50 protein-coding genes and 1 riboswitch (2 of these 51 running past the window's edge) are annotated in these 57,671 nt (G+C 60.9%); of the genes, 27 read left to right on the top strand and 23 right to left on the bottom strand.

Annotated elements, in window-relative coordinates; all coding sequences use genetic code 11:
* A protein-coding gene (locus tag C1X29_RS02310; protein ID WP_256584311.1) for a BCCT family transporter crosses the window boundary here: on the bottom strand, positions 1–1,921 show its 5' portion. It extends 20 nt beyond the left edge of the window; only the first 1,921 of its 1,941 coding nucleotides appear in the window; it begins with the start codon at positions 1,919–1,921; its stop codon lies beyond the left edge, outside the window.
* Between the two features lie 483 nt (positions 1,922–2,404).
* Here C1X29_RS02310 and betI point away from each other — a divergent pair, with 483 nt between their 5' ends.
* From betI to yccS, 9 genes are all read left to right on the top strand, one after another.
* The gene (betI, locus tag C1X29_RS02305; RefSeq protein ID WP_102716752.1) at positions 2,405–2,998 is read left to right on the top strand and encodes a transcriptional regulator BetI; all 594 of its coding nucleotides are present in this window, start codon (positions 2,405–2,407) and stop codon (positions 2,996–2,998) included.
* Between the two features lie 108 nt (positions 2,999–3,106).
* Positions 3,107–4,579, top strand: coding sequence for a betaine-aldehyde dehydrogenase (betB, locus tag C1X29_RS02300; protein ID WP_085746649.1), 1,473 nt, complete (start codon positions 3,107–3,109; stop codon positions 4,577–4,579).
* 107 nt (positions 4,580–4,686) lie between these two features.
* Positions 4,687–6,390 carry a choline dehydrogenase gene (betA, locus tag C1X29_RS02295; RefSeq protein ID WP_102716751.1) on the top strand — a complete coding sequence of 568 codons (1,704 nt, stop codon included), beginning with the start codon at positions 4,687–4,689 and terminating at the stop codon, positions 6,388–6,390.
* Between the two features lie 284 nt (positions 6,391–6,674).
* Positions 6,675–8,117, top strand: coding sequence for a TldD/PmbA family protein (locus C1X29_RS02290; protein ID WP_102716750.1), 1,443 nt, complete (start codon positions 6,675–6,677; stop codon positions 8,115–8,117).
* Positions 8,117–9,454, top strand: coding sequence for a TldD/PmbA family protein (locus tag C1X29_RS02285; RefSeq protein ID WP_102716749.1), 1,338 nt, complete (start codon positions 8,117–8,119; stop codon positions 9,452–9,454). Before C1X29_RS02290 ends, C1X29_RS02285 begins: the two co-directional genes overlap by 1 nt.
* A 108-nt stretch (positions 9,455–9,562) precedes the next feature.
* The gene (gene mdtD / locus C1X29_RS02280) at positions 9,563–10,990 is read left to right on the top strand and encodes a multidrug transporter subunit MdtD (RefSeq protein ID WP_102716748.1); all 1,428 of its coding nucleotides are present in this window, start codon (positions 9,563–9,565) and stop codon (positions 10,988–10,990) included.
* Between the two features lie 57 nt (positions 10,991–11,047).
* A complete protein-coding gene (gene dbpA, locus C1X29_RS02275; protein WP_007959732.1) occupies positions 11,048–12,433 on the top strand; it encodes an ATP-dependent RNA helicase DbpA in 1,386 nt (461 codons plus the stop codon).
* A 157-nt stretch (positions 12,434–12,590) separates the two neighbouring features.
* Positions 12,591–13,769, top strand: a complete 1,179-nt coding sequence (locus C1X29_RS02270; RefSeq protein ID WP_102716747.1) for an NAD(P)/FAD-dependent oxidoreductase — start codon at positions 12,591–12,593, stop codon at positions 13,767–13,769.
* Between the two features lie 265 nt (positions 13,770–14,034).
* Positions 14,035–16,218 (top strand): YccS family putative transporter, encoded by a 2,184-nt coding sequence (gene yccS, locus C1X29_RS02265; protein ID WP_007959728.1) that lies wholly within the window; start codon positions 14,035–14,037, stop codon positions 16,216–16,218.
* A 6-nt stretch (positions 16,219–16,224) separates the two neighbouring features.
* Here the strand turns inward: yccS and C1X29_RS02260 are convergent, their stop codons facing one another.
* Positions 16,225–16,962, bottom strand: coding sequence for an ABC transporter substrate-binding protein (locus tag C1X29_RS02260; RefSeq protein WP_085746655.1), 738 nt, complete (start codon positions 16,960–16,962; stop codon positions 16,225–16,227).
* Positions 16,963–17,218: 256 nt separating this feature from the next.
* Between C1X29_RS02260 and C1X29_RS02255 the strand changes: the two genes are divergently transcribed.
* Entirely contained in the window at positions 17,219–17,671 is a 453-nt protein-coding gene (locus C1X29_RS02255; RefSeq protein ID WP_102716746.1) for a GNAT family N-acetyltransferase, read from the top strand.
* A gap of 209 nt (positions 17,672–17,880) precedes the next feature.
* On the opposite strand, the gene C1X29_RS02250 is transcribed toward C1X29_RS02255, so the two are convergent.
* The 3 genes from C1X29_RS02250 to C1X29_RS02240 are packed head-to-tail and all read right to left on the bottom strand — an operon-like array spanning position 17,881 to position 20,858.
* A complete protein-coding gene (locus C1X29_RS02250) occupies positions 17,881–18,177 on the bottom strand; it encodes a helix-turn-helix domain-containing protein (protein WP_007894945.1) in 297 nt (98 codons plus the stop codon).
* Positions 18,178–18,201: 24 nt separating this feature from the next.
* A complete protein-coding gene (locus C1X29_RS02245; RefSeq protein WP_085746657.1) occupies positions 18,202–18,693 on the bottom strand; it encodes a M48 family metallopeptidase in 492 nt (163 codons plus the stop codon).
* 41 nt (positions 18,694–18,734) lie between these two features.
* A complete protein-coding gene (locus tag C1X29_RS02240; protein ID WP_102716745.1) occupies positions 18,735–20,858 on the bottom strand; it encodes a bifunctional diguanylate cyclase/phosphodiesterase in 2,124 nt (707 codons plus the stop codon).
* A gap of 351 nt (positions 20,859–21,209) precedes the next feature.
* Between C1X29_RS02240 and C1X29_RS02235 the strand changes: the two genes are divergently transcribed.
* From C1X29_RS02235 to C1X29_RS02225, 3 genes are all read left to right on the top strand, one after another.
* Complete coding sequence (locus C1X29_RS02235) at positions 21,210–21,878, top strand: polysaccharide lyase family 7 protein (protein ID WP_007959711.1); 669 nt, start codon at positions 21,210–21,212, stop codon at positions 21,876–21,878.
* A 360-nt stretch (positions 21,879–22,238) separates the two neighbouring features.
* Positions 22,239–22,601 carry a DUF6124 family protein gene (locus C1X29_RS02230; RefSeq protein WP_102716744.1) on the top strand — a complete coding sequence of 121 codons (363 nt, stop codon included), beginning with the start codon at positions 22,239–22,241 and terminating at the stop codon, positions 22,599–22,601.
* Positions 22,602–22,926: 325 nt separating this feature from the next.
* On the top strand, positions 22,927–23,751 hold the full coding sequence (locus C1X29_RS02225; protein ID WP_102716743.1) for a hypothetical protein: 825 nt from the start codon (positions 22,927–22,929) through the stop codon (positions 23,749–23,751).
* 101 nt (positions 23,752–23,852) lie between these two features.
* On the opposite strand, the gene C1X29_RS02220 is transcribed toward C1X29_RS02225, so the two are convergent.
* The 8 genes from C1X29_RS02220 to tkt all read right to left on the bottom strand — a co-directional run bounded on the left by C1X29_RS02220 (position 23,853) and on the right by tkt (position 31,741).
* Positions 23,853–25,124: a type II toxin-antitoxin system HipA family toxin gene (locus C1X29_RS02220; RefSeq protein WP_102716742.1), complete on the bottom strand. Its 1,272-nt coding sequence runs from the start codon at positions 25,122–25,124 to the stop codon at positions 23,853–23,855.
* Complete coding sequence (locus C1X29_RS02215) at positions 25,117–25,368, bottom strand: helix-turn-helix transcriptional regulator (protein ID WP_102716741.1); 252 nt, start codon at positions 25,366–25,368, stop codon at positions 25,117–25,119. Before C1X29_RS02215 ends, C1X29_RS02220 begins: the two co-directional genes overlap by 8 nt.
* 159 nt (positions 25,369–25,527) lie before the next feature.
* Positions 25,528–26,592, bottom strand: coding sequence for a class II fructose-bisphosphate aldolase (gene fba / locus C1X29_RS02210; RefSeq protein ID WP_007959708.1), 1,065 nt, complete (start codon positions 26,590–26,592; stop codon positions 25,528–25,530).
* Between the two features lie 125 nt (positions 26,593–26,717).
* Positions 26,718–27,050 carry an MliC family protein gene (locus C1X29_RS02205; RefSeq protein WP_102716740.1) on the bottom strand — a complete coding sequence of 111 codons (333 nt, stop codon included), beginning with the start codon at positions 27,048–27,050 and terminating at the stop codon, positions 26,718–26,720.
* 57 nt (positions 27,051–27,107) lie between these two features.
* Positions 27,108–27,329: a hypothetical protein gene (locus C1X29_RS02200; protein WP_007959706.1), complete on the bottom strand. Its 222-nt coding sequence runs from the start codon at positions 27,327–27,329 to the stop codon at positions 27,108–27,110.
* A gap of 34 nt (positions 27,330–27,363) precedes the next feature.
* Positions 27,364–28,527, bottom strand: coding sequence for a phosphoglycerate kinase (locus tag C1X29_RS02195; RefSeq protein WP_011336326.1), 1,164 nt, complete (start codon positions 28,525–28,527; stop codon positions 27,364–27,366).
* Between the two features lie 12 nt (positions 28,528–28,539).
* Entirely contained in the window at positions 28,540–29,592 is a 1,053-nt protein-coding gene (gene epd, locus C1X29_RS02190) for an erythrose-4-phosphate dehydrogenase (protein ID WP_039767974.1), read from the bottom strand.
* Between the two features lie 151 nt (positions 29,593–29,743).
* Positions 29,744–31,741: a transketolase gene (gene tkt, locus C1X29_RS02185; protein ID WP_102716739.1), complete on the bottom strand. Its 1,998-nt coding sequence runs from the start codon at positions 31,739–31,741 to the stop codon at positions 29,744–29,746.
* Positions 31,742–32,012: 271 nt separating this feature from the next.
* Here tkt and C1X29_RS02180 point away from each other — a divergent pair, with 271 nt between their 5' ends.
* The 4 genes from C1X29_RS02180 to C1X29_RS02165 all read left to right on the top strand — a co-directional run bounded on the left by C1X29_RS02180 (position 32,013) and on the right by C1X29_RS02165 (position 36,531).
* Positions 32,013–33,008, top strand: coding sequence for a metalloregulator ArsR/SmtB family transcription factor (locus tag C1X29_RS02180; RefSeq protein WP_007959700.1), 996 nt, complete (start codon positions 32,013–32,015; stop codon positions 33,006–33,008).
* Between the two features lie 18 nt (positions 33,009–33,026).
* Entirely contained in the window at positions 33,027–34,217 is a 1,191-nt protein-coding gene (gene metK / locus C1X29_RS02175) for a methionine adenosyltransferase (protein ID WP_027610621.1), read from the top strand.
* Positions 34,218–34,360: 143 nt separating this feature from the next.
* On the top strand, positions 34,361–36,037 hold the full coding sequence (gene ligB, locus C1X29_RS02170; RefSeq protein ID WP_102716738.1) for an NAD-dependent DNA ligase LigB: 1,677 nt from the start codon (positions 34,361–34,363) through the stop codon (positions 36,035–36,037).
* Positions 36,038–36,135: 98 nt separating this feature from the next.
* On the top strand, positions 36,136–36,531 hold the full coding sequence (locus tag C1X29_RS02165; protein ID WP_007959697.1) for a DUF1090 domain-containing protein: 396 nt from the start codon (positions 36,136–36,138) through the stop codon (positions 36,529–36,531).
* Positions 36,532–36,573: 42 nt separating this feature from the next.
* Here the strand turns inward: C1X29_RS02165 and C1X29_RS02160 are convergent, their stop codons facing one another.
* The gene (locus C1X29_RS02160) at positions 36,574–37,023 is read right to left on the bottom strand and encodes a cytochrome c (protein WP_007959696.1); all 450 of its coding nucleotides are present in this window, start codon (positions 37,021–37,023) and stop codon (positions 36,574–36,576) included.
* Positions 37,024–37,151: 128 nt separating this feature from the next.
* On the opposite strand from C1X29_RS02160, the gene C1X29_RS02155 reads away from it, so the two are divergent.
* Complete coding sequence (locus C1X29_RS02155; RefSeq protein ID WP_102685755.1) at positions 37,152–38,324, top strand: murein transglycosylase A; 1,173 nt, start codon at positions 37,152–37,154, stop codon at positions 38,322–38,324.
* 49 nt (positions 38,325–38,373) lie between these two features.
* Here C1X29_RS02155 and C1X29_RS02150 read toward each other — a convergent pair whose 3' ends face one another.
* Positions 38,374–38,757 carry an MAPEG family protein gene (locus C1X29_RS02150; RefSeq protein WP_085746665.1) on the bottom strand — a complete coding sequence of 128 codons (384 nt, stop codon included), beginning with the start codon at positions 38,755–38,757 and terminating at the stop codon, positions 38,374–38,376.
* 39 nt (positions 38,758–38,796) lie between these two features.
* Entirely contained in the window at positions 38,797–39,630 is an 834-nt protein-coding gene (locus tag C1X29_RS02145) for an EamA family transporter (RefSeq protein WP_102716737.1), read from the bottom strand.
* Positions 39,631–39,849: 219 nt separating this feature from the next.
* On the opposite strand from C1X29_RS02145, the gene C1X29_RS02140 reads away from it, so the two are divergent.
* Both C1X29_RS02140 and C1X29_RS02135 read left to right on the top strand, forming a co-directional pair.
* Positions 39,850–41,019, top strand: coding sequence for an MFS transporter (locus tag C1X29_RS02140; RefSeq protein WP_085608885.1), 1,170 nt, complete (start codon positions 39,850–39,852; stop codon positions 41,017–41,019).
* 106 nt (positions 41,020–41,125) lie between these two features.
* Complete coding sequence (locus tag C1X29_RS02135; RefSeq protein ID WP_085667394.1) at positions 41,126–42,391, top strand: sodium:proton antiporter; 1,266 nt, start codon at positions 41,126–41,128, stop codon at positions 42,389–42,391.
* Here C1X29_RS02135 and C1X29_RS02130 read toward each other — a convergent pair whose 3' ends face one another.
* Positions 42,392–43,279 (bottom strand): formate/nitrite transporter family protein, encoded by an 888-nt coding sequence (locus tag C1X29_RS02130; protein WP_102685756.1) that lies wholly within the window; start codon positions 43,277–43,279, stop codon positions 42,392–42,394.
* Positions 43,280–43,352: 73 nt separating this feature from the next.
* Positions 43,353–43,760 (bottom strand): acyl-CoA thioesterase, encoded by a 408-nt coding sequence (locus C1X29_RS02125; RefSeq protein WP_011336338.1) that lies wholly within the window; start codon positions 43,758–43,760, stop codon positions 43,353–43,355.
* A 197-nt stretch (positions 43,761–43,957) separates the two neighbouring features.
* Positions 43,958–44,056: riboswitch (S-adenosyl-L-homocysteine riboswitch) on the top strand.
* Between the two features lie 23 nt (positions 44,057–44,079).
* Between C1X29_RS02125 and ahcY the strand changes: the two genes are divergently transcribed.
* The 5 genes from ahcY to C1X29_RS02100 all read left to right on the top strand — a co-directional run bounded on the left by ahcY (position 44,080) and on the right by C1X29_RS02100 (position 50,675).
* On the top strand, positions 44,080–45,489 hold the full coding sequence (ahcY, locus tag C1X29_RS02120) for an adenosylhomocysteinase (protein ID WP_007961892.1): 1,410 nt from the start codon (positions 44,080–44,082) through the stop codon (positions 45,487–45,489).
* 192 nt (positions 45,490–45,681) lie between these two features.
* A complete protein-coding gene (gene metF, locus C1X29_RS02115; RefSeq protein WP_102716736.1) occupies positions 45,682–46,527 on the top strand; it encodes a methylenetetrahydrofolate reductase [NAD(P)H] in 846 nt (281 codons plus the stop codon).
* A gap of 77 nt (positions 46,528–46,604) precedes the next feature.
* Positions 46,605–47,687: a hypothetical protein gene (locus C1X29_RS02110; protein WP_102716735.1), complete on the top strand. Its 1,083-nt coding sequence runs from the start codon at positions 46,605–46,607 to the stop codon at positions 47,685–47,687.
* 87 nt (positions 47,688–47,774) lie between these two features.
* The gene (locus C1X29_RS02105; RefSeq protein WP_102685758.1) at positions 47,775–48,587 is read left to right on the top strand and encodes an ABC transporter substrate-binding protein; all 813 of its coding nucleotides are present in this window, start codon (positions 47,775–47,777) and stop codon (positions 48,585–48,587) included.
* Between the two features lie 222 nt (positions 48,588–48,809).
* Positions 48,810–50,675: a DEAD/DEAH box helicase gene (locus C1X29_RS02100; protein ID WP_102716734.1), complete on the top strand. Its 1,866-nt coding sequence runs from the start codon at positions 48,810–48,812 to the stop codon at positions 50,673–50,675.
* Between the two features lie 139 nt (positions 50,676–50,814).
* On the opposite strand, the gene C1X29_RS02095 is transcribed toward C1X29_RS02100, so the two are convergent.
* The 3 genes from C1X29_RS02095 to C1X29_RS02085 form a co-directional block, all read right to left on the bottom strand.
* The gene (locus tag C1X29_RS02095; protein WP_045121911.1) at positions 50,815–51,393 is read right to left on the bottom strand and encodes a YceI family protein; all 579 of its coding nucleotides are present in this window, start codon (positions 51,391–51,393) and stop codon (positions 50,815–50,817) included.
* A gap of 32 nt (positions 51,394–51,425) precedes the next feature.
* On the bottom strand, positions 51,426–51,977 hold the full coding sequence (locus tag C1X29_RS02090) for a cytochrome b (protein WP_074692051.1): 552 nt from the start codon (positions 51,975–51,977) through the stop codon (positions 51,426–51,428).
* A gap of 215 nt (positions 51,978–52,192) precedes the next feature.
* Complete coding sequence (locus C1X29_RS02085) at positions 52,193–53,971, bottom strand: flavin monoamine oxidase family protein (RefSeq protein WP_102716733.1); 1,779 nt, start codon at positions 53,969–53,971, stop codon at positions 52,193–52,195.
* Positions 53,972–54,194: 223 nt separating this feature from the next.
* On the opposite strand from C1X29_RS02085, the gene C1X29_RS02080 reads away from it, so the two are divergent.
* Both C1X29_RS02080 and C1X29_RS02075 read left to right on the top strand, forming a co-directional pair.
* Positions 54,195–55,601: an adenosylmethionine--8-amino-7-oxononanoate transaminase gene (locus C1X29_RS02080; protein ID WP_102716732.1), complete on the top strand. Its 1,407-nt coding sequence runs from the start codon at positions 54,195–54,197 to the stop codon at positions 55,599–55,601.
* A gap of 145 nt (positions 55,602–55,746) precedes the next feature.
* A complete protein-coding gene (locus tag C1X29_RS02075; protein WP_102716731.1) occupies positions 55,747–56,466 on the top strand; it encodes a 16S rRNA (uracil(1498)-N(3))-methyltransferase in 720 nt (239 codons plus the stop codon).
* A 4-nt stretch (positions 56,467–56,470) separates the two neighbouring features.
* On the opposite strand, the gene C1X29_RS02070 is transcribed toward C1X29_RS02075, so the two are convergent.
* Positions 56,471–57,373 carry a transporter substrate-binding domain-containing protein gene (locus C1X29_RS02070; protein ID WP_102716730.1) on the bottom strand — a complete coding sequence of 301 codons (903 nt, stop codon included), beginning with the start codon at positions 57,371–57,373 and terminating at the stop codon, positions 56,471–56,473.
* 41 nt (positions 57,374–57,414) lie between these two features.
* A protein-coding gene (locus C1X29_RS02065; protein WP_102716729.1) for a D-amino acid dehydrogenase crosses the window boundary here: on the bottom strand, positions 57,415–57,671 show its 3' end. It continues 985 nt past the right edge of the window; the window shows 257 of its 1,242 coding nt (coding positions 986–1,242); its start codon lies off the right edge, out of view; it ends in the stop codon at positions 57,415–57,417.

The following is a 57,671-nucleotide window of genomic DNA, read 5'->3' as shown; positions in this document are numbered from 1 at the left end:
GGAGCTGCCGATGGCTTTCAAACTGATCGAGCACATCGCGTGTGATCTGATCCTGTGTGAAGCCCATCAGGTCGTAGTCCTGGCTGCCGTTGTGCAGGTACACCTCGGCGCGGTAGAAACGCTGGCGCGCTTCATCAGACTGAACCGACTCGCTCGGGGTCGCCAGGTAGCCGTCCAGGCTCACTTCGTAGACAAAAGGGTTGCCCTCTTCCATCTCGACCCGCACGCCCATGCAGCGCTTGGATTTGCCCAGCAGCGTCTGCACTTCCAGACCCTGTGCACGCATTTGCGCAGCGGCATCTTCCAGCGCCGGGCTGACGTGTCTGTCCATGAAGCGCTGAACCACCGACTGGCTCGGTTGCAGATCCAGCTGGGTCAGGCGCTCGCTGAAACCACGACGACCGCGTTCAGCCAGTTGCGCCTGCTCCTGTTCGATCTGCATGTCCTGGCGCATCGCCTTGTGCAGGCCGAACATGAAGCACACCAGCACCACCGAGAACGGCAGACCGGCCAGCACCACCATGGTCTGCATGGCTTCGAAGTTACCGGCGAACAGCAGGCCGATGGTCACCAGCGTGATCACGACCGACCAGAAGATCCGCAGCCAGTGCGGGGCGTCTTCGTCGACGTTGCCGCCCTTGCAGGACAGGTTCGCCATCATCACCGCGCCGGAGTCGGCCGGGGTCAGGAACAGTACGAAACCAACAAAGATCGACACACCGATCACGACTTTCGACGCCGGGTAGTGTTCAAGCAACTGATAGATCGCCATCGACGGCTGCTCCAGCGCCGTCTTGCCGAGTTCCACCGCACCCTGGTTCATCACCAGATCCAGCGCCGAGTTACCGAAGATCGACAGCCACGCCAGGGTGAAACCCAGCGGAATCAGCAGCACACCAGCCACCAGCTCACGCACGGTACGACCACGGGAAATACGCGCGATGAACATGCCGACGAATGGGGCCCAGGAAATCCACCACGCCCAGTAGAACAGAGTCCACAGGCCCAGCCAGCGGTCGGATTTCTCGCCGTCGCCTTCATAGACGTACAGGTCGAAAGTCTTCAGCACCACGCCGTTGAGGTAGTCGCCGATGTTCTGCACGAAGCCGTTGAGCAGGTGCAGGGTCGGGCCGAACAGCAACACGAAAATCAGCAGGCCGCTGAACAGGATGATGTTGAGGTTGGACAGACGACGGATGCCGTTTTCCACACCGGACACGGCAGCGATGGTCGCCACGGTGCTCATCACGATGATCACGATCAGCAGGTTGGTGTTGCTGTGTTCCATGCCGAACAGGTTTTCCAGACCAGAAGACACTTGCAGCGAGCCGATCCCCAGGTTGGTCACCAGACCCAGCAGGGTCACGAACATGCCGAAGCCGTCCACCGCATGACCGGCAGCGCCTTTGACCCAACGCTCGCCCACCAGCGGGTACAGCGCCGAACGCAGGGCCAGCGGCTGGTTATGACGATAAGCGAAATAAGCCACGGCCAGACCGACCAGCGCATAGATCGCCCAGCCGTGCAGGCCCCAGTGCAGGAAAGTCAGCTGAACGGCCTGACGTGCCGCCATGTTGGTCGCGGACGCACCTTCCGGCGGATTGAAGTAGTGATCCAGCGGCTCGGAGGCGCCGAAGTACAGCAGCGAAATACCAATACCCGACGAGAACAGCATCCCCGCCCAGGCGCCGTAGCTGAAATCCGGGGTGTCGTCCTTGCTACCCAGTTTGAGTTTGCCGTAGGAGGAAAACGCCAGGCCGACCACGAAAACCAGGTAAGCGGCGATCACCACCATGTAGTACCAGCCGAAGCTGCGGGACAACCAGGCCTGAGCCACTCCCAGCATTCTGCCGGCCTCTTGCGGGGCGATGATCAGAATGGCGGTCAACAACAGAATCAGCGCGGTAGAGGTGTAGAACACCCAACCGTTGACCGTCACCTTCTCGGGCGGGGTCTTTATAAGCGAGGCAGAACTCATGGCACAAATGCTCCAGGCAGTGCGAGAGAAGAACACAAGGCAACACGGAACCCGACCAATCGGTTAGTTGGCAGCCGACCGGCGGGTGATATAAAGACACCCCGAAAAAAGCCCGAACCTGCAGAGATGGCACCGCTAATCGCCGTCGTGGCCGAGGCATGGACGTTCATCCGAAACCTGGCCTTGAGCGTCTTGCCCATTCAACACGTCCATCGAACGTCGAACCGCGCCTTGCCCCGCGCAGGTTTCGAGCCTTTTCGGATGTCGGTTTTATCGCCACTTACACGTAGGAAAAATCTGTAGGCAGCGACGATTTGTCGCAGATCTTATTCTTTGTTGATTGAACGTTCAATCAAAACAAAATAGACTGGCCCTCAATCCGATAGGCGTCATTCGCCCGTCGGAAGGCCTAAGGAGATGTGCAAGATGCCCAAGGTCGGTATGCAACCCATCCGCCGCCAACAACTGATCGAAGCCACTTTGCAGGCGGTTGATCAGGTCGGAATGGGGGACGCCAGCATTGCGCTGATCGCCCGTTTGGCCGGTGTCTCGAATGGCATCATCAGTCACTATTTTCAGGACAAGAATGGCCTGATCGCCGCCACGATGCGGTATCTGATGACCGCCCTCAGCGAGAGCGTCACCGCGCGCCGTCAGGCGCTGGCAGACAACAGCCCCCGGGCGCATCTGCAGGTGATCATCGAAGGAAACTTCGACGCCAGCCAGGTCAATGGCCCGGCAATGAAAACCTGGCTGGCCTTCTGGGCCACCAGCATGCACCAGCCGTCTTTGCACAGGTTGCAGCGGATCAACGATCACCGTCTGTATTCCAACCTGTGCTGCGAGTTCCGCCGTGTGTTGCCGCTCGAAGATGCGCGCACCGCCGCCCGTGGACTGGCAGCTCTGATCGACGGTTTGTGGTTGCGCGGCGCGCTGTCGGGAGACGCTTTCGACACTGCGCAGGCGCAACAGATCGCTTACGAATACATGGATTTCCAATTGGCCAAGCAGGTGAGCTAGAGCACAGAGAAAACGCTCGGCCCCTGAACTGTCACTGACCAGTGATGCCACAGCTACATGGCTCACCCGGTGACCAACGCCAACCACTAATGCACTTGCGAGGACACTATGGCCCGTTTCGAACTGCAAAAACTCTACATCGATGGCGCGTACTCCGACGCCGGCAGCGATGCCACCTTCGAAGCCATCAACCCGGCTAACGGTGAAGTCCTCGCACAAGTGCAACGTGCGACCAAGGAAGACGTCGAGCGTGCTGTGGTCAGCGCCGAAAAGGGCCAGAAAATCTGGGCCGCGATGACCGCCATGGAGCGTTCGCGCATCCTGCGTCGTGCCGTCGACATCCTGCGCGAGCGCAACGATGAACTGGCTGCCCTGGAAACCCTGGACACCGGTAAAGCCTTCTCCGAAACCAAGTACGTCGACATCGTCACTGGCGCCGACGTGCTGGAATACTACGCAGGCCTGGTGCCCGCCATCGAAGGCGAGCAGATCCCGCTGCGTGACACTTCCTTCGTCTACACCCGTCGCGAGCCGCTGGGCGTTGTCGCCGGTATCGGCGCGTGGAACTACCCGATTCAGATCGCTCTGTGGAAATCCGCTCCAGCCCTGGCGGCCGGTAACGCGATGATCTTCAAGCCAAGCGAAGTCACCTCGCTGACCACCCTGAAACTGGCCGAAATCTACACCGAAGCCGGCGTTCCGAACGGCGTGTTCAACGTGCTGACCGGCAGCGGCCGTGAAGTCGGCACCTGGCTGACCGAGCACCCGCGCATCGAGAAGATCTCCTTCACCGGCGGCACCGACACCGGCAAGAAAGTCATGGCCAGCGCTTCGGCTTCGTCGCTCAAAGACGTGACCATGGAACTGGGCGGCAAGTCCCCGCTGATCATCTGCGACGACGCCGACCTGGATCGCGCCGCCGACACCGCCATGATGGCCAACTTCTACAGCTCCGGTCAGGTCTGCACCAACGGCACTCGCGTGTTCGTGCCGAGCCACCTGAAAGCCGCTTTCGAAGCCAAGATCGTCGAGCGCGTTGCGCGCATCCGCGTTGGCAACCCGGAAGACGAAAACACCAACTTCGGCCCGCTGGTCAGCTTCCCGCACATGGAAAGCGTGCTGGGCTACATCGCCAAAGGTAAAGAAGAAGGCGCCCGCGTTCTGTGCGGTGGCGAACGTTTGACCGACGGCGAATTCGCCAAGGGCGCGTTCGTGGCTCCGACCGTGTTCACCGACTGCACCGACGACATGACCATCGTCCGTGAAGAAATCTTCGGCCCGGTAATGGCGATCCTGACCTACGAAACCGAAGAAGAAGTGATCCGTCGCGCCAACGACACCGACTTCGGCCTGGCCGCCGGTATCGTCACCCGCGACCTGAACCGCGCCCACCGCGTGATTCATCAACTGGAAGCCGGTATCTGCTGGATCAACGCCTGGGGCGAGTCCGACGCAAAAATGCCGGTTGGCGGTTACAAGCAGTCGGGCGTGGGCCGTGAGAACGGCATCAGCTCGCTGAACAACTTCACTCGCATCAAATCGGTACAGGTCGAGCTGGGCGATTACGTCTCGGTGTTCTAAGACCCGCCATTGTGTGCTGCCCGCGAAGCCGCCTTCGCGGGCAAGCCCGCTCCCACAAGGGAAGCGCTGGCTGTCTGACCTGACCAACTTCAAAGAGGGTGCATTCAATGTCCCAAGAATTCGATTACATCATCGTCGGTGCCGGCTCTGCCGGTAACACCCTGGCGACCCGTCTGACTGAAGACGAAGGCGTCACCGTCCTGCTGCTCGAAGCCGGCGGCCCGGACTACCGTCTCGATTTCCGCACGCAGATGCCGGCAGCCCTGGCATTCCCGCTGCAAGGCCGTCGCTACAACTGGGCGTACGAAACCGATCCTGAGCCACACATGGACGGTCGCCGGATGGAATGCGGTCGCGGCAAAGGCCTCGGCGGTTCCTCGCTGATCAACGGCATGTGCTACATCCGCGGCAACGCAATGGACTACGACGGCTGGGCGAAACTGCCAGGCCTGGAAGACTGGTCCTACCTCGATTGCCTGCCGTATTTCCGTAAAGCGGAAACCCGCGACATCGGCCCGAACGACTACCACGGTGGCGACGGACCGGTCAGCGTGACCACGCCGAAAGCGGGCAACAACCCGCTGTTCCACGCCATGGTTGAAGCTGGCGTGCAAGCCGGTTACCCGCGCACCGAAGACCTGAACGGCTACCAGCAGGAAGGCTTCGGCCCGATGGACCGCACCGTGACGCCGAACGGCCGTCGTGCTTCCACCGCCCGTGGTTACCTGGACGTGGCCAAGAAGCGTTCGACCCTGACCATCGTCACCCACGCCCTGACCGACAAGGTTCTGTTCGAAGGCAAGCGTGCCGTTGGCGTGCGTTACCTGGTCGGCGCCGCTGAAGAACGCGTTGAAGCCCGCGCCCGTAAAGAAGTCATCGTCTGCTCCGGCGCGATCGCTTCGCCGCAACTGCTGCAACGCTCCGGCGTCGGCCCGGCAAAACTGCTGGAAAGCCTCGACATCCCGGTCGTTCACGATCTGCCGGGCGTCGGTGAAAACCTGCAGGATCACCTCGAGCTGTACCTGCAATACGCTTGCACCCAACCGGTCTCGCTGTACCCGTCGCTGCTCTGGTACAACCAGCCGGCCATCGGTGCCGAGTGGCTGTTCAACGGCACCGGCATCGGCGCCAGCAACCAGTTCGAAGCCGGCGGTTTCATCCGTACTCGCGAAGAGTTCGAATGGCCGAACATCCAGTACCACTTCCTGCCGGTCGCGATTAACTACAACGGCAGCAACGGTGTGAAAGAGCATGGTTTCCAGGCGCACATGGGTTCCATGCGTTCGCCGAGCCGCGGTCGCATCCAGGTCAAATCCAAGGATCCGCGCCAGCACCCGAGCATCCTGTTCAACTACATGGCCACCGAGCAGGACTGGCAGGAATTCCGCGACGGCATCCGCCTGACCCGTGAAATCATGCAACAGCCTGCACTGGACGCTTTCCGTGGCCGTGAAATCAGCCCGGGCATCGAAGTGCAAACCGATGAGCAGCTGGACAAGTTCATCCGCGAGCACGCCGAAACCGCGTTCCACCCGTCCTGCTCGTGCAAGATGGGCACCGACGACATGGCGGTAGTGGATGGCGAAGGCCGCGTGCATGGCATGCAGGGTCTGCGTGTGGTCGATGCCTCGATCATGCCGATCATCACCACCGGCAACCTGAACGCGCCGACGATCATGATCGCCGAGAAAATCGCCGACAAGATCCGTGGCCGCCAGCCATTGCCGCGCAGCAACGCACCTTACTACGTCGCTGGCGATGCGCCGGTGAAAGGCAAGGCGCTGCGTGATGTGAGTGCTGTTGCTCAGTAAACCGTAATACCGCGTCACGGCTAATCGCTGGCAAGCCAGCTCCCACAGGTTTTGCGTCGTTCACAGATTCTGTGACCACCAAAAAACCTGTGGGAGCGGGCTTGCCCGCGATGAGGCCATGCAATTCACCGCAAATTCTCCTGCTTCACAGTAAATCCTCCGACACCCCCTCTTCACTTGATCCTACACCCCACGCAGGCCTACTCTAGTCCTCGCCCAATCGTTTCACCCCCTCCCCGCCGAATCCGCTTCGCCGTTTCTCCCATGACAAGGAGGTTTCCCTGATGTTCGATTTCCACCCCCAGCTCAAGCAGCGCTTCGCTGCCTTGCGCACGGGCGCCGAGTTTTTTTCCTTGCGATATGTGCGCGAGTCCGGCCAGTACCTGTCGGTGCGCAAGAACGTCGCCGAACCGCCGAGCCTGAGCCGCGACGAAGGTGCGATGCTCACCGTCCGGGTCAACGGCGTCGAAGCCTACGCCGCGACCAATGACCTGTCGCAACAGGGCCTGCAAGCCGCCCTCGAGCGCGCCGAGCAGCAGGCTCGGCGGATCAAGCCCCACGCCCTGCTCGACCTGAGCCAGCAGCCGGTGTCCAGCGACCGCGCCGACTACTTTTCACCCAATCTGGAACAACCCTTTCCGTCCCTGAGCGAATGCTTCGAGCTGCTCGGCGCGGAATCCGCCTCGGTGCCAAAGGATGAGCGCCTGGTGAACTGGGAAGTGAGCATCGGCATCACCCACGTCGAACAGATCTACCTGAGCAGCGCCGGCGCCGAATTGCGCCAGGCCCAGCGTTTCGTCTATCCGGGCCTGAGCGTCACCGCCTACGACGGCAACGACAGCCAGACCCGCAGCCTCGGCCGCGAGAACTTCGGCCAGCAGGGCGGCGCCGACGTGATCAGCCGCTGCGGTTTGATCGGTGCTGGCCCGCAAGTCGCCGATCAGGCGCTGCAACTGCTGCTCGCGCCGAACACCCCGCAAGGCCCGCGCGACCTGCTGCTGATGCCCGACCAGATGATGCTGCAGATCCACGAATCCATCGGCCACCCGCTGGAGCTCGACCGGATCCTCGGCGACGAGCGCAATTACGCCGGCACCAGTTTCGTCAAAGCCTCGGATTTCGGCAGCCTGCAATACGGCTCGAAACTGCTCAACGTGACGTTCGATCCGGGCATTCCCGAAGAACTGGCGAGTTACGGTCACGATGACGACGGTTCCAAAGCCAGCAAACAATTCCTGATTCGCGAAGGCCTGCTGGTCCGTCCGTTGGGCGGCGCACTGTCGCAGTTCCGCGCGGGTCTGGACGGCGTCGCCAACAGCCGCGCCTGCGGCTGGAACCGCCCGCCGATCGACCGCATGGCCAACCTCAACATCGAGCCGGGCGACCAGCCGCTGGAGCAACTGATCGGCGGCATCGAAAACGGCATTCTGATGAGCACCAACCGCTCATGGTCGATCGACGATGCACGCAACAAATTCCAGTTCGGCTGCGAATGGGGCCAGTTGATCGAAAACGGCGAACTCAAGGGCGTGGTGAAAAACCCGAACTACCGGGGCATTTCCGCGCACTTCTGGAAGAGTCTGCGCGCCGTCGGCAACGCCGGCACCACTCAGGTGCTGGGCACGCCGAACTGCGGCAAGGGCGAACCGAACCAGGTGATCCGCGTCGGCCACGCTTCACCGGCCTGCGTGTTCAGCAATGTTGATGTGTTTGGGGGAGACGCCTGATGAGTATTTCCAAGAGCCAGTCCGAGGCGTTCAAGCTGCTGGTCAACTGGCTGCACGATGCCGTGCGCGAGCCGGAACAGTTCACCCTGAGTTACGACGCCGAATCGTCGGCCTTCGTCCGTTTCAACCACGCCAAGGTGCGTCAGGCCGGGCAGGTGCAGCAAGCCGGTATTGGTCTGAAACTGATCGACGATGGTCGCCATGCGGACCTGCACATCACCTTGTCCGGTGAGCAGGCCACCGACCTGCAACGCCTCGCCGAAGGCTTGCAGCAACTGCGCAAAACCCTGCCGCTGCTGCCGCAGGATCCGTACCTGTTGCTCAACCACAACGGCTGGCAAAGCAAGAATGTGCAGGAGCATCCGCTGCCGGACACCGAGCAGGTTGTCGCTGAAATCGCCCAGGCGGCCGAAGGACTGGATCTGGTCGGCTTCTACGCTGCCGGCCCGATCAGCCGTGGTTTTGCCAGTTCTTCCGGTGCGTTCGGCTGGCATCAGGCCAACAGCTTCAACTTCGACTTCAGCCTGTTCCACGAGAACGGCGAAGCGGTGAAGGCCAGCTACGCCGGGCATGACTGGAACAGCGAAGACTTCGCCAAACGCATCCAGCAGGCCCGCGAACAACTCGAGTTTCTCGGTCGACCGCTGCGCACCTTGCCGCCCGGCCAATACCGCGCCTATCTGGCGCCCGCAGCCCTGGAAGAAATCATGGGCATGCTGTGCTGGGGCGGTTTCTCGGCGCAGTCGATTGCCAGCAAAAGCAGCCCGCTGCAGAAGCTGTATGCCGGCGATCAGGCATTCAGTCCGCTGGTGTCCCTCGACGAGAAAGTCAGCGGCTCGCTGAGCCCGGCGTTCTCCGGCGAAGGTTACCCGCGCAGCGATCTGCGGTTGATCATCGAAGGCAAAGCGGGTGATCAGTTGGTGGGTTCGCGCAGTGCCGCCGAGTACGGTCTGACGGCCAACGGCGCCGGCGGTGGCGAATCGCCGAGCGCGCTGAACATGGGCGCCGGTGATCTGCCGCAGGCCGAGATCCTCAAACAGTTGGGCACCGGCCTGTACATAAGCAACCTGTGGTACCTGAACTTCTCCGATCAACCAGCGGCACGCCTTACCGGCATGACCCGGTTTGCCACGTTCTGGGTCGAGAACGGCGAGATTCAGGCGCCGGTCAGCACCATGCGTTTCGACGACAGTGCCTACAGCCTGCTGGGTTCGCATCTGGAAGCGTTGACCGCCGAACGGGAATTGCTGCTGTCGGCGAGCACTTACAGCCAGCGCAATACCTCGTCGGCATTGCTGCCGGGGGCATTGGTGAGCCGATTGACCTTGACCTTGTAAAAGCATCGCGAGCAGGCTCGCTCCCACAGGTTCGCGCAGTCCATGTGGAAGCGAGCCTGCTCGCGATGAAGTCACCCCGGATTTACTGCGCCCATCACCAGAGGTTCCATGCCCAACCGCCCGCCTCTCGATGCCGTCACCGCCCGCTGGTTGCCGTGGGTCGTCGCCATCGCTTTCTTCATGCAGTCCCTCGACGGGACCATCCTCAACACCGCCCTGCCGGCCATGGCCAGGGATCTGGCCGAAGACCCGCTGCGCATGCAGGGCGTGATCATCGCCTACATGCTCACCGTGGCCCTGCTGATTCCCGCCTCAGGCTGGATCGCCGACCGCTTCGGCACCAAGAAAATCTTCTTCGGTGCGATCCTGCTGTTCAGCCTTGGCTCGCTGCTCTGTGCCTTGTCGAGCAGCCTGAGCATGCTGATCGGCGCGCGCGTGATCCAGGGCCTCGGCGGTGCGCTGATGCTGCCGGTCGGGCGTTTGGTGGTGCTGCGCGCCTACCCGCGCTCGGAACTGGTGCGGATCATGGGCTTCATTACCATTCCCGGCCTGCTCGGCCCGCTGATCGGCCCGACCATGGGCGGCTGGATGGTGGAATACCTGACGTGGCACTGGATCTTCCTGATCAACCTGCCGGTCGGCGTCATCGGTTGCTACGCGGTGTGGAAGTTCATCCCCGACCTGCGCGGCACCGAGCGCACGCGTTTCGATAGCCTGGGTTTCCTGCTGTTCGGCGCGGCGATGGTGCTGATCACTATCGCCATGGAAGGCCTCGGCGAACTGCACCTGCCACACCTGCGGGTGATGCTGTTGCTGTTCGGCGGCATGGCATGTCTGGCGGCGTACTGGCTGCGCGCCGGGCACATTGAAAACCCGCTGTTCGCGCCGTCGCTGTTCAAGACCCGCACCTTCGCGGTCGGCATCCTCGGCAACCTGTTCGCCCGCCTGGGCAGCGGCGCCCTGCCGTTTCTGGTGCCGTTGCTGCTGCAAGTGGCGCTGGGGTATTCGCCGTCCCAGGCCGGGATGAGCATGCTGCCGCTGGCCGCTGCCGCGATGGTCGCCAAGTGGGGCGCGCGGCCACTGATCGAGCGTCTGGGCTATCGCATCGTGCTGACCGGCAACACGCTGTTTCTGGGGATCATGCTGGCGAGCATGGGTCTGGTCAGCGAGCAGACGCCGTACTGGCTGCTGCTGTGCCTGCTGGCGGTTCTCGGGGCGATCAACTCGCTGCAATTCACCGCGATGAACACCGTGACCCTGATCGATCTCGACGACGCCAGCGCCAGCAGCGGCAACAGTTTGCTGTCGGTGGTGGCGCAGTTGTCGCTGAGCCTTGGCGTGGCGTGCGCCGGTGCGCTGCTCGGTGGCTTTACGGCGGAGATCGGCAATGACGGCGTTGAGACCGTGTTGGGCGCGTTTCAGCTCACGTTCGTGACTGTTGGGATCATGGCCATGTTGGCCGCAACCATTTTTTCTCAACTTTCAAAGAATGACGGACGGCGAGTCAGACGTCCGGAAGAGCACATCGAGTCTTAGGGCTATTGGCCACCGGGCTGGTACACTGCGCGACATTTTGTTTTGCAGGCCAGTCCCGTGACCACCATCGCCACCGCTTTTAATACTTTGCCGCTGTCCGCCGCCATGCTGGCTAACCTCGACTCCCTCGGTTATGCCCAGATGACGCCGATCCAGGCGCAGAGCTTGCCGGTGATCCTCAAGGGGATGGACCTGATCGCCCAGGCCAAGACCGGCAGCGGCAAGACCGCCGCGTTCGGCATCGGCCTGCTGAACCCGATCAATCCGCGCTACTTCGGTTGCCAGGCGCTGGTGATTTGCCCGACCCGTGAGCTGGCTGACCAGGTCGCCAAGGAAATCCGTCGTCTGGCCCGTGCCGAAGACAACATCAAGGTCCTGACCCTGTGCGGCGGCGTGTCCTTCGGCCCGCAGATCGGCTCGCTGGAGCACGGCGCGCACATCATCGTCGGCACCCCGGGCCGCATCCAGCAGCACCTGCGCAAGGGTTCGTTGGTCCTCGACGGCCTGAACACGCTGATCCTCGACGAAGCCGATCGCATGCTCGACATGGGTTTCTACGACGCCATCGAAGACATCATCGAGCAGACCCCGGCCCGTCGTCAGACCCTGCTCTTCTCCGCTACTTATCCGGTGGGCATCAAGCAACTGGCGTCGAAGTTCATGCGCGACCCGCAAACGGTCAAGGCCGAAGCGTTCCACGACGACACCCAGATCGAACAGCGCTTCTACGAGATTTCCCCGGAAGAGCGCATGAGCGCGGTGACCAAGGTCCTGCATCACTTCCGTCCGGCCTCCACCGTGGCGTTCTGCTTCACCAAGCAGCAGGTTCAGGAAACCGTCGATCACCTGACCTCCAAAGGCATTTCCGCCGTCGGCCTGCACGGCGATCTGGAGCAGCGTGACCGCGATCAGGTGTTGGCGATGTTCGCCAACCGCAGTACTTCGGTACTGGTTGCCACCGACGTTGCCGCCCGTGGTCTGGACATCGATGCACTGGACATGGTGATCAACGTCGAACTGGCCCGCGACTCGGAAATCCATATTCACCGCGTCGGCCGCACCGGTCGTGCCGGCGAGAAAGGCATCGCGGTCAGCCTCGTTGCGCCGTCCGAAGCGCACCGCGCGCAAGCCATCGAGCAACTGCAGAAAACCCCGCTGAACTGGGATCAGGTGGACAACCTCAAGTCCCAGGGCGGTGCCCCGCTTCAACCGCCGATGAGCACGCTGTGCATCGCTGGCGGGCGCAAGGACAAGGTGCGTCCGGGCGACATTCTGGGCGCACTGACCGGTGAGGCCGGCATTCCGGGCGCCCAGGTCGGCAAGATCGCGATCTTCGACTTCCAGTCCTACGTGGCCGTCGAGCGCACCGTGGTCATGCAGGCGCTGCAGCGTTTGAACAACGGCAAGATCAAGGGCCGTTCGCTGCGCGTTCGCGTTTTGTAAGCGATCTTCCATCCGAGGAAGATCCCCTGTGGGAGCGGGCTTGCCCGCGATTGCAATCTGTCAGTTGAAATATTTGTGACTGACACACTGCTATCGCGAGCAAGCTCGCTCCCACATTGGTTTCCGGTGAATTTGAATTTAGTGTGAGGACACCGTTTTGCGCTCTACCGAAGTCGTGATCATTGGCGCTGGCGCCGCAGGGTTGATGTGTGCACTGACCGCCGCCGGGCGCGGGCGTCAGGTGATGCTGCTCGACCACGCGAACAAGGCCGGCAAGAAAATCCTGATGTCCGGCGGTGGGCGCTGCAACTTCACCAACATGTACACCGAACCGAGCAATTTTCTCTCGCAGAATGCGCACTTCTGCAAATCCGCGCTGGCCCGCTACACCCAGTGGGACTTCATCGGCATGGTCGCCAAACACGGCGTGCCGTACCACGAGAAGAAACTCGGCCAGCTGTTCTGCGATAACAAATCCAGCGACATCCTCGGCATGCTGCTGGACGAGTGCGATCAGGTCGGCGTCAATCTGCACCTCGACACGTCGATCCAGACCATCGAGAAGGTCGAGGGCGGTTACCTGCTCGACACGACTCTCGGCCAGATCCAGTGCCAGTCGCTGGTGATCGCCACCGGCGGCCTGTCGATCCCGACGCTGGGCGCGACCGGTTTCGGTTATCAGGTCGCCAAACAATTCGGCCATGAACTGCTGCCGACCCGCGCCGGGTTGGTGCCGTTCACCATCACCGATCAGCTCAAAGAGCTGTGCACCGAACTGTCCGGCACCTCGGTGGATTGTCTGGTCAGCTGCAACGACCAGAGTTTTCGCGAGAACATCCTGTTCACTCACCGCGGCCTCAGTGGCCCGGCGATTCTGCAGATTTCCTCGTTCTGGGAGCCGGGCGACACGGTCGAGATCAACCTGCTGCCGGATCACGACGCCGCGAGCTGGCTGCAACAGCAAACCGCCGAACGTCCGAACAGCGAACTGAAAACCCTGCTCGGCGAAATCTTCACCAAGAAGATGGCCAACCTGCTGGCGGACAACTGGTTCGTCTCCAAACCGATGAAGCAGTACACCCACGCCGAACTGGCGGACATCGCCGAAAAGCTCGGCAGCTGGAAAGTCGTCCCGGCCGGCACCGAGGGCTATCGCACCGCCGAAGTCACCCTCGGTGGCGTCGACACTCGTGAAGTGTCGTCCAAGACCATGGAATCGCTGAAAAGCCCGGGCCTCTACTTTGTCGGCGAAGTGCTCGACGTCACCGGACATCTGGGCGGATTCAACTTCCAGTGGGCGTGGGCCTCTGGTTACGCTGCCGCGCAGTACGTCTGACCCAGGTTTTTTTAGATTTGAAATGCAATCCCTGTGGGAGCTGGCTTGCCAGCGATGGCGGCCTGACAGTCAGCAATGATGTTGGGTGTACTGGCCTCATCGCTGGCAAGCCAGCTCCCACAGGTTTGTGTGCAAGATTCAAAATTTGAAGTCGGCGCAGGAACCCAAAGGAACACTTTTTGCTGTCAGATGTGATCGGCGCCATTGCGTCGGCGTCATTACTGGCTCAATTTAGCGGCATCGCCTCGGAAGGCCTTCGCACTTCATGTCCTCGACCTCGTTTCGTCAGTCTTTGCGGCGCCTGTGGGCGCTGGATAAATTCAGCTACAGCGTGCGGGTGTTCATCGCCCTGACCGGCAGCATGGCGCTGTGCTGGTATCAGGATGAAATGGGGCTGCTGATCCCGCTGTTCCTCGGGATCATCGCCAGCGCCCTGGCCGAGACCGACGACAGTTGGCAGGGCCGCCTCAACGCACTGGCGGTGACGCTGGTGTGTTTCAGCGTCGCGGCGCTGTCCGTGGAATTGCTGTTCCCCTACCCCATCGTGTTCGTCATCGCTTTGGCATTGGCCAGTTTCGGCCTGACCATGCTTGGGGCGCTGGGCGAGCGTTATGGTGCGATTGCTTCGGCGACCCTGATTCTTTCCGTCTACACCATGATCGGCGTGGATCAGCGCGGCGGCGCGGTCACGGATTTCTGGCATGAGCCGATGCTGCTGGTGGCCGGTGCCGCGTGGTACGGCCTGCTGTCGGTGCTGTGGCAGGCGATGTTTTCCAATCAGCCGGTGCAGCAGAGTCTGGCGCGGCTGTTCCGCGAACTCGGCTATTACCTGAAGCTGAAATCCTCGCTGTTCGAGCCGATCCGTCAGATGGACGTCGAAGCACGGCGACTGGAACTGGCCCAGCAAAACGGCCGGGTCGTCGCAGCCCTGAACAGCGCCAAGGAAATCATCCTGCACCGGGTCGGCAACGGTCGCCCGGGCTCGAAAGTCAGCCGTTACCTGAAGCTGTACTTCCTGGCGCAAGACATCCACGAACGCGCCAGTTCTTCCCACTACCCCTACAACGCCCTGGCCGATGCGTTTTTCCACAGCGATGTCTTGTTCCGCTGCCAGCGCCTGCTGCGCCAGCAAGGCAAGGCCTGTCGGGCGCTGGCCGAATCGATCCAGATGCGTCAGCCGTTCATCTACGACGCGAGTTTCGCCGAAGCCCTGAGCGACCTGCACGCCTCCCTCGAACACCTGCGCATCCAGAGCAACCCGGCCTGGCGCGGGCTGCTGCGTTCATTGCGCGCACTGGCGGCCAACCTCGGCACCCTCGACCGTTTGCTCAGTGACGCCAGCAACCCTGACGCCCTGGCCGATGCCACCGACAGCAGCCTGCTCGACCGCTCGCCGCGCAACTTCAAGGACGTGTGGATTCGTCTGCGCACGCAGCTGACGCCGACCTCGCTGCTGTTCCGTCACGCCCTGCGTTTGCCGCTGGCGTTGAGCATCGGCTACGGCATGGTGCACTTGATTCACCCGTCGCAGGGTTACTGGATCATCCTCACCACGCTGTTCGTCTGCCAGCCGAACTACGGCGCCACCCGGCGCAAACTCGGTCAGCGGATTTTCGGCACGGCGATCGGCCTGACGATTGCCTGGGCGCTGTTCGATCTGTTCCCGAATCCGCTGGTGCAGTCGTGCTTCGCCATCGCCGCCGGCGTGGTGTTCTTTACCAACCGCACCACCCGCTACACCGTGGCGACCGCCGCGATCACGATCATGGTGCTGTTCTGCTTCAACCAGGTCGGCGATGGTTACGGGCTGTTCGTGCCGAGATTGTTCGATACCTTGCTCGGCAGCCTGATTGCGGGGCTTGCGGTATTCCTGTTCCTGCCGGACTGGCAGGGTCGGCGCCTGAACAAAGTCCTGGCCAACACCCTCACCTGCAACAGCATTTACCTGCGTCAGATCATGCAGCAATACGCCGCCGGCAAGAGCGACGACCTCGCCTATCGCCTGGCCCGGCGCAACGCGCACAACGCTGACGCCGCACTCTCCACGACGCTGGCGAACATGCTGATGGAGCCGGGGCATTTCCGGAAGGAAGCCGACGTGGGCTTTCGCTTCCTGGTGCTGTCGCACACCTTGCTCAGCTATCTGTCAGGGCTTGGCGCGCACCGGGAAACCCAGCTGCCGGCCGAGGTGCGCGAACACCTGATCGACGGCGCCGGCGTGAGTCTGGCGGCGAGCATCGATGAAATCGCCCAGGGGCTGGCGAGCAAACAGCCGATTGCCATTCAAAGCGATGAGGAAGAAGCGCTGGCCAATGAGCTGGAGCAGATGCCGGACGAAATCGACGAAGGCCAGCGGCTGGTGCAGACACAACTGGCACTGATCTGCCGCCAGCTCGGGCCATTGCGCACGCTGGCGGCGCATCTGATCAAGGACACAGCCGAAGATTGAGCCGCCTCACATGCCATGCTGCCTGAGCAGCTTGTCATAGCTGCCATCGGCCTTCATCGATGCAATCGCCTTGTCGAACCCGGCCACGATCTGTTCGTGCTGCGGGTTCTTCAGGCTGACCAGAATATGCAGGCTGTTCTCGCTCAGCGGCTTGGGCAGAAACTCCACTGCGTTGCGTACCTTCGGTGATTCCCGGGCCAGGTAATAGCGGGCCACGTATTCGTCTTCCAGGGTCAGCTTGACCCGGTCCGCCGCCAGCATGCGCACGGCCATGGCGAAGTTATGCACAGGGACTTTCTGCAACGCGGTGTCGGCATCGAACGGCGCCGAATAGGCGTAGCCGCGCACGACCGCAACCGGATAGGTGTGCAGTTCCTGCAGGTTGTTGTATTCGATGGGCGCGTCTTTGCGCTTGAGGAAGCGCACGCGATTGAGCAGGTACTCAGCGGAAAACTGCCCGATCTTCGTGCGCTCGTCGTTGTACCAGGCGTTGACCAGCACGTCGTAACGTCCTTCGCCAACCCCCATCAACGCCCGCGCCCACGGCACCTGCTCATAACCGCTGGCATAACCGGCACGGGCTAGGGCCGTGCTGACGATGTCGGTCGCCAGCCCACCGTTGACCAGTGTGTCATCGGTAAAGGGCGGCCAGACGTCGAACACCAGACGCAATTTCTCCGCTGCCGCGCTTTGACCCAGCAACAGCAATCCGATCAAAGCAAAGGCTCGATGCAATCGCGGCATGCTTGAAAATCCTTAGCGGGCGGGCCGCCCGGCGTGTTTTCAGTCAAAACCCCAAGGCCCCTTACCGGCGAATCCCAGGCCCTAACCTTAGCTCATTGAAGCCATCGCACAGCGCTTCCCAGCAGATTACACAAAGTACGGCGGGCCGCGATATTGGAATGATGGCATTTTGGCCTTTGTCACAGATTTCTCAGCCATACAGACATATTTCGGCGGGGCGCTTAGTATCGGGCGACGTTGTTCAAGGAATCGGAAGATGACAATCGAGTGGGTCTGCAAACATCACAGCGATCTGGGACTGGAGCAGCTGTACGCCATTTTGAAATTGCGCTCGGAAGTGTTCGTGGTCGAACAGCGCTGCGCGTACCTGGATCCGGACGGTCAGGATCTGGACGGTGACACCTGCCATTTGATGGGCTGGGACGATGATCAGCTGGTGGCGTACCTGCGCCTGCTGGACCCGGAATCCCAGGGTGGCGACGTGGTGATCGGCCGCGTACTGACCTCACCGGCCGGGCGTGGCAAAGGACTGGGGCATGAAATGATGGAACAGGCGCTGAAACAGGCGCAGAAGCGCTGGCCTGAGGTGCCGATCTATCTGTCGGCGCAGGCGCATTTGCAGGGGTATTACGGGCGGTATGGGTTTGTGGTGGCGGGTGAGGAATATCTGGAGGATGACATTCCGCACATCGGGATGCGGCGTTCCTGAAAAGCCCCCTCACCCTAACCCTCTCCCGGAGGGAGAGGGGACTGATTGGGGAATATTCGGGAGATACAACGACCTGAACGAGCGTTGTTGAATCCATAATCGCCACACTTGATCAGGTCGATGTATGACGCAAGACACCTCGGTCAGCTCCCTCTCCCTCCGGGAGAGGGCTGGGGTGAGGGCAACAATCTAAAGGCGAACACCCAAACTCAGGGATATTCGAGAACAGCCTTGATCTGCCGCAAATTCCGCTCGATCCACCCCCGATCAATCGCCCCCCACTCACGAATCCGATAGCGCCCCGCATGATTGCGCGCGCCCTCTTCCTGTTCAAACTCGCAGACAATATCCAGATCCGCCAGCGCCGCAATCGTATCCTGCGCCGTGCGCCGGGGCATGCCGGTGACCTCGGTCAGCGCCGGCACGCTGCTGGCCAGGCCGCTGTCGATCAGGTACGCCACGTACAAGCGCCGGTAGAAACTGCTCTTGGTCTTGCTCACGTCCATGCATGCGCTCCGTTGTTTGATGTCTTATTGCATGTCGCGCCACGTCAGGTACACCCGCAGGTCGAACTCGACCTGGTGGTAGCCCGGCAGCATGTGCTCACATAACTTATAGAACGCCTTGTTGTGATCCGACTCCTTGAAGTGCGCCAGCTCGTGCACGACGATCATCTTCAGAAACTCCGGCGCGGCGTCCTTGAACAGCGAGGCGATGCGGATTTCTTTCTTGGCCTTGAGCTTGCCGCCCTGCACCCGCGACACCGTGGTGTGCAGGCCGAGGGCGCGATGAGTCAGGTCAAGGCGGTTGTCGAACAGGACCTTGTCGATGGCCGGGGCGTTGCGCAGGTATTCCTGCTTCAGGTCCAGCGCGTAGCCGTACAACGCCTTGTCGCTCTGCACATCGTGGCGACCCGGATAGCGTTGGCTCAGGTAATCACCGAGGCGGTTGTCGGCGATCAATTGGCGCACCTGATCCTGCAATTGCGCGGGATAGGCCTGGAGGTATTTCAACGCAGTCATGGGGCGGCACAGGTCATGAAAAGGCCGCCAGTGTAGCGAATTCAACCGGCCAACGCGCTCCAGTCGAACGGCTCGGTAAAGCGTGCGGTGTCCTCGGCGACCAACGGCCGCGCCACCAGGAAGCCTTGCACGTACTCGCAACCATGGGCTTGCAGCCACTGATATTGCTCGACGGTTTCCACGCCTTCGGCAATCACCAGCAAGCCGTATTCCTTGCATAAGTCGATGACCGTGCGCACCAGCGAAGCGTCGCGGGACGAGTCCGGCAATCGGGCAATCAGGTGGCGATCGAGTTTGAGGGTATCCAGTTCCAGATCGCGCAAATGCGCCAGCGAGCAGGCCCCGGAACCGAAATCGTCCAACGCCACCCGCACCCCGAGATTGCGCAGCAGCTTCAGCTGCTTGCGGGTCTCGTCCGGGTTGATCGTCAGCGCTTCTTCGGTGACTTCCACTTCCATCTGGTGTGGCTGCAAACCATGGCGCTCCAGCACTTGGCGCAATTCAGTGACCAGATTCGGCAGACCGAACTGGGTGTTGCTCAGGCTCACGCCGATCACCAGATCCTTGGAGAACTCGGATTCCCAGGCCTTACGCTGCCCGGCGCTGCGATGATAGATCCAGCTGCCGAGCCGGCTGATCAGCGTCGCCTCTTCCAGCAACGGCAGGAACAACCCCGGCGGCACATCGCCGACGCTCGGGTGCTGCCAGCGCAGCAACGCCTCGAAACCACGAACGCGACCATCGCCAATGGCCACCTGCGGCTGATACACCAGATTGAAATCGCGGTTCTCGATGGCATTACGCACGCTTTCTTCCAGCATCAGCCGCGACCGCGCACGGCCGTTCATTTCATGATCGTAGAAACGATATTGCTGACGCCCGGCACGCTTGGCCTCGTACATGGCGATGTCCGAGGCGCGCAGCAGACCGTCGAGGTTGTTGCCGCAGTCGGGGTAGGTGGCAATGCCGATACTCGCGCCCAGAGCAATATCGAGGCCTTCGATCTGCTGACAGATCGACACCCGCTCGATGAGTTTTTCAGCAATCTTCGCCGCTTGTTCGGGGAATTCCAGATCCAGCAGCGCGGTGAATTCATCGCCGCCCATCCGCGCCAGAATGTCGAATGGCCGCAGGCACGCTTTCAATTGTTCGGAGACCCAGCGCAACACCCGGTCCCCGGCATCATGGCCGAGGGAATCATTGACCCTCTTGAAACCGTCGAGATCGAGATACATCAACACCCAACTGCTATCCGTGCGCTCGCCGCGCAACAGCAGGTTTTCCACAGTCTGGTAAAAACCCCGGCGATTGAGCAGCCCGGTCAGCGGGTCGGTGACAGCCTGAAATTCCAGCTGCTGATGCAGATGGCGCACCACCGACATGTCCAGCACCGTCACCACCATCGCGTGCTGTTCACTCGGCAGCGGCGCGCAGGACAAGGCCACCGGCACTTGCTGGCCCGGCGCGGTACGCAGCAACGCGTCGTGTAAGCGCAACGTCTCGCCACGTTTGTAACTGGCATAAAACTCGGAATCGGCCCACAGCGGAATGTGCGGTTTCTGCAGGAAATCGAGAAACTCCTGCCCTTCCAGTTCCTTCACCGGCGCATTGAGCAACCGGGAAATCGCCGGGTTGGCAAAGCGGATCAAACCATCCTCGCCCAACACCAGAATGCCTTCGGCCGCGTTATCCAGCACCGAGGCATTGAAGGCCCGCGCCGATTCCAGATCCTGACTCAAACGCTGCAAGGCCCGGCGATTGCGCTGGTGCTCGAGCAACGCCTGGACTTTCGGCTTGAGAATCTGCGGATCGAACGGTTTGAACAGGTAATCCACCGCACCGCTGGCATAACCCTTGATCACGGCGTCCTGGGACTGCTCGTTGGCAGTGAGGAAAATGATCGGGGTCAGGCGCGTGCGCTGGCTGCCGCGCATCAGCCGCGCGACTTCGAAACCGTCCATGCCCGGCATCTGCACATCCAGCAGCACCAGGTCGATGTCGTGTTCGAGCAACAGGTTGAGGGCTTCGTAACCGGAAGCGGCGGTCAATACCTGCCAGTCTTGGCGCTGCAGCAACGCGCGCATGCTGATCAGGTTTTCAGGGTAATCATCAACGATCAAAAGGACTGAGCTGCCTTCACCTGGCTGGGGTTGCGCGCATTCCATGCTGCTTCTCTTGTCGGGACAACTCGTGTCGGGGCATCTCGGGTCAGTGTTCCGGGCGGCTTCTCGTGAAAACCATACAGTCACCGAGTCTTCACTCTAGTCCGGGATCTGTAAAAGCAATAGCTGTCATCCAGCCATCATTTAACCAAACCGATAGGCAGCCGACTAACGGTCACCGCTGAAGCCCCCGAAAACCGGGAAAGGTGGCATTTCGACAGGATGTTGACGCCAATCATCCGCCAGACGGCCGTTAACAAAAAATCCCTCTACGCTTATAAAGGCCGCCCCCAAGAGGCGCGGGCTAGAGCTTCTGGCACGCGCGTGCAAGAGAAATAGAGTGGAAGAACCGACATGATTGATCTCGCAACCTGGAACCTCAGCGTTCCCGTTGGCAGCCCGCCCTACACCGTCGAAACCTCCAAACTGGTGAACGGCTTCAAGGATCAGTACTTCCATTCCGACACCGGCACCCTGTTCTTCTGGTCCCCGGTGACCGGCTCGAAAACCGAAAACGCCATCTACCCGCGCACCGAACTGCGCGAGACCTACAGCAACGGAACATTGCGCAACTGGTATTACCCCGACGCCGACAACCTGCTGCGCGCGACCCTTTCGGTCAACAAGGTGCCCAGCTCCGGCAAGATCGTCATCGGCCAGATCCACGCCTATGAAAGCCAGAAGCCGATGCTCAAGCTTGAGTACCAGTACAAAGACAAAACCGAGACCGGCAACCTAGTGATCAAACTGCGCACCCATCCGGATCAGGACGAAAGCCGCGTCATCACCCTCGCCACCGGGATCAAACTCAATCGCGAATTCAACTACCTCATTCACCTGAGCCCCGGCGGCGCACTGGGTGTGAGTGCGGCCGGGTATCAGTGGGATTCGCAGATCAGCGCGACGTGGCGCAACAAACCGCTGTATTTCAAGGCTGGCGTGTATGTGCAGGACAACACCGGGTACACCAGTGAGGGTGGGCAGGTGACGTTCAGCAAGCTGGATATTGATCACGATAAATAGCCGCGATGCGTTCGTTTAAGGCTGCTGTTTAAAGGCAGTGCGCGTAACGTCCCGAAGCCTACAACGGCTTGCGTCGCTGCCTACCGGTACGCCAGAATCCGCCGGCTTGTGCGCCTGGAGGGCCATCGGTAACTTGATTCGGGTCACTGATTCGCAGTGATCGGGTTTAGTAGCCCAGCAACTCCACCGTCGTACAAGCGTCCCTCAGTCAGGCCTGGCCTGTACTTGATGGTGGCTGTGCGCATGGCGCCTTCGGGTGCGCCGGGAATTGGTGGCGTTGCCCGGTCTACTAACTTGCGTACAGCCGCCACCCTTTCGTGTAGTAGCGGATTGGTTGTGGCCCTATCGGGAATCCACCAAATGTTCAAACCTACGCCCAATCCTCCAGATATTGATCTGGCCTCCCCCTACGAATCCCTCGATTCAAAAAAACTCAACGAAGCCGCCGAACGCGCCCTAGACCACTACCTCTGCCCCGGCGCCCGCATCATGGCCACGGTCAACGAACCCGACCGCATGTACTTCGCCAATCCCGCCTACAACACCGAATCCCTGCTGGCCAACGCCAGCGAAACCCTCGGCTCCGCCAGCGAAATGCTCAACAACTTCGCCGCCACCCTCGCCCCCGCCGACCGCAAAACCGCGATAGGCATCGCGCAGTTGGTGATGCTGGGGGAACTGGCGGTGAATCAGGCGCTGGATCACGTCGAGTTAAAGGAATAGCCACCCATAACGGCTCGCTCATCGCGGAATCTCAGAAATGTCCGTAATTGGCGACGTTCTTGCCCCTTACCGATAGACCATCGCCTACAAGAAATCCGCGCCATAGCGGGTTTCTTAAATGAACGAGTTACACTCGGATCAATTGACTTTGCAGGGAAGAGGTGGAGCTAGAAAAGCCGACTACTGCAGCGCCGATGCCCGGCCTGAGACATTGAGGCGCCCCGCGCTTGGCGCAGGCCCCTCAGATATAACACCTACCAAGTAAAAGAAGGAACGACTGAACATGACTTAAAGCTTTGCAAGCGAACAAGAAGCAGCACGGGCCATGCTGCTGGAAGTAGCCGGGTTACTAAATCGTCAAACTATCGACTACGCGGTGATTGGTGGATGGATTCCTTACCTGTTTAACTCCAAGCCCATTCCCCACACGGGCACCTATGACGTCGACATCATTCTGAATGCGGCGCTGAGTAAAGAGCATGTTATTCGGGCTCTGGACTCAATGGTTAAGGACTCGGGGTACATGCGGGCGCCAAAGAATGCGTTCCAGGTGTACAGAAAGCTGGTGGTCAATGATGAACCAATGATTTTTCATGTGGATTTCCTGCACAGGAAATATGTAGATGATTCAGCCGACCTGATTATGCAGTGGGGGCGTTATGAGTCCATCGCGACCCCGGGAACGGACGTGATCTTCACTGAAAAGGAAGCCAGGCATCAGTTGATATCGGGGCAGGCCATGGACGGTACGGAGACCTCGCTGAAGATCCCCTTCGCCACCGAAGCTGGCTTCCTTTCTGCCAAGGGGCGCTCGGTTGGTTTTGGGAAACGCTTGCGGGATGCCTTCGATATATTCCTCGTCATCAATCAGTCGAACAACATCACTGAACTGACGGAACACAGTAAGCAATTGATGAAGAGCTCAATATTCGCAGCGTCAATGAGTCGTTTGGAGAACGAGTTCAATAATAAGTCTGCAGCAGATGACGCCGCTGCATTTATCGTCAAACTTGCTCCCGAACATATTCCGGGCTTTATCGAGGGCGCAGGCGAAGCGCCGTTGGCAAATACTCAAAAGGCCAAAGAGTGGGTTTTAAAAGTGATCAATGATTTTTTGACTGCGATAAAGCCAGTGCGCCGCGCAAGCTGATTCCACTCCGACATCAATCAGAGGGACAGATTTATTTATCTGCTGCTCGATTAAATCAATCTGCCCCCGCTTTCCTTTATTTTCAACTCGACCTACGTATATCAAATACGGGTCGTGCCGACTGGCTTTCGCTTCATTCCTGAGCCGACGGAGTCATTCAACGCCACTACCCGCCCCGCATCCCATTCCCGCTGCATATCAGCAAACAACTCGCCGTTCACTCGCGCCTGATGATTCGCCAACGCTTGAGTCATCGCCTCGGCAATACGCTCGATGATCAAGGCTGGCTTCTCTACTGAGCAATGCTTGCGACCAAACTCGATCAGTTGCTGGCGATCCGGGTAGGTTTTCACCTTGTTCATCTTGATTGCCAACGTGCGATCAACCAATGAGCGGCCTGATTTTGGATTGTAGTTTTCGTAAACGGTTGTGGTGGTGACATCGAAAACGGGTGCCAATTGCACGGTTTCAAGGGCTTCTGGGTGGGTATAAATCACGCCGAAGTTCTTTAGATGCGCATCCCCGTTTCGAACCATGACCGAAAGGCAGACCGAAGCGAAAAAAAGCTCCAACTCCCGAAGCGAATCACCATGCCGACAGACCTGGCCAATCACGGCCGCGAGGGTTTCGTAGCTCTGCGAATACTTGTAGTTGTCATGGGGATCCTTGTTGAGTCCCAACAGAACCGCCATGTCTTCGAACCCGAGGCGACCGGCCTCGGTCAGGTCAAAACGCTCCATCACAAATAAATCGCCGTTTTCGGACAGCCAGAACGGCGGTGTTTCCAGCCCTGCGAGACGAGCCGCTTCCAGGCAGAGAAATTCGTTCTGAGCCAGATGTGCGTACTCATCCGCGCCTGATTTGACGATCAGATCGGAGCTGAGCATGGTTTTTCGATTGCCGGTGAGCTTGTCCAGGTCGGGCACCAGCACCTTGGGCTGTACACCTGAAATACCAGACTCGAAGTAGGTGTCGACGAGAAAGTCGAAAACGCCCTGCGAAACATCGGCAGACAGAATCTCCTGCAATCCGACTTGCGCACGCACGGATACCGGAGTTTCGATTGGATTCTGGTAGGTGAGGCGTCCGATCTGGTTCCCGCCGATGACCGATAACAGGCGCATCTCATCGACTTGCATGTGCTTGGCCATCCGGCGCTTGATCTGATCCGCCAGAAACCCTTCAGGCACATTCATATCGAAGATCGGATGCAGCACGTTGCTCACCGAGGGCGTCGGGTCATAGGGCATGACCAGTGAGACTTCCCTTGTTGCATCGGCGGTTTCATAAACAAAGGAAAACTGCGATCCCTTGGACAGCTCACCAGCGAAGCCTTGCGGCGTGGTGACGTTGAGCCTTTTGACTTTACTCATCGTGCTCTACCAGATCGGCCAGGGATTTGAGGTCAATGCGGTTATCGACAATTTCCAGCGCCATGCCCAGCGCTGCCAGCACCCTGAACGCGGTGTAAAGCGCGACATTCTCCCCGGCCTCAAGGTCAATGATGGTTTTGCGGCTGCATTTGGCTCTGTGGGCCAATAACGCTTGGCTGTAGCCTTTAGCCCGACGCAATTGCCGAATTCTTTCACCGAAAACAGCGGGATTGGGGAGCAGCATAAATGTCACCCATATGGGACTTTTTAAAATATAGAATCGATTATGTCCGTTATGGGTGACATTTCAAGCGCCTTACGTCGGTCGACTGCTTGATAAAACTACAGGCAAAAAAAACCCGCCTCACGGCGGGTTTCTTTCAAATCAGCTAAACACCCAGTCTCAATTGACCTTGGCGTTCAACTCACCCTTCAGATAACGCTGATACATGCTTTCCAGCGAGATCGGCTTGATCTTCGAAGCGTTGCCGGCAGTACCGAAAGCCTCGTAACGAGCGATACATACATCGCGCATCGCCTTGACGGTTTCGCCGAAGAATTTACGTGGGTCGAATTCGCTCGGGTTGGTGGCCATCAGACGACGCATTGCGCCGGTGGACGCCAGGCGCAGGTCGGTGTCGATGTTGACCTTGCGCACGCCGTGCTTGATGCCTTCGACGATTTCTTCAACCGGTACGCCGTAGGTTTCTTTGATGTCGCCGCCGTACTGGTTGATGATCGCCAGCCACTCTTGTGGAACCGACGAGGAACCGTGCATCACCAGGTGGGTGTTCGGGATGCGTTTGTGGATTTCCTTGATGCGGTCGATCGCCAGCACGTCACCGGTAGGTGGCTTGGTGAACTTGTAGGCGCCGTGGCTGGTGCCGATGGCGATGGCCAGGGCATCAACCTGAGTCTTCTTGACGAAGTCAGCGGCTTCTTCCGGGTCGGTCAGCATCTGGCTGTGATCCAGAACGCCTTCGGCGCCGATGCCGTCTTCTTCACCGGCCATGCCGGTTTCCAGCGAACCCAGGCAGCCCAGCTCGCCTTCAACCGAAACGCCGCAGGCGTGAGCCATGGCCACGGTTTGTTGGGTCACGCGGACGTTGTATTCGTAGTCGGTCGGGGTCTTGCCGTCTTCGCCGAGGGAGCCGTCCATCATCACCGAGCTGAAGCCCAGTTGAATCGAGCGCTGGCAGACATCAGGGCTGGTGCCGTGGTCCTGGTGCATGCACACCGGGATGTGCGGGAACTCTTCGATCGCCGCCAGGATCAGGTGACGCAGGAACGGGGCGCCGGCGTATTTGCGGGCACCGGCCGAAGCCTGAACGATCACCGGGGAGTCAGTCTTGTCAGCGGCTTCCATGATGGCGCGCATCTGCTCAAGGTTGTTGACGTTGAAGGCTGGAACGCCGTAGCCGAACTCGGCTGCGTGGTCCAGCATCTGGCGCATGCTGATAAGTGCCATTGTGTGTGTCTCTCCCGGTTTGGGTCGTTAATCGTGCCAGCCTGCCGGAGCGGCGGCGGCTATTCAAGTGATTGCAGATCGGGGGTTGAGGCCCGGCCTGGTGATTCGATAAAGCAAATTCTGTTTTATTCGGCTTTGCAGCCCCGACCGATCAGATCATTGGTGGCGACCCAATAAACCAGGCCCTCCTCACCTTTGATGTGAAACGCCAGCATGTCGTCGCTGTACAGCGCGCCCGAGGCGCCCGGCTCTTCTTTCAGGCGATAGACCTGATCGCCGCCGCCCAGTCGCACATCGACTTCGTTGCGGGCGGCATCGGTGTAGCGCCACAGCACCTTGGCCTGGCTGTCGCAGGTCCAGGTGGTCCAGTTATCCACAGGTGCGGATGACTGGAACGGGTTCCACTGCGCGCAACCACTCAACAATCCCAGTGCCGCAACGGCGATCAAGCCTTTCATCCGTGTTCCTCGACCGGCAGCGCAAGCCGCCGGCCCTGAGTTAAAGAGTCAGACCGGTCAAGGACAACCATGTTCCTTGGCCGGGGTTTGCGTCTCGTATTTGTCCAGACCGTCCGGGCCCGAGCGCTTGTTCAGCACCGGGTTGGTTTCGGCCTGCCAGTCGGCCTGGTAGCAGCCTTTCTGTGCCTCGCCGGGTGCCGGTGTCGGCTCGGCCTTCGGGTTACTCCCGCAGGCCGCCAGCGTACCGGTCAGCAACAACAGCGCTAACGACTTGACCATCTGAACACTCCTTTGCCTGGCCAATCGGGCGGCCTCAGGCCTTGGCCCGGCTTTCCAGGACTTCAACGGCCGGCAGCACCTTGCCTTCGACGAATTCGAGGAACGCGCCACCGCCGGTGGAAATGTAGGAGATCTTTTCCGCCACGCCATATTTATCGATGGCCGCCAGGGTGTCGCCACCACCGGCAATCGAGAACGCCGCGCTTTCAGCGATAGCTTCGGCCAACACTTTGGTGCCGTTGCCGAACTGGTCGAATTCGAACACGCCGACCGGGCCGTTCCACAGGATGGTTTTCGACGACTTCAGCAGTTCGGCGAAGTTGGCCGCGGTTTGCGGGCCGATGTCGAGGATCATGTCGTCGGCAGCGACGTCTGCGATCAGCTTCACGGTCGCTTCAGCGCTTTCAGCGAATTCCTTGGCAACCACCACGTCGACCGGCAGCGGCACGCTGACCTTGGCGGCGATGGCGCGCGCGGTGTCCAGCAGGTCCGGCTCGTACAGCGACTTGCCGACCGGGTGACCGGCCGCAGCGAGGAAGGTGTTGGCGATGCCACCGCCGACGATCAGTTGATCGCAGATCTGGCTCAGGCTGTTCAGCACGTCGAGTTTGGTCGAGACCTTGGAGCCGGCAACGATGGCCGCCATCGGCTTGGCCGGGGCGCCCAGGGCTTTGCCCAGCGCGTCCAGCTCAGCAGCCAGCAGCGGGCCGGCAGCGGCGACTTTGGCGAACTTGGCAACGCCGTGGGTCGAGCCTTCGGCGCGGTGAGCGGTGCCGAAAGCGTCCATCACGAACACGTCGCACAGGGCGGCATATTGCTGGGCCAGTTCGTCGGCGTTCTTTTTCTCGCCCTTGTTGAAGCGCACGTTTTCGAACAGCACGATGTCGCCGGCCTTGACGTCAACGCCGCCCAGGTAATCGGCCACCAGCGGCACTTCGCGGCCCAGAGCCTTGCTCAGGTAGTCGGCGACAGGCTTGAGGCTGTTCTCGGCGGAGAATTCGCCTTCGGTCGGACGACCCAGGTGCGAGCAGACCATCACGGCCGCGCCTTTTTCCAGGGCCAGCTTGATGGTCGGCAGCGAAGCCAGGATACGCGCATCGCTGGTGACAACACCGTCCTTGACTGGGACGTTGAGGTCTTCGCGGATCAATACGCGCTTACCTTGCAGATCGAGGTCGGACATCTTCAACACGGTCATGGGTCGCACTTCCTACGGTTTTTTTGAAGTCGCTGTTTGCAGATAGTGCTCTGCAACATCCAGCATTCGGTTGGCAAAACCCCATTCGTTGTCGAACCAGGCCAGGATGTTCACCAGCCGTGGGCCGGAAACGCGGGTCTGACTGGCATCGACGATGGCCGAATGTGGGTCATGGTTGAAATCACAGCTTGCGTGAGGCAATTCGGTGTAGGCCAACAGACCTTTGAGCGGGCCGCTGGTGGCGGCGTCGCGCAGGATCCGGTTGACCTCGCCGGCGTCGGTGTCGCTCGCGGTCTGCATCGTGATGTCGAGGCAGGACACGTTGACCGTCGGCACGCGTACGGCTTTGGCCTGAATTCGCCCGGCAAGTTCCGGCAGCAGGCGCTCGATACCACGCGCCAGACCGGTGGACACCGGAATCACCGACTGGAACGCCGAGCGGGTGCGGCGCAGGTCTTCGTGGTGATAGGCGTCGATCACCGGCTGATCGTTCATCGCCGAGTGAATCGTGGTGATCGACACGTAATCCAGACCGACCGCCTGATCCAGCAGACGCAACAGCGGCACGCCGCAGTTGGTGGTGCAGGAGGCGTTGGACACCAGCAGTTCGTCGCCGGTCAGGCAATCCTGATTGACGCCGTAAACGATGGTGGCGTCGACATCCGCCTCGCTGGCCATCGGCTGCGAAAACAGCACACGCGGCGCGCCGGCGTCGAGGAAACGCTGGCCGTCTGCGCGGGTGTGCCAGGCGCCGGAGCATTCGAGCACCAGATCGACGCCCAGCGACGCCCAATCGATGCCTTCGGGAGTGGCACTGCGCAGGACCTTCACGCAGTCGCCATTAATATGCAGACAATCGCCGTCGACCTTCACTTCGCCGGGGAACCGGCCATGAGTGGAGTCGAAGCGTGTCAGGTATTCGATGCTGGCCATGTCGGCCAGATCGTTGATCGCGACAATCTCAAACCCGGCCTTCTCGCCTCGCTCGAACAACGCACGCAAGACGCAACGACCAATCCGGCCGTAGCCGTTGAGTGCAACTTTGTAGGGACGCGGTTGAGGCATGGGGTTCTCGATTACCGTGGTGTATCAGTCAAAGCGATGTTGCCTGACCGACCGCCATCGCGGGCAAGCCCGCTCCCACAGGGATCTACATCGCCCATGTGGGAGCGGGCTTGCCCGCGATGGCGTCAGTTAAGACGACACCTGATCTGGATCAGTCTTCCAGCAGCTCTTCAGCCTGACCCAGGATGTTTTCCAGGGTGAAGCCGAACTCTTCGAACAGTGCCGAAGCCGGAGCCGATTCGCCGTAGGTGGTCATGCCGATCACGCGACCTTCCAGACCCACGTACTTGAACCAGAAGTCGGCGTGGGCCGCTTCGATCGCGATACGTGCGCCAACCTGCAACGGCAGGACCGATTGCTTGTAGCTGGCGTCCTGAGCGTCGAACGCGCTGGTGCATGGCATGGAAACCACGCGCACCTTGCGGCCCTGCTCGGTGAGTTTGTCGTAGGCCTGAACGGCCAGACCAACTTCCGAACCGGTGGCGATCAGAATCAGCTCAGGCTCGCCTGCGCAGTCCTTCAGCACGTAACCACCACGACGGATGTCGGCGATCTGGCCGGCATCACGGGTCTGGTGCTGCAGGTTCTGACGCGAGAAGATCAGCGCCGAAGGGCCGTCCTTGCGCTCCAGAGCGTTTTTCCAGGCCACGGCCGATTCAACGGCATCGGCTGGACGCCAGGTGTCGAGGTTCGGCGTGCTGCGCAGGCTGGTCAGTTGCTCGATCGGCTGGTGCGTCGGGCCGTCTTCGCCCAGACCGATGGAGTCGTGGGTGTAGACGTGGATCACACGCTGCCTCATCAGGGCGGACATGCGCACTGCGTTGCGGGCGTATTCCATGAACATCAGGAAGGTCGCGCCGTAAGGCACCAGACCGCCGTGCAGGGCAACGCCGTTCATGATGGCGGTCATGCCGAATTCGCGCACGCCGTAGTACATGTAGTTGCCGCTGGCGTCTTCGGCGCTGACGCCTTTGCAGCCTTTCCACAGGGTCAGGTTGGAACCGGCCAGGTCAGCCGAACCGCCCAGCACTTCCGGCAGCAGCGGGCCGAACGCGTTCAGGGCGTTCTGGCTGGCTTTACGGCTGGCGATGGTTTCGCCTTTGGCCGCAACGTCGGCGATGTAGGCATCGGCCTTCTCGGAGAAGTCGGCCGGCAGCTCGCCGCTCAGGCGACGGATCAGTTCGTTGGCTTCGGTCGGGAACGCGGCGGAGTAGGCAGCGAAACGCTGATCCCACTCGGCTTCGGCGGCGCGGCCTTTCTCCTTGGCATCCCACTCGGCATAGATGTCGGCCGGGATTTCGAACGGGCCGTGGTTCCAGTTCAGCGCCTGACGGGTCAGGGCGATTTCCGCGTCACCCAGCGGGGCGCCGTGGCAATCTTCCTTGCCTTGCTTGTTCGGCGAACCGAAACCGATGGTGGTCTTGCAGCAGATCAGGGTCGGCAACGGGCTCTTGCGAGCGGTCTCGATGGCGGTCTTGATCTCTTCCGGGTCGTGACCGTCAACGTTGCGGATCACTTGCCAGTTGTACGATTCGAAACGCTTCGGCGTGTCGTCGGTGAACCAGCCTTCGACTTCGCCGTCGATGGAAATGCCGTTGTCATCGTAGAAGGCGATCAGCTTGCCCAGGCCCAGAGTGCCGGCCAGGGAAGCGACTTCGTGGGAAATGCCTTCCATCATGCAGCCATCACCCAGGAACACGTAGGTGTGGTGGTCGACGATGTTGTGGCCAGGACGGTTGAACTGCGCGCCCAGTACTTTTTCTGCCAGGGCGAAGCCCACGGCGTTGGCCAGGCCCTGACCCAGCGGGCCGGTGGTGGTTTCAACGCCCGGGGTGTAACCGAATTCCGGGTGGCCCGGGGTACGGCTGTGCAGTTGACGGAATTGCTTCAGGTCGTCGATCGACAGGTCGTAGCCGGTCAGGTGCAGCAGCGAGTAGATCAACATCGAGCCGTGGCCGTTGGACAGCACGAAGCGGTCACGGTCGGCGAACGATGGATTGCTCGGGTTGTGCTTGAGGTAGTCGCGCCAAAGCACTTCGGCGATATCTGCCATACCCATAGGGGCACCGGGATGGCCGCTGTTGGCTTTTTGCACGGCATCCATGCTGAGGGCACGAATGGCGTTGGCACGCTCACGACGGCTAGGCATCGCTGATCTCCTGGGTGTGAATAGATTGAAACGGAAAAAAGGAGGGCATTTTCCCTCACCCGAGCGCCTCGGGGCAATGACAGATAGTCATCCGGAGGCGTTTTTCCAATGGATAACACCGGTTTCGGTTGGTGAAACCTTTCCGCTGTTCGTTTGTAGAGTTAACCGGGCGGTGAGAAGTGCAATCGAATGCGCCATCCATCGAGCAATATCAAAACTTTTTGATATAGACCTTGCGATGCCTTCAGGCCGTCACTAGACTGCCAGCCCTATGAACTTACGCGTGCCTTCCATTCGCCATGACGATTGCGACGAGCTGGCGGCCCTGTGCAAGGCCGGCGGCGATCCGCTGCGGCTGAATGTATTGCGCGCCCTGGCCAACGACTCGTTCGGCGTACTGGAACTGGCGCAGATTTTCGATATCGGCCAGTCCGGCATGAGCCATCACCTTAAAGTGCTGGCGCAGGCGGATCTGGTGGCGACTCGCCGCGAAGGCAATGCGGTGTTCTATCGCCGCGCCCTGCCCCACACCGAGTTGCTGGGCGGCAAGTTGCACGCGGCATTGTTAGAAGAAGTCGACAATCTGGCGCTGCCGGCTGACGTGGAAACCCGGATCGCACAGGTTCACGGGCAACGTGCGGCCAACAGCCAGGACTTTTTCGCCCGGGTCGCAGAGAAATTCCGCGCCCAGCAGGATTTGATTGCCGGCCTGCCGCAGTACCGTGAAAGCGTGCTGGCCCTGCTCGACAAACTGAACTTCAATGGCGCTGCCACGGCCATTGAAGTCGGCCCCGGCGATGGAGCTTTCCTGCCGGAACTGGCGCGTCGCTTCGGCACCGTAACCGCACTGGACAACAGCGCGGCGATGCTCGAACTGGCCCGTCAGGTATGTGAACGTGAACAGCTGGCTAACGTCAGCCTGCAATTGGCCGATGCATTGAATGGCGTGAGCCTTCAGGCCGATTGCGTGGTGTTGAACATGGTGTTGCACCATTTCGCCGCGCCGGCCGAAGCGCTCAAGCACATGGCCAGCCTGCTGCAACCGGGCGGTAGCCTGCTCGTGACAGAGTTATGTAGCCACAACCAGAGTTGGGCCAGGGAGGCCTGCGGTGATCTGTGGTTGGGGTTTGAACAGGACGATCTGGCCCGTTGGGCCACCGCTGCGGGACTCGTTCCCGGGGAAAGCCTCTATGTAGGCTTACGTAATGGTTTCCAGATCCAGGTCCGCCATTTTCAGCGACCGGCTGGCGACACTCACCATCGGTAAATTCAGGAAAACATCGAGATGAGCGAATACTCCCTCTTCACCTCCGAGTCCGTGTCTGAAGGACATCCGGACAAAATCGCCGACCAGATTTCCGATGCAGTGCTGGACGCCATCATCGCCCAGGACAAGCACGCACGCGTTGCCGTGGAAACCCTGGTCAAGACTGGCGTGGCCATCGTTGCCGGTGAAGTGACCACCAGCGCCTGGGTCGACCTGGAGCAGATCGTTCGTGACGTGATCTGCGACATCGGTTACACCAGCTCCGAAGTCGGCTTCGACGGCGCTACCTGCGGCGTGATGAACATCATCGGCAAGCAGTCCCCTGACATCAACCAGGGCGTTGACCGTGCCAAGCCTGAAGATCAGGGCGCCGGCGACCAGGGCCTGATGTTCGGCTACGCCAGCAACGAAACCGACGTGCTGATGCCGGCACCGATCACCTTCTCGCACCAGCTGGTTCAGCGTCAGGCCGAAGCCCGTAAATCGGGTCTGCTGCCTTGGCTGCGTCCGGACGCCAAGTCCCAAGTGACCTGCCGTTACGAAGGCGGCAAGGTTGTGGGTATCGACGCTGTTGTTCTGTCGACCCAGCACAACCCTGAAGTGTCGTACAAAGACCTGCGCGAAGGCGTGATGGAGCTGATCGTCAAGCACGTGCTGCCTGCCGAACTGCTGAGCAAGGACACCCAGTTCCACATCAACCCGACCGGCCAGTTCATCATTGGCGGCCCGGTAGGTGACTGCGGTCTGACCGGTCGCAAGATCATCGTCGACAGCTACGGCGGCATGGCCCGTCACGGCGGTGGCGCGTTCTCCGGTAAAGATCCATCCAAGGTTGACCGTTCGGCTGCCTACGCTGGCCGTTATGTTGCCAAGAACATCGTGGCTGCCGGCCTGGCCGAGCGTTGCGAGATCCAGGTTTCCTACGCGATCGGTGTGGCCCAGCCTACTTCGATCTCGCTGAACACCTTCGGCACCGGCAAGATCAGCGATGACAAGATCATCAAACTGGTCCGCGAAGTGTTCGACCTGCGTCCATACGCGATCACCACCATGCTGGACCTGCTGCACCCGATGTACCAGGAAACCGCAGCCTACGGCCACTTCGGCCGTGCTCCGCAGACCAAGACTGTTGGCGAAGACACCTTCTCCACGTTCACCTGGGAAAAAACCGACCGCGCCGACGCTCTGCGTTCCGCTGCCGGCCTGTAATTTTCCTGGCGGTACAAGAAGCCCCGCACGGTTCGCCGTGCGGGGCTTTTTCATGGCCGCGAAACAACCGGCAAAACAGCCGCCCGGCCCACTTCAAAATCCCGGCTAGCCTTCAGGTATCTCCCTGAGCAAGGACGCTCACGATGCTTGCCACACTGCGCCTGTTTTTGTTTTTCCTGCCGGTTTTCCACCTCAACGCCTTCGCTGACGACTGCCCCGACTGGACCGCCGCCCGAGCATCGAGCGAAGTCGCCGCCCTGCAACAACAGATCGACCGCTGGGACGACGCCTATCATCGCGAAGGTCGCTCGGTGATCGCCGATGAGCTCTACGATCAGTCCCGCTTGCGTCTGAACCAATGGCGCCGGTGCTTCAAACTTCCCTCACCGCCCGAGCCGTTGCGCACCGCATCAGGCCCGGTTGCGCACCCGGTCGCTCACACTGGCCTGGACAAACTTCATGACGCGGCGGACATCGCGACCTGGCTGCGCGACCGAAAGGATGTCTGGGTACAACCCAAGGTCGATGGCGTGGCGGTGACGTTGATCTATCGCAACGGCCGACTGCATCAGGCGATCAGTCGCGGGGACGGCGTTCGCGGGCAGGACTGGACCGCGTCGGCAAAAAAGATCGGAGCCATTCCGCAACAGCTGACGCAACCGCAGGATCTGCTGGTGCAAGGCGAACTCTACTGGCGCTTGAACGGACACATGCAGGCACGTGCCGGCAGCGCCAATGCTCGAGCCACCGTGGCCGGGCTGCTGGGGCGCAAGGATCTCGACGCGGAACACGCCGCCGGCATCGGGCTGTTTGTCTGGGACTGGCCGCAAGGGCCGAAGGACTTGCCGGAGCGAATCGCGGCGCTGACGCAGTTCGGTTTTCCCACCACCGAGCTCTACAGCCAGGCCGTCGCCAGCCTGAACGAAGCGCAACACTGGCGCGATCACTGGCATCGCTCGCCATTGCCATTCGCCACGGACGGAGTGGTACTGCGTCAGAGCCTGCGACCGCCCGCCGAACGCTGGCAGGCTCGTCCGCCCTACTGGGCCGTCGCCTGGAAATACCCTTTCGCCCAGGCACTGGCCGATGTGCGCAAGGTGAACTTCCAGATCGGCCGCACCGGGCGCATCACGCCAGTACTGGAACTGTCGCCGGTTATGCTCGATGACCGGCAGATCAAACGAGTCAGCGTCAGTTCGCTCAGACGCTGGCAGGAACTGGACATTCGCCCCGGCGATCAGGTCGCAATCAGCCTGGCCGGGCTGACGATTCCGCGTCTCGACAGCGTGGTGCTGCGCAGTACCGAACGCGCGGATCTGAACGTTCCGCTCGCCAGCGACTTTCACACCCTGAGCTGCTGGCAACCGACGCCGGGCTGCGAAAGCCAGTTTCTCGCACGCCTCACCTGGCTGAGCGGCAAGCAAGGTCTCGCCCTACCGCATGTCGGTCGCGGCACCTGGGAGAAACTTCTGGAAACAGGCCGCCTGAACAGCCTGCTGGATTGGTTGACCCTCGACGGGCCGGAGCTTGCTAACATTGCCGGTCTCGGCGAGCGCAGCAGTGCCCGCCTGCTGCACAGTTTTCACAGCGCCCGCCAACGGCCGTTCCTGCAGTGGCTCAAAGCCCTGGGGCTGCCGCCGACCGGTCAGGCAACACTCGCCGATTCATGGCAGGCACTGGCACAACGCAACACCGAACAATGGCAGGCAGAAGCCGGAATCGGCCCGGGTCGCGCGGCGCAATTGAGCGCCTTTTTTCGTGACCCGCAGGTACTGGCCCTGAGTGAAACCCTGCAAGCCGCCGGCGTCGACGGCTTCTGAACACGCAATCCCCGGCCCGCCGGGAACCCAATGTCCGCCGGAGCGCTCCAACAGCGCAGTGCTTCACCGACCCGATTGCCTTTGCACATGGAGCTTTTATGAAATTTCTCGCACCGCTCGCCCTGCTGTCTTTCTGCGCAGTCCTCGCCGCCCCCGTGATGGCCGATGAAGACGCGCCGGGCCTGACCGGTTGTGCCGCCAAGAAGCAGGGCATCATCAACCAGATCGAACAGGCCAAGTCCCGCGGCAACGCCGACCAGCAGGCCGGCCTCGAAACCGCCCTGCGCGAAGTCACCGAACACTGCACCGACGCCGGCCTGAAGAAAGAACGCGAAAACAAGGTGCTCGACGCCAAGCATGAAGTGAGCAAGCGTCAGGCCGATCTGGACAAGGCCATGAAAAAAGGCGATCCGGAGAAGATCGACAAGCGCAAGAACAAGCTCGCCGAATCGCGCAAGGAATTGCAGGACGCGCTGGACGAACTCGACAAGTAAGAAAGCCGGGGATCACAGCCCAAAGCCGTGATCCCTTGAACATCAGTGGTCGCGAAACTCTTTATGGCAGGCACTGCAGGCATCTTCGACTTTCTGCACGGCCGGCCCCAGGTTGCTGGCCTTGTAAGGTTGAACCTTGCTGGCGATCACCAGTTCACCGGTGGCCGCTTCAAGGGTGCGGGCCATTTCCTGGAAGCGGGCCTGTTTCTGCCAGACATCGTCCTTGGCGCTGGTGTGATCTTCTTCGCGCACCTGCGGGAAATGTTTCCACGGCTCATGGGACAACGCATCGAGCTTGACCGCACCTTCCGCAAATTTCGGCCCGTCGAAGGCGATGCGTCCGCGCAGCATGCCGCCCAGGTCTTCGCCGGTCTTGAGCATCTGCTTGAAGATCGCCTTGCGCTGACCCAGCGGGGAATTCGGGTCGACACCGCCACAGGCGGACAAGGTCAGACAGGCCAGCAATACAACAGAAATTCTTTTAAGAGTCATGGTGGCTTCAGGTCACGGAAATCGGCGGCCAGTATCCTCGGGTCACCGCCAAACACCAATAGCCCTATTAACAATAAGGGTTGCTTGAGCGCATGGAGCACTTCTGCAACCGGCACAGGAAATTCTCCATGAACAGCCGTTTCAAGGCCTGGCGTCATCCGCTCATCGCGACCCTCCCGCTGCTGGCGATCCTCGCCGGCTGCACCGGTGGCGACAGCGCCAAGCCGAAAACCCACGCCCTGGCCACGTACTCCAGCGCCACCTGGGAAGCATTGCCTGCGGTGTCCGATAGCGACCTGGTGGCCGGTTTCGGTTCGTGGCGCAGCGCCTGCACCCGGCTCAAGGCTGACCCGGTCTGGGGCGCGACCTGTGCGGCAGCCGCCAACGTGCCGCAAAAAGCCGGCGACATTCGCACGTTCCTCAAGCAGAACCTCGACGTCTTCGGCCTTCGCGCCGAGAACGACAACCCCAACGGTCTGATCACCGGCTATTACGAACCGGTCTATCCCGGCAGCCTGACGCAAACCGCCACCGCCAACGTGCCGGTGTATGGCGTGCCCGAGGACATGATCATAGTCTCGCTGGACAGCATTTACCCTGAACTCAAAGGCAAGCGCCTGCGCGGCCGCCTCGAAGGTCGTGTGCTGAAGCCTTACGACGACGCGGCGACCATCGAGAGCCAGGGCGTCAAGGCGCCGGTCGTGGCGTGGCTGACCGACCCGATGAACCTGCAATTCCTGCAGATTCAGGGTTCGGGGCGGATCCAGACCGATGACGGTCGCCAGCTGCGCATCGCCTACGCCGACCAGAACGGTCATCCGTACCGGCCGATCGGCCGCTGGCTGGTGGAACAGGGCGAGCTGAAAAAAGAAGAAGTGACCATGGGCGCGATCAGCAACTGGGCCAAGGCCAACCCGTCACGCATTCCGGAACTGCTGGCGAGCAACCCGAGCTACGTGTTCTTCACCCGCAACCCGGACAGCAACGAAGGCCCGCGCGGCTCGCTCAACGTGCCGCTGACCGCCGGTTACAGCGCGGCTGTGGACCGCAAGGTGATTCCGCTGGGCAGCCTGTTGTGGCTGTCGACCACCCGCCCGGACGGCACGGCACTGGTACGCCCGGTGGCCGCGCAGGACACCGGCGGCGCGATTGCCGGCGAAGTTCGTGCGGATCTGTTCTGGGGCACCGGCGATGCCGCCGGACAACTGGCCGGCGACATGAAGCAGCAAGGGCAGATCTGGATGCTCTGGCCGAAAGGCGTGGCGTTGCCGCAAGTGCCGCAGGTGGCCGACAAGCCGTAAGTACAATGCAAAAGATCGCAGGCCTCGTCAGCCTGCGATCTTTTCAGGTTCAGACCGAAACGAAGAAGAAGCTGGCAATCAGCACCATCCCGACGAACCAGACCAACGAGCGCAAAGCCGCCCAGTCCGCCAGATAGCAAATGATGTAGAGCAGGCGACTGGTGATGAACAGCACCGCCAGCACATTGACCGTCACCAGCTCTGCCGTGCCCACCAGGTGCGCGACGATCACCGCCGCCGCAAACGCCGGGGTCACTTCAAAACTGTTCAGTTGCGCCGCATGGGCACGGCGCGCCACGCCATCCACGCTGTCCAGAAAGTCCCGGGGATCATGATTGTCCCGCAGTCTGAAACCACCCGAGGCCTTGGCCACGACGGTGCACAGATAGGGCAGAAAGATCGCGATCAACACACACCACAAAGCCACCGTCATAACACCGTCCTTCTTTCGAGTTTTAGAGTTGCCGGGCGCTCAGAACTTCATCACCAGCATGCCGATCAGCACCAGCCCACAGGCTAAGAGCCGCGGCCGGCCGAAAGGTTCTTTCAGGTAACGCATACCGAACAGCACCACCAGAATCACGCTGATTTCACGCAACGCCGCCGCTTCGGCAATCGAGCCCAACTGCATCGCCCACAGCACCAGAGCGTAGCTGAACAACACGCAGAACCCGACCGCCAGTCCCAGCTTCCATTGCTCGCGCCAGAACAGCTTGAACGCCGGACGCTTGGCCACCCACGCCAGCATCGGGAAAGGCCAGGCACTGAGCAGCGTGACCCAGACCAGGTAATCCAGCGGATGCGACCAGCGCCGCAGCGCCTGGCCATCGATGTAGGTGTAGCAACCGATGCACAAGCCGATCAGCGCCACCACCGGCAGCATCGACCACGGCAAGTGTTTCCCGCCGCCGCCCTGCCAGAGCAGGCAAGCCATGCCCAGCGGGATCAGCATGATCCCGAAGATCTGCTGGGTGGTCAGCACTTCACCGGCGAAGATCAGGGTCAGCGCCAGCACCACCAGCGGCGACAATCCGCGCATCAACGGATAGACCAGCCCCAGATCGCCGACCCGATAGGCCTGGATGAGCAGATAACGATAGAGCAGCTCGAACGCCGCCGACGCCAGAATCCAAGGCCAGATTTCCGGCGGTGGCAGGCTGATGAAAGGGAACGCCAGCGCGACGAACAACAGCGCCACGGTGTCCATGCAGGCCACCACCAGCAGCCGTTCGGCGCTGAACTTGATTAACGTATTCCACGCTGCGTGCAACAGCGCCGCCACCAACACCAGAGCTGTCGCCAGCACGTGCCACTCCTTTGTTCTTGTTGTTGAACCTGAGCCAATTAGTCAGATTATTGATTCGCGATGTGTCAGCAGCTGTTTATACTGCAAGCGACCACGCCGCACTCAGTTGCGCACAGATAAATTCCAATAATTCCTGCCTGCCCCGTTCTCGTCCGAGACCGGTCGCCGGCCTGCGTATGCCTGATCAAAGCGTCAAGACTACCGACAGAGACCTTGCGCATGCCACTCGCCTTGCTTGCACTCGCTGTTGCCGCTTTCGGCATCGGCACCACTGAATTCGTCATCATGGGCCTGCTGCCCGATGTCGCTCGCGACCTCGCGGTGAGCATTCCCCACGCTGGCCTGTTGATCACTGGCTACGCCCTGGGCGTAGTGTTCGGTGCGCCGATCCTGGCGATCGGCACCGCCAACATGCCGCGCAAGGCCACGTTGCTGGGCATGACGCTGATGTTCATCCTCGGCAACGTGCTGTGCGCACTGGCGCCGAACTACGCAACGCTGATGGCCGCGCGAGTGGTCACCGCGCTGTGCCACGGCGCGTTCTTCGGCATCGGTTCGGTGGTGGCCGCCGGGCTGGTCGCGCCGAACAAACGGGCGCAGGCGATTGCGATGATGTTCACCGGTCTGACCCTGGCCAACGTTCTCGGCGTACCGCTGGGCACTGCCCTCGGCCAGTACGCCGGCTGGCGCTCGACCTTCTGGGCGGTCTCGGTGATCGGTGTGATCGCCGCCCTCGCCCAATGGCTGTGGTTGCCGAAACATATCCCGATGGACAAGGCCAACCTCGCCAGCGAATTCAAGGTGCTGGGCAAGGTCAACGTGTTGCTGGCGCTGGGCATGAGTGTGCTGGCCTCCACCAGCCTGTTCAGCGTGTTCACCTACATCGCGCCGATTCTGCAGGACATCACCGGCGTCAGCCCCCACGGCGTGACGGTGATGCTGCTGTTGTTCGGTGTCGGCCTGACCGGCGGCAGCATGCTCGGCGGGCGCCTGGCCGACAGCCGTCTGTTGCCGTCGCTGGTGGGTGTCGCACTGGCGGTGGTACTGATTCTGGCGGCATTCAGCCAGACCAGTCGCTCGGTGGTTCCGGCGGCGATCACGCTGGTGCTGTGGGGGATTTTCGCCTTCGCCCTGTGCCCGATCCTGCAACTGCTGATCATCGATCAGGCGCATGAAGCACCGAACCTCGGTTCGACCCTGAACCAGAGCGCGTTCAACCTCGGCAATGCCGCCGGCGCGTGGATCGGCGGATTGGTGGTGGCCAGCGGCGCGGACCTGGCGGACTTGCCGTGGACCGGCGCGCTGGTGGGCGTGCTGACCGTGCTGACGGCGCTGTTTTTCATCTACCTGCAACGTCGGGGTGTCGCTGCGGTCAATGTGTCCGGCTGATTTTCCCGGGGGACACAATTGTGTCCCCACCCGGCGTCAGCCCATCCAACCCTTGCGTCCATGAACGGGCGCGCTGTCTTTCCACCCCCCATCCAAAGGACCCCGGATGCTTGAACTCGTCGCCGCTTTCATCTGCCTCACCACCCTCCTCACCTTTGTGAATTTCCGCTTCATCGGCCTGCCTCCGACCATCGGCGTGATGGTTACCGCGCTGATGTTTTCCCTGTTGCTGCAAGGCCTGAGCCTGCTCGGCTACCCCGGCCTCGAAGAGCGCGTGCAGCAATTGATCGGCCAGATCGACTTCGGCGATCTGCTGATGAACTGGATGCTCTCGTTCCTGCTGTTCGCCGGTGCCTTGCACGTGAACCTCAACGACCTGCGCAGCTACCGTTGGCCCATCGGCCTGCTGGCAACCTTCGGCGTACTGATCGCCACCGCCGTGATCGGCAGCCTCGCCTATTACATTTTTGCCCTGTTCGGCTGGCACGTGAGCTTCCTCTACTGCCTGTTGTTCGGCGCGCTGATTTCCCCGACCGACCCGATCGCGGTACTCGGAGTGCTGCGTACGGCCAACGCCTCGAAGCCGCTGAAGACCACCATCGTTGGCGAATCACTGTTCAACGACGGCACCGCCGTGGTGGTGTTCACCGTGCTGCTTGGCATCGCGCAACTGGGCGAAACCCCGACCGTCGGCGCCACGGCCATGCTGTTTGCCCACGAAGCCATCGGCGGCGTGCTGTTCGGCGGGCTGATCGGTTATCTGGTGTACCTGATGATCAAAAGCATCGAGCAGCACCAGATCGAAGTCATGCTGACTTTGGCGCTGGTGATTGGCGGTTCAGCGATGGCCACCGAGCTGCACGTCTCGGCACCGATTGCGATGGTGGTCGCCGGTCTGATCATCGGTAACCTCGGTCGCAACCTGGCGATGAACGACATGACGCGCAAATACCTGGACGGTTTCTGGGAATTGCTCGACGACATGCTCAACGCGCTGCTGTTCGCGCTGATCGGGATGGAGCTGTTGCTGCTGCCGTTCAACTGGTTGCACGTGGCGGCAGCAAGTCTGCTGGCGCTGGCGATTCTGCTGTCGCGCCTGCTCACCGTGGCCCCGGCCATCGTCCTGTTGCGCCGCTGGCGCACCGTGCCTCGCGGCACTATCCGGATCCTGACCTGGGGTGGTTTGCGCGGCGGAGTTTCGGTGGCACTGGCACTGGCCCTGCCGCTGGGCCCAGAGCGCGATCTGCTGCTGAGCATCACTTACATCGTGGTGCTGTCATCGATCCTGTTGCAGGGCCTGACCATCGGCAAACTGGTCAAGCACGCAACGCGCGACGAGCCGGCAACCGCTGCCGAGCCCGCGCACCACTGATCATTTCTTGATCTGCTGCGGATCGGGCTTTTCGGCCTGATCTGCAGACTCTTTCGGAGCGCCGCTTTCGCTGCGGATCTGCGCATGACTGATCAGGGCGAAGATGAAACTGCCGCCGATGATGTTCCCCGCCAGCGTCGGCCCGGCAAACACCGCCCAGAAGTCACTCCACGGCAACTCGCCGGCAAACACCAGATACGACACCTCCGCCGACCCCACCACGATGTGCGTGAAGTCGCCCAGCGCCATCAGATAGGTGATGAGGATGATGATCCACATCTTCGCGCTCTCCATGGACGGAATCATCCAGACCATGGTGGCGATCATCCAGCCGGAAACGATGCCCTTGGCAAACATCTGACTCGCGTGGTTCTCCATGACCTTGCGGCCGATTTCTAGGAAGGCCTCGTCGGTCTTGCTGTCGAAGATCGGCAGTTCGAGCATCACATACGCCACCAGAATCGTCCCGCACAGGTTGCCGAACAGCACCACTGTCCAGAGCCGGATCAACCGACCGAAATTGGCCAGGGTCGGCTTGGTCATCACCGGCAGCACGGCAGTCAGGGTGTTTTCGGTAAACAGTTGCTGGCGGGCGAGGATCACCGCGAGAAAGCCTGCGCAGTAGCCGAAACTGGCGATCACCTTGAATTCGTCGCCCTCGGGCAGACGCGAGTTGAGCAGGCCCATGCCCATCAGCGACAGGCCCATGGTCAGCCCGGCCGCCAGCGCCGACCACCACAACGCGGCGATGCTGCGCTCCAGTTCCTGGTCGCCCTGTTTGCGGATGATTTCATGCAGAACCGCCGCGCGGGGCGGCTGGTTTTTCTCGACTTCGTGTTGTTCCTTGGCCGAGAGATCGGGGGTCTTGCCGTCTGTAGGTGTGGTCATGGCGGGAAACCGGTGGCGGGGTCATAAGGCTACGACACGCGCCGCTCGGCTTCCGTTCGCCGGTGTGACGCGATTACTCGGTAACGGGCACGTCATCCTTGAACTGGTCTTTGACATACCTGATCTCGGTTCGCCCGTGCGGCGCCGGCAAGCCGTCTTCGCCGAGGTTGACGAAGACCATTTTCTCGACGGTCAGGATGCTCTTGCGGGTGATCTTGTTGCGCACTTCGCAGGTCAGGGTGATCGAGGTGCGGCCGAACTCAGTGGCGGTGATGCCCAGCTCGATGATGTCGCCCTGGCGCGAGGCGCTGACGAAGTTGATTTCGGAAATGTACTTGGTCACCACGCGCTGGTTACCCAGTTGAACGATGGCGTAGATCGCCGCTTCTTCGTCGATCCAGCGCAGCAGGCTGCCGCCGAACAGGGTGCCGTTGGGGTTGAGGTCTTCGGGTTTTACCCACTTGCGGGTGTGGAAATTCATCTTCACTCCTGAGCGTCTTGCCGAATGATGGCGCCATCTTGGCAGACTGAGCGGTCATGCTCCATGAGGCTTCTACTATGGTCGCGATTGGCGATCTTCATCTGGCCGACAGAAACCCTTTGGAAGATCAGTCTAGACGGCTATAATCGCCCCCGTTTCAAAACGGTAACCTTCACTTGGTACCGTTTTCCCGCCACCTGTCCGAGGGGCGCTGCAGCAGGTTCAACCTGTCAGGCTCGGATGGGGCGTTGACCGGCTCAGGCCGGACACTAAACGCACAACGGCGCCCATTCGCATACATTACGAATGGAGGCTCTTCATGAGCGCTGTTATCACGCCTGCAGATTTTAACGATTACAAAGTTGCCGACATGTCCCTGGCTGCCTGGGGCCGTCGCGAAACCATCATCGCCGAGTCGGAAATGCCGGCCCTGATGGGTCTGCGCCGCAAGTACGCTTCCGAGCAGCCGCTGAAAGGCGCAAAAATCCTCGGCTGCATCCACATGACCATTCAGACCGCCGTGCTGATCGAAACCCTGGTTGCCCTGGGTGCCGAAGTGCGCTGGTCGTCCTGCAACATTTTCTCGACTCAGGATCAGGCCGCCGCTTCCATCGCCGCTGCCGGCATCCCGGTATTCGCCTGGAAAGGCGAGACTGAAGAAGAGTACGAGTGGTGCCTGGAGCAGACCATCCTGAAAGATGGCCAGCCATGGGACGCCAACATGATCCTCGACGACGGCGGCGACCTGACCGAGCTGCTGCACAAGAAATACCCACAGGTTCTGGACCGCGTTCACGGCGTGACCGAAGAAACCACCACCGGCGTGCACCGCCTGCTGGACATGCTGGCCAAAGGCGAGCTGAAAATCCCGGCCATCAACGTCAACGACTCGGTGACCAAGTCCAAGAACGACAACAAGTACGGCTGCCGTCACAGCCTGAACGACGCCATCAAGCGCGGCACCGACCACCTGCTGTCCGGCAAGCAAGCGCTGGTCATCGGCTACGGTGACGTGGGCAAGGGCTCGGCCCAGTCCCTGCGTCAGGAAGGCATGATCGTCAAGGTTTCCGAAGTTGACCCGATCTGCGCCATGCAAGCCTGCATGGACGGTTTCGAACTGGTTTCGCCGTTCATCGACGGTATCAACGACGGCACCGAAGCAAGCATCGACAAAGCGCTGCTGGGCAAGATCGACCTGATCGTGACCACCACCGGTAACGTCAACGTTTGCGACGCAAACATGCTCAAAGCCCTGAAGAAGCGCGCCGTTGTCTGCAACATCGGTCACTTCGACAACGAAATCGACACCGCTTTCATGCGCAAGAACTGGGCATGGGAAGAAGTGAAGCCACAGGTACACAAGATCCACCGTACCGGCCCGGGCGCTTTCGACGCTCAGAACGACGACTACCTGATCCTGCTGGCGGAAGGCCGTCTGGTGAACCTGGGCAATGCCACCGGTCACCCAAGCCGCATCATGGACGGTTCGTTCGCCAACCAGGTGCTGGCGCAGATCTTCCTGTTCGGCCAGAAGTACGCCGACCTGTCGCCAGCCCAGAAAGCCGAGCGTCTGACCGTTGAAGTACTGCCGAAGAAACTCGACGAAGAAGTGGCCCTGGAAATGGTCCGCGGATTCGGCGGCGTGGTCACTCAACTGACCAAGCAACAGGCTGACTACATCGGCGTGACCGTCGAAGGCCCGTTCAAGCCGCACGCTTACCGCTACTAAGACAAGAGCAGCTGCGAGCTACAAGCTTCAAGCGGCAAGCAAGGTCAAAAGCCGGACTTGCCGTACGAAGCTTGAGAGCTCTGCCCCTATTTCAGAACAGTTTCAGGCAGCAGGTTTCACGCACGAGAGATCAGCGCACCTCCGCTTCTCTCGCAGCTTGTAGCTTGCCGCTCGTAACTGGAGGCTTCCTCCATGTCCCAAGAACGTCGCTACAGCTTCGAGTTCTTCCCGACCAAGACCGATGCTGGGCATGAAAAACTGCTCGCCACTGCCCGTCAGTTGGCCACCTACAACCCTGACTTCTTTTCCTGCACCTACGGCGCGGGCGGTTCGACCCGTGACCGCACGCTGAACACCGTTCTGCAGCTGGAAAGCGAAGTCAAAATCCCCGCCGCCCCGCACCTGTCGTGCGTCGGCGACAGCAAGGACGACCTGCGCGGCCTGCTGAACGAGTACAAGGCTGCCGGCATCAAGCGCATCGTCGCCCTGCGCGGTGATCTGCCGTCCGGCATGGGCATGACCAGCGGCGAGCTGCGTCACGCCAATGAACTGGTTGAATTCATTCGTGAGGAAACCGGCAATCATTTCCACATCGAAGTCGCCGCCTACCCGGAGATGCATCCGCAAGCGCACAACTACGAAGACGATCTCGCCAACTTCGTGCGCAAGGCCCGTGCCGGCGCCGACAGCGCGATCACCCAGTACTTCTTCAACGCCGACAGCTACTTCTACTTTGTCGACCGGTTGCAGGCGCTGGGCGTGGACATTCCGGTCGTTCCGGGCATCATGCCAATCACCAACTACAGCAAACTCGCACGCTTCTCCGATGCCTGCGGTGCGGAAATCCCGCGCTGGATCCGCAAGCAACTGGAAGCCTACGGCGATGACAGCCAGAGCATTCAGCGCTTTGGTGAACAGGTCGTCAGCGAGATGTGCGAACGCCTGCTGCAAGGCGGCGCGCCTGGCCTGCACTTCTATTCCATGAACCAGGCGGAACCGAGCCTGGCGATCTGGAATAATCTGAAGTTGCCGCGCTAAACGATTCAACACAGTAAAAAGTGCCCTCTTCAGAGGGCCTTTTTACATTTAAAAGTACCAATGGAATATTGTCGTCAATGATCTGCGATTCTTCGAACCCACGCCCTCAACTCGTCTACCTGGTTTTTGGCTCTGAAACCTATCACCAGGAAGCCGTGTTCAGCATCGCGAGTGCCCTGGCCTGGCTTCGTGAATCACCGGATGTGACGATTGATATCCAGGTGTTCAGTGACAATCCGCAGCCTTACGAAAAACTCCCGGTACGAGTGCGTCCCCTCGATGCTGCCACCCGTCAGCGCTGGAGCGAACCTCACGGCTACCACTTCCGCACCAAACACGTTGCCTTGCGAACGGTGCTCGAAGAGTCCGAGACAGCCTTGCTGATCGACACCGACACTTTTTTTCATTGCTCGCCAGTCAAACTGTTCGAACGGGTGCAACCCGGCACGCTGCTGTGCAATGACTACTACTCGCAATACGGCACCAACAAAGAAAACCTGCTCTACAGCGCTCTGTCGAAAACCCTGCTGGAGAGAGGCCTGGCTGACGATCAAATGATGCTGCTCAATTCCGGCGTCATCGGCCTGCATCGCCAGGATGCGCAAGTGCTTGATCGCTCGATTGCGCTGATCGACGAGCTGTTCCCGCTTGCCCAGGGTGCCTACACCCTGGAGGAATTCTGCCTGTCAGTGGCAGCCTATCGCACACTGGACATCAAGAAGTGTCCGGACCTGATTCATCACTACTGGAGCCGCAAGCAGCTGTTCAGGGCCAAGATTCAGGCCTGGGTCGCCAAGCATGGCGACAACCCGACCTGTCAGGCTGCACTGGATGATACCCGTCTCGTTTCCGCGCGACTGCCACGTCCGCCACGTATGCAGCGCATGCTTTACAAAGTCATCACCCTGATGCTGCCCGCGCACCTTCGCCAGTTCATTCGCGAAATTCTCTACGGTTGCTATAAGCACCCCAACGAATTCGACCAGGCCTGCGCACCGGTGTGGTGGGAAAAGGCACTGAAAAACCAGCAGGAAAGGATTGGCAAGAAAGTTTGTCAGCATTTGCTGGAAGAATGGTTCAGCAGAAGACTGGTCAGACTGGTTCTGGGCTCGCGCTACACGACAATTCATCAGCACCTGCTCAATTCATCCGGCAAATAGCGGCATCGCATCGAAACTCTTCGCTTGCAGCGTTAAACATGCATGCCAGAGCTTCTCATCAGGCGATTCGCGTACTAACCTCAGGCCATGCCTGTCATTGTCCAGTTGCTGAGCGTTTTGCTGTTTACTTGCCTGAGCTTCGCTGCTCGGGGCGAGAAGTTGCGCATTGTCACCGAGCCATGGGCGCCGTATGTCTATGAACAAGGCGGCAAGAATCTCGGGCTGGACTACGAAACCACTGCCATCGTATTCAAGCGCTTGGGCATCGAAGTCGAATGGCAGTTTTTGCCCTGGAAACGCTGCCTGTCGATGCTCGAAACCGGCCAGGCCGACGGCGCGCTGGACATCTTCCACAGCGACGAACGCGACGCCACCCTGCTCTACCCTAGCGAACCGCTGTCGGACGTCGAGTTCGTGATGTTCTACGCCAACGAGCGTCCGCACCCTTTTCACAGCCTTGAAGACCTCAAAGGCCTGACGGTCGGCACCTCGCCGGGCTATCTGTACAGCCCCGACTTTCGCGAATCGACCCTGTTCACCCGCGAGCCGGCCCCGACCCACGAAGCCAATTTCGGCAAACTGGTGCGCGGGCGCATCGACCTGCTGATCACTGATCGCCGCGTGGGTCAGCATTTGCTCGATGAACTGGGCATTCGCGACAAGATCACGGAAAACCCCACGGTCATCAGCCGCCAGAGCCAGTTTCTGGCCGTGCGGCGCAATGCCGGGATGGATTTGCTGGTGCAGCGCTTCGGCGCCGAACTCAAGCGTTTCAAGCGCGAACCGGCCTATGCCGAGCTCAGCGCCCGCTACGGCGCGGCCCCCGCCCTGACGGCGCCACTGGGCAACGCCACCGCCAGCGGCAAAACCGTTGAGCAGCAGGAAAGCGGCGCGCAGTGATTGCTCTGTTATACTCCGGCGTTCCCGCCAGGCTCACGCCCGGACGCCCGGAACCGTAACAGGCCTCCCGACCCGCTACAGCGCAGCTTTTCAGCCCGCGCGAGCGCTCCGGACGTGCCTTCGGAACCGCAGCAGGACCGGACGGGATTGCGTCCTCTTAAACGCCATTCGCGCCAGGCAAGACTCCCATTGGGCCAAGCCCTAACTGAAACAGGATTACTCATGTCCTTTGCTTCCCTCGGTCTCTCCGAGGCTTTGGTCCGCGCTATCGAAGATGCGGGCTATACCGAGCCTACTCCGGTGCAACAGCGGGCCATTCCCGCCGTGTTGCAAGGTCGCGACCTGATGGTTGCGGCACAGACAGGTACTGGTAAAACCGGCGGTTTCGCCCTTCCGATCCTGGAGCGGCTGTTCCCCAACGGCCACCCGGACAAATCCCAGCGTCACGGCCCGCGCCAACCGCGCGTGCTGGTCCTGACCCCGACCCGCGAACTCGCGGCCCAGGTTCACGACAGCTTCAAGATCTACGCCCGTGACCTGAAATTCGTCAGTGCCTGCATCTTCGGCGGCGTCGGCATGAACCCGCAGGTTCAGGCCATGTCCCGTGGCGTGGACGTCCTCGTTGCCTGCCCGGGTCGTCTGCTCGACCTGTGCGGCCAGGGCAGCGTCGATCTGTCCCACGTTGAAATCCTCGTGCTCGACGAAGCCGACCGCATGCTCGACATGGGCTTCGTCCACGACGTGAAGAAAGTCCTCGCGCGTCTGCCGGCCAAGCGTCAGAACCTGCTGTTTTCGGCGACCTTCTCCAAAGACATCACGGATCTTGCCGGCAAGCTGCTGCACAACCCGGAACGCATCGAAGTGACGCCGCCGAACACCACGGTCGAGCGCATCGAACAACGCGTATTCCGCCTGCCAGCCAGCCACAAGCGTGCGCTGCTGGCCCACCTGATCACCGCCGGCGCGTGGGAACAGGTGCTGGTGTTCACCCGCACCAAGCACGGCGCCAACCGTCTGGCCGAGTACCTGGACAAGCACGGCCTGCCGGCTGTGGCGATCCACGGCAACAAGAGCCAGAACGCCCGCACCAAAGCTCTGGCCGACTTCAAGGCCGGTGAAGTGCGCATCCTGGTTGCCACCGACATCGCGGCGCGCGGTCTGGACATCGACCAGTTGCCACACGTGGTCAACTTCGAACTGCCGAACGTCGATGAAGACTACGTGCACCGTATCGGCCGTACTGGCCGTGCCGGTCGTTCGGGCGAGGCGATCTCGCTGGTCGCACCGGACGAAGAAAAACTGCTGAAAAGCATCGAACGCATGACCAAGCAGAAAATCGCCGACGGCGACCTGATGGGCTTCGATGCCAGCACCATCGAGGCCGAGAAGCCCGAAGCCCGTGAGCGTCCGGACATGCGCAACCCGCGCAATGCCCGTGGCCCACGCGGCGACGGCCCGAATGGCGGCGGTGGCGGCGGTCGTAAAGACAAAGGCAAAGACAAGGGCAAGGAAAAACCGGCCGGCGATCGTGGCGAGCGTCCAGCCCGTCAACAAAAGCCGCGTGAAGGCACCCCGGCCCGCGAACAGCGCCAGCCAAGCCAGCCGCCACGCGCCGCTGCTGACCGTGCTCCGGACGAATTCCTCGACGACGATATCGATAACTTCGGTAACCGCGTCGATTACGTGCCGAAGCAGGCTCCGGCCGGTGGTCGCAACCGTCGTCCAGGCGCTCCGGCGCAAGGCGCAGGTTCGGGCGCACCCCGCGGCGGTCAGCCACAAGGTCGCCAGAACGGCCCACGCAACAGCAACGGTTCGAGCACCGGCACTCCGCCAGGCAAGCGCAGCGGCCCACGCAACGGTGCTCCGCGTGACGGTCAGGGTCGTCGCGATGAAAACCCGCGCAACCGCCGCCCGGCCCGTGACGATCAGCAACGCGCTGAACCGGCCGTGCAGAACCCGCGCAGCAGCGGGCCGAAGATCATGCACAAGGAATCGAAAGCCGACCGCTTCCCGACCCCTGAGCAGCTGGATCAACTGCCAAGTCGCCCACGCGGTGAAAAACCGGCCTTGCTGACCCGCAATCGCTGAGTTTTCGACTGCAATGAAAAATGCCCCGGTCTGAAAACCGGGGCATTTTCTTGTGCGCCGCCGAGACGAGGGTTGCGACAGGCAATAAAAAACGCCCCCGATCGCAAGACCGGGGGCGTTTTTGTATGGCTGGCGAAAATTACTTCGCTTTCACACCTTCAAACGAAACGTACAGCTCGACCGCGTCGGACTTCGGACCCAGGTCTTTCTGCTTGCCGAAATCGGAACGCTTGATGGTGGTGGTGCCTTCGAAGCCGGCACGGTAGCCACCCCATGGATCCTTACCTTCGCCCAGGAAGGTCGCCTTCACGACCACTGGCTTGGTGACGCCCAGGATGGTCAGGTCGCCGGTCACGTCAGCGGTGTTGGCACCGGTGGACTTGACGCTGGTGGAGACGAAGGTCGCCTTGGCAAACTTGCTGGCGTTCAGGAAGTCAGCGCTGGCGATGTGCTTGTCGCGCTCGGCGTGGTTGGTGAACACGCTGGCGGTGTTCACGTTGAACTCGATCTTGCTGTCTTCAGGCTTGGCAGCGTCGAAGCTGAACTTGCCATCGATGTCCTTGAAGGTACCGGTGATGAAGCTGTAGCCCAGGTGGCTGATCTTGAAGTCGACGAAGGCGTGCTGGCCTTCTTTGTCAACCACGTAGTCAGCGGCCATCACGTTGGCGGACAGGACGGCAGAGCCGATTGCCAGAGCGGCCAGAGTCTTTTTCAACATGCTTTGTTTTCCTTTGGAGTCGAGGTTGAACATCAGGCTTTGCGTCCCAGCATTCGTGTCAGGGTCGCATCACGATCGATAAAGTGGTGCTTCAATGCTGCCAACGCATGAAGGCCGGAAAAAATTACCAGCGCCCATGCCAGCCAGAGATGAATCACACCGGCGGTATCTGCCTGATCCGGTAGTCCGGAAACCAGTGCAGGAACTTCAAACAGGCCAAACACCGGGATCCCGACACCGTCTGCGGTGGAAATCAGGTAACCGGCAATCATCACGGCGAACAGCGCAAGGTACAGAAACCCATGGCCAAACTTCGCACCGATGCGGGTCATGCGGCTGTAGCTTTGCAACGTTGGCGGCGGTGGACTGACAAAGCGCCACAACACCCGCAACACCATCACACCCAGCAGCACCAGACCGATGCTCTTGTGCAGATCCGGCGCGTCTTTGCGCCAGGTGCTGTAGTAATCCAGCCCCACCATCCACAGACCCAGCGCGAACAGCCCGAAGACCGCCAGCGCCACACCCCAGTGCATGAAGATGCTGACCCAACCGTAGCGCGAAGAAGAGTTACGTAGCTGCATTGCCCAAATCCTGTGAGAACTGCGAACCAAGACTAGCGAGTTATCTATCGAATTAAAGCGGAAAATTTCGCTTTGAAATATCGAGAAATACGATCAAGAGTCTTGAACAGGGGAGTTAAGGAAAGATTAAAGACAAAAGTGTGGCGGGATGTTGTGAATCACGGGCAAAAAAAAGCGCGGCCTGAAAGCCGCGCTTTTTCATTTACCGCAAAGCCTTACTGCGCTTTGGTCTCGGTGGTTGCCGCCGGTTTAGCCGCTGGCTTCTTCGCCGGTTCAGCTTTTTTCGCCGCTGGTTTGGCCGGAGCTTTTTTCGCTTCGGTCTTCGCCGCCGGTTTCTTCGCTGCTGGCTTGGCTGCCGCTTTCTTGGCTGGCTCGGCTTTTACCGGAGCTGCTGGCTTCGGTGCTTCCACCGGGGCTGGCGCAGGGGCCGGGGTCGGTGCAGGCGCTGGGGCGGTTGGAGCAGGTGCCGGCTCTGGCGCTTTTACAGGCTCTGGTTTCTTGTCGTCGTCCGAACCGCCGAACAGGTTAGTGAAGAAGTTGCCTTTCTTCGCCGCTACTGCCGCGCCCGCCCCCGCCGCTGCGGCGGTGGCTGCTGCCGGGCCGACTTTGGCCGGTTCGAAGGATTTGCCCGCCGCCAGGTCTTCAACCTGACTGGCCGCGCGCTGACCGGTGCGCAGTGCGCCTTCCAGCGTGCCCGGGTACAAGGTGTCGGTGTGTTCGCCAGCAAACGCTACGCGCTGCAGCGGACGCTCCCACAGGCGCCAGAATTTGCTGATCTGGCCAGGGCCGAAGGCCAGGTAGGAACCACCGGTCGATGGATCGGTGCTGTAGCGACGGATTTCATAACCGGTGAACGAGCCACGGGCCTGTGGATAAAACGTGTGCAGGCGAATCAGCACCTGGTCGACCATCTGCTTGTCGCCGAAGGCCTGCATGACGCGGGCGTTATCGCCGGACAGGTTGATCACCACGTTGGCGCCGCCCTTCAGGGCTGGCTCGATCCACAACATTCCAAGGCCGGTGTTGCTGTAGATCTCGCCGGACATCCGCGCCTTGCTTTCCCATACCGGCGTCTTGAACTTCAGCATGATCTGGTCGCGCCAGCCGTAGTTGGTACCTTTGATCGCGGCCAGGTGCTGGGCGTCCAGCGCCGGAGTCAGCTGGATCTTGTTGAGGGCGCGCAACGGCACCGCCAGCACAACGTAATCGGCCTGGTAGCCAACGCTGCCGACCTTGACGGTCACGCCGTCCTTGTCCTGGGTGATGGCAGATACTGGCGAGTTGGTCTTGATGGTTTTCAGCTGTTTGACGAAGGCCTGAGCCAGCACCGGGCTGCCACCGACCAGACGCGAAGCGCGCAGGTCACGGTCGGACACGCCGCGATACACCCGGCTCTGCTGTGCGAAGTACAGCAGCGACAGGCGCGAAGGCTCGTCGTAGTGGGTGCGGATGTCCTGGTTGATCAGCTGACGCGCGGTGGCCGGCAGGTTCTGCTTGTCGAGCCAGCTCGAGACGTTGATCTGGTCCAGTGCATGCAGGGTGTTGGTCGCGGCCGGGTTCTGCGGGTCGTCGATCGAGCGCGCCAGATCGTCACGGGTTTTCTCGTAGCGCTTCAGCGCTTCGGCCGTGGCAGGCTGTTTGGTGGTCAGGTCGGCGGCGGAGAAATACTCGCCGTCGATCAGGTACCCCGGGGTCCGCACGAATTCAGGCGCCGGCGTGGTGTTCAGCTTGAAGGTCGATACGTATTTGTTCAGCACCGGTTGAGTCTTGTCGTTGCCGATCCACTCGCTGGTGGCCATGCCCGAGCGACCGCCCAGGCTCGGTTTGGCTTCGAGCAGCGTGACCTGCCAGCCCTTGTTCTGCAGTTCGTAAGCCGCCGTCAGGCCCGACAGGCCGCCGCCGATCACGATTGCGGTTTTATCCTTGGCCAGCGCCGTAACGCTAAACAGCCCCAACACCACTAGCGCACAGGCGCGCAGCCAACCGACAGACATTCAGCGAACTCCGGAAAAACACGTAGGAAAATGCAGTTTTGCGGGTCAGACGACCCAAATAACCGCGAAGAATACGTCAGCCATCAAAACGCCGCCAGCGACGTCTATCGGCCCATACAAAGTAGCTCAATCGACACAATGGGTTGTTCCGGCGCGATGCATTGCATAGGCTTGCGCGATTGTTTGCCCGCGCCTGACGCGAGCCGCCTCGAGGAGACTGAACATGGGCCTGAACAACCAGTGGATGCAACGCGATCTCGCGGTGGTGTGGCATCCCTGCACCCAGATGAAAGACCACGAACAGCTGCCGCTGATTCCGATCAAGCGCGGTGAAGGCGTCTGGCTGGAAGACTTCGAAGGCAAGCGTTATCTGGATGCGGTCAGCTCCTGGTGGGTCAACGTGTTCGGCCACGCCAACCCGCGCATCAACCAGCGCATCAAGGATCAGGTCGATCAGCTGGAACACGTGATTCTGGCCGGTTTCAGCCATCAGCCGGTGATCGAGCTGTCCGAGCGGCTGGTGAAGATGACGCCGGAAGGCCTGAACCGGGTGTTCTACGCCGATAACGGTTCGTCCTGCATCGAAGTCGCGCTGAAAATGAGCTTTCACTACTGGCTCAACCGCGGCCAGCCGAACAAGAAGCGCTTCGTCACCCTGACCAACAGCTATCACGGCGAAACCATGGCAGCGATGGCGGTCGGCGATGTGCCGTTGTTCACCGAAACCTACAAAGCCCTGCTGATGGACACCATCAAGGTGCCGAGCCCGGATTGTTATCTGCGCCCGCAGGGCATGAGCTGGGAAGAACACTCGCGCAACATGTTCGCCGCCATGGAACAGACGCTGGCGGAAAATCATGACAGCGTCGCGGCCGTGATCGTCGAGCCGCTGATCCAGGGCGCCGGCGGCATGCGCATGTATCACCCGGTGTACCTCAAGTTGCTGCGTGAGGCCTGCGACCGTTACGGCGTGCACCTGATTCACGACGAAATCGCCGTCGGCTTCGGCCGCACCGGGACGATGTTCGCCTGCGAGCAGGCCGGCATCCGCCCGGACTTCCTCTGCCTGTCGAAAGCCCTGACCGGCGGTTATCTGCCGTTGGCGGCGTGCCTGACCACCGACGAGGTGTACAGCGCCTTCTACGACGATTACCCGACCCTGCGCGCCTTCCTGCATTCTCACAGCTACACCGGCAACCCGCTGGCCTGTGCGGCGGCATTGGCGACCCTGGATATTTTCGAGCAGGACAACGTGATCGAGAACAACCGGGCGCTGGCGCAGCGCATGGCGTCGGCGACGGCGCACCTGGTGGATCATCCGAATGTTTCGGAAGTCCGTCAGACCGGCATGGTGCTGGCGATCGAGATGGTCAAGGACAAAGCCACGAAAGAGGCTTATCCGTGGCAGGAACGTCGCGGCCTGAAGGTGTTCCAGCATGCGCTGGAGCGTGGCGCGTTGCTGCGTCCGCTGGGCAGCGTGGTGTATTTCCTGCCGCCGTACGTGATCACCCCGGAGCAGATCGACTTTCTTGCCGAAGTCGCCAGCGAAGGCATCGACATCGCCACCCGCGACAGCGTCAGCGTGGCAGTGCCGAAGGATTTCCATCCCGGGTTTCGTGATCCGGGCTGATCCAAACACTTAAGTTGACGGCTCGTTCCCATGCTCTGCGTGGGAACGCCTCACAGGACGCTCTGCGTCCGCTCTTGGGACGCAGAGCGTCCCGGGCTGCATTCCCACGCGGAGCGTGGGAACGATCTAATCAGAGAGACCCGAAATGAGACTGTCCCGCTTCTTTATCGACGCCCCGCTCAGCACCGGCGAACACGAACTGCCGGAAGCCCAGGCGCATTACATCAGCCGCGTGCTGCGCATGACCGAGGGCGATGCGGTGCAGATGTTCGACGGTTCCGGCCACGAGTTTCGCGGATCGCTGGTGGAAGTCGGCAAGAAACGCGTGGTGGTGCAGATCGACGAGCAGTTCGCCGGTCAAATCGAATCACCGCTGCAGATCCACCTCGGCCAGGGCCTGTCCCGGGGCGAGCGGATGGACTGGGCGATCCAGAAAGCCACCGAGCTGGGCGTGAACGAAATCACCCCGATCTTCAGCGAGCGCTGCGAAGTCCGCCTCAAGGACGAACGCGCCGACAAACGCCTGCTGCACTGGCGTCAGGTGGCGATCAGCGCTTGCGAGCAATGCGGTCGCTCGCGGGTGCCGGTGATTCATCCGCCGGTGCCGCTGGCCGACTGGCTGAAACAGACCGAAGCCGAACTGAAACTGGTGCTGCACCCGGTGGCCGAGCCGCTGGTCAGCCACGCCAAACCATCGACCCTGGCGTTCCTGATCGGCCCTGAAGGCGGCCTGTCCGACACCGAAGTCGAGCAAGCCAAGGCCAGCGGCTTCCACGCCGCCCGCCTCGGCCCGCGCGTGCTGCGCACCGAGACTGCGCCGGTTGTGGCGCTGGCGGTGGCGCAGCAACTGTGGGGTGATTTCTAACCCGTCACTGCACCGGATCACTGGTTGGTCTGGCGATGATTGCCTTGAGTTCGCTGGTCATCGGGAACTCAAGGTTCAGGCCCTTCGGCGGGATCGGTTGTTCGAACCACTTGCGGTAGATCCCGTTGATCTCCCCCGAGCTGTACAGGTCGGCCAGCACACCGTTGACCAGCGCGAGAAATTGCGGATCATCCTTGCGCACCATGCAGCTGTAGATTTCCCGCGATTGCTCCTCCCCCACCACGACCCAGTTATGCGGGTCGCGCGCCTTGGCCCGCTCGCCGTAGAGCAGCGCATCGTCCATGTAGAACGCCGCCGCGCGTCCCGATTGCAGCATCTGGAACGCCTCGCCGTGATCCTTGGCGCTAATCACGAACATGTTCAGTTTGTGGTCGAGGTTGTAGCTCTTCAGATAACGCTCGTTAGTGGTGCCGGCGGTGGTCACCACGTTCTTGCCGCGCAGGTCGTCGAAGCTGTGGATGCCGCTGTCCCTGGCGGTCAGCAGCTGCCCTTTGACGTAGATGAAACCGTAGGAAAACGCGACCTGCTTCTGCCGTTCGGCGGTCACTCCGGTGGAGCCGCATTCAAGGTCGACCGTGCCGTTCTGCACCAGCGGAATCCGCGTCTGCGACGTCACCAGGTTGTGCTTCACCTTCAGCTCCGGCAACGCCAGTTGCTGCTGGATGCGCTCGACGATCTTGTCCGCCAGTTCCACCGAATACCCCATCGGCTGACCGCTGTGATCGCCCACATACGAGAACGGCACCGACGCATCGCGATAACCCAGGGTGATGCTGTTGGCGCTGGCGATCTTGCCGAGCGTACCGGTCAGCGGCACTTCATTGGCCTGCGCCTGAGCGCCGAAAACCAGCGCCAGAGTGCAGCCGAGCAACGTGATTTTTTGCATTGTTATTCTCCGTTGTGGGTGGGGTGTTTTAGCAGAAACCGTCACGCCGCACGGGGATTGAACCCGTGCAGATCAATGGATGTGCGCTGCTGGCCGATCAATTCGCTGAGCAACTGCCCGCTGCCGCAGGCCAGGGTGAAGCCCAGCGCGCCGTGGCCGAGGTTGAGCCACAGATTGCGATAGGCCGTGGCGCCCAGCAGCGGAACGCCGGTGGGGGTGGCCGGACGCATGCCGGCCCATTCAACGGCGGCGTCATAGTGGCCGGCGTCGGGAAAGGTGTCGCGGGCCTGACGTTTGA

It is taken from the genome of Pseudomonas sp. GW456-12-10-14-LB2 (assembly GCF_002884345.1).
Lineage (GTDB): Bacteria > Pseudomonadota > Gammaproteobacteria > Pseudomonadales > Pseudomonadaceae > Aquipseudomonas > Aquipseudomonas paraglycinae.
This window is presented reverse-complemented; position numbering and strand designations above follow the sequence as displayed.

What these genes read in the sequence shown, in the direction of transcription:
- betI (WP_102716752.1), top strand. Translation starts at nt 2,405, where the DNA reads ATGCCCAAGGTCGGTATGCAACCCATCCGCCGCCAACAACTGATCGAA.
- betB (WP_085746649.1), top strand. Translation starts at nt 3,107, where the DNA reads ATGGCCCGTTTCGAACTGCAAAAACTCTACATCGATGGCGCGTACTCC.
- betA (WP_102716751.1), top strand. Translation starts at nt 4,687, where the DNA reads ATGTCCCAAGAATTCGATTACATCATCGTCGGTGCCGGCTCTGCCGGT.
- C1X29_RS02290 (WP_102716750.1), top strand. Translation starts at nt 6,675, where the DNA reads ATGTTCGATTTCCACCCCCAGCTCAAGCAGCGCTTCGCTGCCTTGCGC.
- C1X29_RS02285 (WP_102716749.1), top strand. Translation starts at nt 8,117, where the DNA reads ATGAGTATTTCCAAGAGCCAGTCCGAGGCGTTCAAGCTGCTGGTCAAC.
- mdtD (WP_102716748.1), top strand. Translation starts at nt 9,563, where the DNA reads ATGCCCAACCGCCCGCCTCTCGATGCCGTCACCGCCCGCTGGTTGCCG.
- yccS (WP_007959728.1), top strand. Translation starts at nt 14,035, where the DNA reads ATGTCCTCGACCTCGTTTCGTCAGTCTTTGCGGCGCCTGTGGGCGCTG.
- C1X29_RS02260 (WP_085746655.1), bottom strand. Translation starts at nt 16,962, where the DNA reads ATGCCGCGATTGCATCGAGCCTTTGCTTTGATCGGATTGCTGTTGCTG.
- C1X29_RS02255 (WP_102716746.1), top strand. Translation starts at nt 17,219, where the DNA reads ATGACAATCGAGTGGGTCTGCAAACATCACAGCGATCTGGGACTGGAG.
- C1X29_RS02250 (WP_007894945.1), bottom strand. Translation starts at nt 18,177, where the DNA reads ATGGACGTGAGCAAGACCAAGAGCAGTTTCTACCGGCGCTTGTACGTG.
- C1X29_RS02245 (WP_085746657.1), bottom strand. Translation starts at nt 18,693, where the DNA reads ATGACTGCGTTGAAATACCTCCAGGCCTATCCCGCGCAATTGCAGGAT.
- C1X29_RS02240 (WP_102716745.1), bottom strand. Translation starts at nt 20,858, where the DNA reads ATGGAATGCGCGCAACCCCAGCCAGGTGAAGGCAGCTCAGTCCTTTTG.
- C1X29_RS02235 (WP_007959711.1), top strand. Translation starts at nt 21,210, where the DNA reads ATGATTGATCTCGCAACCTGGAACCTCAGCGTTCCCGTTGGCAGCCCG.
- C1X29_RS02230 (WP_102716744.1), top strand. Translation starts at nt 22,239, where the DNA reads ATGTTCAAACCTACGCCCAATCCTCCAGATATTGATCTGGCCTCCCCC.
- C1X29_RS02225 (WP_102716743.1), top strand. Translation starts at nt 22,927, where the DNA reads ATGCTGCTGGAAGTAGCCGGGTTACTAAATCGTCAAACTATCGACTAC.
- C1X29_RS02220 (WP_102716742.1), bottom strand. Translation starts at nt 25,124, where the DNA reads ATGAGTAAAGTCAAAAGGCTCAACGTCACCACGCCGCAAGGCTTCGCT.
- C1X29_RS02215 (WP_102716741.1), bottom strand. Translation starts at nt 25,368, where the DNA reads ATGCTGCTCCCCAATCCCGCTGTTTTCGGTGAAAGAATTCGGCAATTG.
- fba (WP_007959708.1), bottom strand. Translation starts at nt 26,592, where the DNA reads ATGGCACTTATCAGCATGCGCCAGATGCTGGACCACGCAGCCGAGTTC.
- C1X29_RS02205 (WP_102716740.1), bottom strand. Translation starts at nt 27,050, where the DNA reads ATGAAAGGCTTGATCGCCGTTGCGGCACTGGGATTGTTGAGTGGTTGC.
- C1X29_RS02200 (WP_007959706.1), bottom strand. Translation starts at nt 27,329, where the DNA reads ATGGTCAAGTCGTTAGCGCTGTTGTTGCTGACCGGTACGCTGGCGGCC.
- C1X29_RS02195 (WP_011336326.1), bottom strand. Translation starts at nt 28,527, where the DNA reads ATGACCGTGTTGAAGATGTCCGACCTCGATCTGCAAGGTAAGCGCGTA.
- epd (WP_039767974.1), bottom strand. Translation starts at nt 29,592, where the DNA reads ATGCCTCAACCGCGTCCCTACAAAGTTGCACTCAACGGCTACGGCCGG.
- tkt (WP_102716739.1), bottom strand. Translation starts at nt 31,741, where the DNA reads ATGCCTAGCCGTCGTGAGCGTGCCAACGCCATTCGTGCCCTCAGCATG.
- C1X29_RS02180 (WP_007959700.1), top strand. Translation starts at nt 32,013, where the DNA reads ATGAACTTACGCGTGCCTTCCATTCGCCATGACGATTGCGACGAGCTG.
- metK (WP_027610621.1), top strand. Translation starts at nt 33,027, where the DNA reads ATGAGCGAATACTCCCTCTTCACCTCCGAGTCCGTGTCTGAAGGACAT.
- ligB (WP_102716738.1), top strand. Translation starts at nt 34,361, where the DNA reads ATGCTTGCCACACTGCGCCTGTTTTTGTTTTTCCTGCCGGTTTTCCAC.
- C1X29_RS02165 (WP_007959697.1), top strand. Translation starts at nt 36,136, where the DNA reads ATGAAATTTCTCGCACCGCTCGCCCTGCTGTCTTTCTGCGCAGTCCTC.
- C1X29_RS02160 (WP_007959696.1), bottom strand. Translation starts at nt 37,023, where the DNA reads ATGACTCTTAAAAGAATTTCTGTTGTATTGCTGGCCTGTCTGACCTTG.
- C1X29_RS02155 (WP_102685755.1), top strand. Translation starts at nt 37,152, where the DNA reads ATGAACAGCCGTTTCAAGGCCTGGCGTCATCCGCTCATCGCGACCCTC.
- C1X29_RS02150 (WP_085746665.1), bottom strand. Translation starts at nt 38,757, where the DNA reads ATGACGGTGGCTTTGTGGTGTGTGTTGATCGCGATCTTTCTGCCCTAT.
- C1X29_RS02140 (WP_085608885.1), top strand. Translation starts at nt 39,850, where the DNA reads ATGCCACTCGCCTTGCTTGCACTCGCTGTTGCCGCTTTCGGCATCGGC.
- C1X29_RS02135 (WP_085667394.1), top strand. Translation starts at nt 41,126, where the DNA reads ATGCTTGAACTCGTCGCCGCTTTCATCTGCCTCACCACCCTCCTCACC.
- C1X29_RS02130 (WP_102685756.1), bottom strand. Translation starts at nt 43,279, where the DNA reads ATGACCACACCTACAGACGGCAAGACCCCCGATCTCTCGGCCAAGGAA.
- C1X29_RS02125 (WP_011336338.1), bottom strand. Translation starts at nt 43,760, where the DNA reads ATGAATTTCCACACCCGCAAGTGGGTAAAACCCGAAGACCTCAACCCC.
- ahcY (WP_007961892.1), top strand. Translation starts at nt 44,080, where the DNA reads ATGAGCGCTGTTATCACGCCTGCAGATTTTAACGATTACAAAGTTGCC.
- metF (WP_102716736.1), top strand. Translation starts at nt 45,682, where the DNA reads ATGTCCCAAGAACGTCGCTACAGCTTCGAGTTCTTCCCGACCAAGACC.
- C1X29_RS02110 (WP_102716735.1), top strand. Translation starts at nt 46,605, where the DNA reads ATGATCTGCGATTCTTCGAACCCACGCCCTCAACTCGTCTACCTGGTT.
- C1X29_RS02105 (WP_102685758.1), top strand. Translation starts at nt 47,775, where the DNA reads ATGCCTGTCATTGTCCAGTTGCTGAGCGTTTTGCTGTTTACTTGCCTG.
- C1X29_RS02100 (WP_102716734.1), top strand. Translation starts at nt 48,810, where the DNA reads ATGTCCTTTGCTTCCCTCGGTCTCTCCGAGGCTTTGGTCCGCGCTATC.
- C1X29_RS02095 (WP_045121911.1), bottom strand. Translation starts at nt 51,393, where the DNA reads ATGTTGAAAAAGACTCTGGCCGCTCTGGCAATCGGCTCTGCCGTCCTG.
- C1X29_RS02090 (WP_074692051.1), bottom strand. Translation starts at nt 51,977, where the DNA reads ATGCAGCTACGTAACTCTTCTTCGCGCTACGGTTGGGTCAGCATCTTC.
- C1X29_RS02085 (WP_102716733.1), bottom strand. Translation starts at nt 53,971, where the DNA reads ATGTCTGTCGGTTGGCTGCGCGCCTGTGCGCTAGTGGTGTTGGGGCTG.
- C1X29_RS02080 (WP_102716732.1), top strand. Translation starts at nt 54,195, where the DNA reads ATGGGCCTGAACAACCAGTGGATGCAACGCGATCTCGCGGTGGTGTGG.
- C1X29_RS02075 (WP_102716731.1), top strand. Translation starts at nt 55,747, where the DNA reads ATGAGACTGTCCCGCTTCTTTATCGACGCCCCGCTCAGCACCGGCGAA.
- C1X29_RS02070 (WP_102716730.1), bottom strand. Translation starts at nt 57,373, where the DNA reads ATGCAAAAAATCACGTTGCTCGGCTGCACTCTGGCGCTGGTTTTCGGC.